Below are 41,859 nucleotides of genomic sequence, written 5' to 3' on the forward strand. Positions count from 1 at the left end.
TTGCGCGGGGGGCGGTTCCGGCGCCGCGTCGGGTTTGACGGCGTCTGGTTCGGCCGACGCCACCACCGGTTCCGGCGCGCTGGTGTCCGTGGACAGCACTGAGTCAAATTGTGGCAACCCGGACACCAGTCGGAAGCGATGCGTCCCGCGCCCCTTGCCACCCGTCCCCGGCGCCGGGCCGGGATCTGTGGTTACCACCGCCGGATCCGCGTCGGACCGGCTGAGCGGCATCGGCAGATGCGCCATCATGCCGCTTTCGGCGGCTTCCTGCAGGAATGTCTCGAGATACGCGCCGTCGATCCGCTTGATCCCGTCGCCATAGGCCGCCACCAGCGCCAGTTCGCAGATCACGTTGATCAGCCGCGGCACCCCGCCCGCGGCCACGTGGATCTGGTCCAGCGCGGCCTCGTCGAAAATCTCGTCGGTGCAGCCGGCGACCCGGAGGCGATGGCGGATATAGTCGCGGCTATCCTCTTGCGACATCGCGCCCAGATGAAAGGCGGCGCCGACGCGCTGGGCGATCTGGCGGTTGTTGTGCTGCTGCAGCCGGTCGCGCAGCTGCGGCTGGCCCACCAGGAACAGCATCAGCAGGGAATCCTTGCCCGCATTGATATTGGTCAGCATGCGCAGCTGTTCCAGATCCTCATCCGAAACGTTCTGCGCCTCGTCCACGATCAGAACGCAGCGCCGTCCGGCGGCGTATTCCGCCACCACGAAATCCTGGAACCGGCGGAACTGGGCAACCTCGGAGCCCGACGTGTCAAGGTCATAGGCATTCAGAATCCACTGATACAGCCCATCCATTCCGCTCCAGAAATTCGAGATCAGACCGATGGTCATGTCCTCGGGGGCCTCGGTCAGAAATTGCTGCAGCAAGGTGGTCTTGCCGGTTCCGACATCGCCAGTCACGACGGTGATCGGCACCAGCTGTTCGATGCCAAAGGCCAGGATGCTGGCGGCGCGCCGGTGTTGTTTGTTCCAATAGATAAAGGCCGGATCCGGCGTGATCTTGAACGGTTGAATGTCAAAGCCGAAAAACGAATTATACATGGCTGAAATCCGGCAACCCGTGTGAAAACCATACTCCTGCGGCAAAACGCCGAACGCGCCGAGGCGTGCGCCGCCGCACAGTTCGCTCCGGCACCATGTCCCGGAGCGATCCCATCGGGTTCAGGTTAGCAATCACACCGGGCAAAGACAATCGACGCGCAACCGCGGTCCGGACCGGTCAGCCCGACCCGGCCGGCTCGGGGGCGGCTGCCATCGCCGCCAGCCCTTCGCGATAGGTCGGATAGATCAGCCGAATGCCCAGTTCACGCTTGATACGGTCGTTGCGCACCCGCTTGCTCTCGGCGTAAAAACTGCGCGCCAGCGGCGTCATGTCGGCCTGCTCGAAGGGGATCGCCGGCGGCACCGGACGGGACAGCAGACGCGCAGCATGGGCGATGACCTCTTGCGGCGGTGCCGGATCGTCGTCGCAAAGATTGTACACCGCCCCCGGATCAGGCCGGTCGATCGAGGCCAGCAGCGTCTGGGCGATGTCCTCGACATGGATGCGGGAAAACACCTGGCCGGGCTTGATGATCCGCCGCGCCGTGCCGTTGCGGACCTTGGCAAAAGGGCCGCGACCCGGCCCGTAGATGCCCGCCAGACGAAAGATGTGCAGCGGCAGGCCCGGCACCGCGGCCCAGGCCTCTTCGGCGGCCTTGCGCCACTGGCCGCGCAGGGTGCCGGGGGTCAGCGGCGTTGTTTCGTCGACCCAACCGCCCTGATGGTCGCCATAAACACCGGTGGTCGACAGATATCCGGCCCAGCGCAGGCGGGGCGCCCGGTCCTCGATCTGAGCTCGCAAACGGGTCAGAACCGGATCGCCACCCCGGCCCGGCGCGATCGAAACCAGAAGCTCGGTCGCCTCGGCCAGCGCCGCCAGGACGGGGGCCGGGTCCGTTTCAGCAGGAAACAACAGCGGCTCGGCCCCCGAGTCGCGCAGCGGCTGCGCCGTGTCGGCGCTGCGCGTGGTGCCGATGACGCGCCAGCCCCGCGGCACCAGCAGCCGGGACAGCGCCTGTGCGGAATAGCCATGCCCGAAGGAAAGCAGAATTCGTGTCATGCCCCTAGTTTGGCCGCGTGGCCGGCAATTACAAGGCCCATACACATCCCAGCCAGCCGGGTCTGGGCGTGGCATTCCGACGCCGGTTTCCAACGTCGCTTGATCGAATCCCGGAAACCGCCTTTGATTGACGCATGAATAATGACACACCCAACCTGAAATCCGCCTATGCGATGAAGACGCCGCAGGACTCAAAGCGGCTCTATGCCGAATGGGCCGGCGACTATGACACCTCCTTTGCCGCGCGCGAGGATTATCAGCTGCACATCCGTGTCGCCCGCGCCTTTGTCGCAGCGGGTGGGCAGGGCCCGGTTCTGGACGTGGGGGCCGGCACGGGGTTATGCGGCGCGATCCTGGCTGATCTGGGCGTCGGTCCGATCGATGCCACCGACATCAGCACCGAAATGCTGGATCGGGCAATGCGCAAAGACATCTACCGCGATGCCATCGAAGCCGATCTGAATATCGGCATTCCGGCCCCGCCCGACAGCTATTCCGGCATCGTGTCTTCGGGCACGTTCACCTTTGGCCATGTCGGCCCCGACGGCATCGACGCGCTGTTGCGGGTGGCGCGGCATGGTGCCCTGTTCGCCCTGTCGATCAACGCCCGGTATTATGAACAGGCCGGGTTCGCCGCGCGGTTCGAAACCCTGTTGCAGGGCCGGATCCATTCGCTGACCCTGCGCGAAACCCGCATCTATGGCGATCTGGCCACCGGCGAGAACAAGGACGACATCGCGTTGATTGCGCTGTTCGAAAAAGACTGACCGCATCGCCCTGAACCGGCCACGGCATGGTTGGTCTTGGCGATCAGCGACCCTTCCAGACCGGATCGCGTTTTTCGGCAAAGGCCCGGGCACCCTCCAGCTGGTCCTCGGACGCATAGAGCACATCGACGCTGCGCAGCTGACGTCCGGTGATCCGGTTCATCGCATCCTGAAATCCGGAATCTTCGGCGTCTCGGACGATCTCCTTGATGGCGGCGTAGACCAGAGGCGGACCACCGGCCAGCAGCCGCGCCAGTTCCCAGGCCCGCTGCATCAGCCGGGCGGCGGGCAAGATTTCATTGACCAGCCCCCAGCGATGCGCCTCGTCGGCGTCAAACCAGCGCCCGGTCAGCAGCAATTCCATGGCGATGTGATAGGGGATGCGCTTGGGCAATTTGATGCTGGCGGCATCCGCCACCGTGCCCGAGCGGATCTCGGGCAGGGCAAAGGTGGCGTGATCGGCCGCCAGGATCAAGTCGGCGCTCAGCGCCAGTTCCAGCCCGCCGCCACAGGCAATACCGTTCACGGCGGCAATCACCGGCTTGTTCATGTCGCGCAATTCCTGCAGCCCGCCAAACCCGCCGACCCCGTAATCGCCATCGACCGCATCGCCCCCGGCCGCCGCCTTCAGATCCCATCCCGGGCAAAAAAACCGGTCGCCCGCGCCAGTCAGGATGGCAACGCGCAGGTCGGGATCGTCGCGAAACGCGCGGAACGCCTCGCCCATGATCCGGCTGGTCTGCAGATCGATGGCATTGGCCTTGGGACGATCCAGCGTCACCTGCAGGATCGCGCCGTCGCGCCGGGTCTGGATCGGAGACGTTTGCGTGTTCATTCCTGTGCCTTTCTGATCAGCGCATCCACCGCAACCGCCCGGTCGGGCGTGCAGATCAGCGGGTTTATCTCAACTTCCCCGACGGTTTCGGCATTGGCAACCACATAGGATTGCACCGCCATCACCGCGCGCAGGATGGCCGGCATGTCTGCTGGCCGGCGTCCGCGATAGCCCTGCAGCAGTGGCGCGCATTGCAGGCGGTTCAGAGCCTCCTGAACCCGCGCGGGAGGGCTGGGCACCAGCAGGTGTACGCTGTCGCGCAAGATTTCCGTCAGAACACCGCCTGCGCCCAGCGTCAGCACATAGCCATGGGCCGGATCGCGCACCACACCGACCAGCAGTTCGGCAACACCGTCCGGGACCATCTCTTCGATCAGAACTTCAGGCGAACCGATCTGACGGGCGGCACCGGGCAGGTCTTTGGGCTGCAACCCCAGTTGCACCGCGCCAAGGTCGGACTTGTGCGCCAGCCCAACCCCCTTGAGCGCAAAGGGCGGCACCAAGCCCGCAACCGCCTCGGGCAGGGCGGCAGCGACACTGACGACGCGTCCGGCTGGAACCGTCAGACCATGTGCCGCCAATGCGGCTTTGGCCTCGGCCTCGCTCAGCACCAGATCCGGCTCGGATCGTCCGGGCAACAGCACCGGTGAGGGTGTATCGGCCGGCAGGACATGTGCGGCGGCCTCGGCGGCGGCCAGCGCCGCATGGAGCCCGGCCAGCGGCGCGACTCCCTGCGCCATCAGCTTTTGGGCTACCGGCTCGGGCATCAGCTCTGGCAGGCTGGCAACGACGGCAAAGGGGCGTTGTGTGTCCCGCCGCGCCCGGATGGCGGCCTGTGTCGCCGCCTCCCAGTCGCTGGCATCCGTGTGCGGATAGTCGACGATGCTGACCGTAAGGTCGATATCGCCGCCGGTCATCGCCGTCCAGGCGCGCGTCATCGCATCCGTGTTGCGCCAGATATAGGTATGATAATCTAGCGGGTTGGCCAGAGCGACCAGTGGCCCCAGCACCCGCCGCAAGGCCGATCTGCGGGCCGCCCCCAGCTTGGCAAAGCGCAGATCGCGCCCGGCGGCCAGATCCGCGATCAGGCTGGCCTCGCCCCCCGAACAGCTGATCGAAGCGATGCGGTTTCCGCCCAAGGGCCCGTAACAATGCAACAGTTTCAGCGTTTCGATGAACTCGGGCAGGTCCGGCAGCCGGGCGATGCCCAGCCGGTCCAGAAAGGCCTGCGCGCCAGCATCGTCGCCGGCCAGCGACGCGGTGTGTGAAACCGTTGCCTGGCGCGCCTGTTCGGAGCGCCCGACCTTCAGCGTCACCAGCGGCACGCCGCGTTCCCGCGCCTTTTCTGCCAGACCCTCCCAGGCGCGCAGATCGCCGAACCCCTCGACATGCAACCCAATCGCCGTGACCCGGTCATCATCCAGCAAAGCCGCCGCCAGCTCCGCCTGGCCGGTCTGGGCCATGTTGCCGCAGGTCACCAGATAGGCAATCGGCAGCGCCCGTTTCTGCATGCTGAGATTGATCGCCATATTCGAAGACTGGGTCAGGATCGCCACGCCGCAAGGCACCGGGCGCATGCCATGCTGATCCGGCCAGATCGCCGCCCGATCCAGGGCGTTCACAAACCCATAGCAATTGGGGCCCAACAGCGGCATCTCTCCCGCCGCCCGCACCAGTTGCGCCTGCAGGTCAGCGGCACCGCCATCCTCGGCCGCAGCCTCGCGAAAGCCGGATGCAAAACACACGGCACCCCCTGCCCCCAGCTCTGCCAGGGTCGCAACCGTATCGACCGTCGCCCGGCGATTCACACCGACAAATGCCGCATCAATCGGTCCCGGCCAGTCCTGCAGGCACCGAACCGAGGGCAAGCCGGCAATCCGTTTGCCATCCGGATGAACCCGAAAAATCTCCCCGGCATATCCGACCCGGCGCGCCGCCGCCATGATCGCGGCGCACCACGGCCCACCACCGACGACGGCAACGCTGTGGGGGTTGAACAATCGTTTCAGATCCCGCGTCATGCCAGCGACTCGCTTGAATTCACGTGTCGCATGCCTCCGGCAGGGATATTTTCGGCAAGAGGAAAACACGATTTATTAACTTCAGAACGCCATCCTGCCTGCACGGTACAGGCGGGGACGCCGATGACCGTGCAAGGGGAAAAGGCCAACCCTTTTCCATGGGGGGCGGTCTGATAGCCGTCCCCTTTTCCTCTTGCGCCAAATATCCCGGGGAGCGCGAGGGGCTGGCCCCTCGCATCCGTCGGATGGGCACAGCCCATTCGAAAACGCATCACGCGCCCAACACCCGCAGCAGTTCACGGCTTATGATGTGGCGCTGGATTTCGCTGGTACCGTCCCAGATCCGCTCTACTCTGGCATCGCGCCAGAACCGTTCCAGCGGATAGTCGTCCATCAGCCCCATGCCGCCATGCACTTGAATCGCCGCATCGGTGACCCGCCCCAGCATCTCGCTGGCATAAAGCTTGGCGCTGGCGATCTCGCGATTTGCCGTTCCTCCCCTGTCCAATCGATCCGCCGCCGCCAGGGTCAGCAGATCGGCGGCATCGATCTCGGTGATCATGTCAGCGATCTGAAAGCCGACGCCCTGGAACCGACCGATCTTTTGACCGAACTGTTCCCGCGTCGCGGCATAGTTCAGCGCATAGTCAAACACCCGGCGCGCGCGCCCCACCGACATCGCCGCCACTGTGATCCGCGTCGCGTAAAGCCAGGTGTTCATCACCGCAAAGCCGCCATCGACCGCGCCCAGAACTTGGGCATCGGACAGCCGGCAATCGTCAAACTCCAGGATCATGTTCCCATAGCCACGGTGACTGACCGATTTGTACCCGTCGCGAATGGTAAAGCCCGGCATGCCACGGTCGACCAGAAAAGCTGTGATGCGTTTTTTCCGCCCGCGTTGTGTCCGGTCCTCGCCGGTCGCGATGAAGACGATAAAGAAATCCGCGTGTTCGGCGCCAGAGATGAAATGCTTGGTGCCGTTTACAAGCCAGTCGCCACCATTGCGGACCGCACTGCAAGTCATGCTCCGGACGTCCGAGCCCGCCCCCGGCTCGGTCATGGCCAGCGCGTCCATCCGCTCGCCCCGGACCGCCGGCATCAGATAGCGCTCGATCTGGGCACCCTTGCAGGCCATCAGAATATTCTGCGGACGGCCAAAGAAATGCGTCAACGCCATCGATCCGCGCCCCAATTCGCGCTCGACCAGAGCAAACTCCAGATGGGTCAGCCCGGCACAGCCGACGCTTTCGGGAAAATTGCAGGCATAGAACCCCAGATCGAGGGTCTTGCGCCGGATCTCCTGCGCGATCTCGGCCGGCACGGTACCGCTGCGCTCGACCAGATCCTCGTGCGGATAGATCTCGTTCTCCACAAAGGCACGCACGCTGGCGGCGATCATTTCCTGTTCTTCGGTCAATCCGTATTGCATGGGGTTCCGATCTGTTGCTGCGGATGTCGCCTGAGGCCAGCCTCAGGAATATATCCGGGTCTTGCGCGCCCGGATCGCGCGTGACGCCGTTTTCGAACCGCCGCAAAACGTGCCGAAGCGGCGATCCCCGGGCTCTCCGGATTGCCGTAACTGCATTCGAAATAGCGATCCTGCCGCCGATGATAGACCGTGGCCAGAACTGGCCGGCACCGGTCGCGGATCAGCGGGTTCTCGTACCCGGCACGGGTCATGGCCGCCCCGGGAGCCCGATAGATTACGTGAAAGAACAGGTGGATCGGGCGTAACGGCACCAGCCATTGGATGCACAGGGCCGACAGATACCGCAGATGTTCCAACGGATGCATCGACAGGCCTGACAGCGGGCCGATTTTGACGTTGCGGTGATGCAGCGCGTGCACCTGCGCATAGAGAACCGGGCGATGCAGCAGCCGGGGCACCCAAAAGAAAAGAATGGCCGACCAGTTCGGGATCAGCACCGGCCAGAACAGAAACCAGACCGGGGAACCGACAAAGGTGATGAACTGCGCATATCCGGTGGCCATCAACAACACGGTCACCGCCTGAAACGCGGACACTTGCCCGACCCGACTGGTCAGTGTCCGGAACATGTTTTCGCGCACCCTTTCCGGAAAGTCGAACGGCCGGTTGTTCCGGGCCGGAACCGGGTGATCGACTTTCGACCGCTTGCCCTGCCCTTTGCGCATGTAGAAATACCAGTGCAGGCCGCCGGCGCAGGCCAGCATCAGCCCCAGAATGGCCAGCCAGATCCGCAGGTTCCAACCGGGTGCAAAAAACCGGGCGTCCTGCAGGGGTGGACAGAGCCAGGTCCGCACGGTCCTGCAAATGCACGCTGTTCCGATGCGCAGCCGTATCCGCCATGGCGTCGCTCCTTTCTGTCCTTGCCTTGATCCTGCGCCCACCGGCAATCCTTTGCGAACGAAAAAAACTGCCCTTTCCCATTAGTCTGCCTTATGGCAGATTTATGGTCATGCAAGCCCCCCTGCCTCCTCTGGGCTGGTTGCGCACGTTCGAGGCCGCCGCCCGCCACCTGTCCTTTACCGGCGCCGCCCGCGATCTGAACATGACGCAAAGCGCGGTCAGTCAGCAGATCAAGTCGCTGGAGGGTTATCTGGGCCGGCCACTGTTCCACCGGCGCCCGCGGGCGCTGGAGCTGACCGAGGCCGGCATCACCTATCTGCCCGTGGTGCGCGAGGCGTTCCGCACACTGGTGCGCGGCACGCGGGCGGTGACCGGTCCGGATCAGGATGTGGTGCAGGTGCAATCCAACCTGACCTTTGCCGTGCATTGGCTGGCGCCGCGGCTGGCCCGGTTCCGCGCCGGCCACCCCGAGGTGCAGCTGAACATTTCGACCGATCTGTGGGAGCCGCGCGAAATGGCCGAAGGCGTCGATGTCGAGATCCGCTTTTCGCTGCGGCCCGCGGACACGGTGCGCGCCGAACTGCTGCGCAGCGACGCCTATTACCCGGTCTGCGCGCCGGGCTATCCGGTCACCCTGGACGATCTGGCGATGCAGCCCCTGTATGATTGCAGCAACCTGTTGTGCAACTGGGCCTCCTGGGCCGAGGATCAGGCGATGATCTGGCCCGATCCACCGGTGACCTATGCCACGACCTTCACCCTGTCGCTGTCTGTCGCCATGGCCGGGGGCGGGCTGGCGCTGGCGCATGACACCATCGCCCGCCGGCTGATCGAGACCGGCCAGCTGGTGGCGCCGTTCCGGCACCGCGCCCCGATGCAAGAGGCCTATTACCTGATCCTGTCGCCGCAGGCCGAGCATTCACCCGGCACGGTCGCCTTTGCCAACTGGTTACGCAGCGAGATAGCGGCCGATCAAAGCGGCCGGCTGGGCACCCAGGCATAGCCGTTGGCACAGAGAATATAACTCTCGCGCAGCCCGTGCGGCTTGTCGGTCGGGGGCTGCAACAATGTGCCCCCTGCGGCCTCGGCGCGGTTTGCCGCCGCGTCCGGGTCGGTGTCATAGAGCCGGATCTCGATCCCCGTCCCGCGCGGCGGGGTCTCCGGCAACAGACCCAGCAACGGATTGGAATGATAGGTGGCGTCGCTGTGCAACTGAAACACCTGATCGCCATAGGTGACGATGGCGAAATCGGCGCTGACCTGATGCGTCTGCATGTCGAATACATCGCGCAGAAACGCGCATTCTGCGGGCACGTCGCGCACCAGCAGGTTCAGCCCGATGCCGCGCAGCGACCGGCCGAACGCATCGGCCTTTATGCTCTGGTAATCCATGCCGATCAGCCAATCGCAAATCCACCGGGCTGGCAAGCCTGCACCAAGGGGGTTGCGCCCGGCGATGCAATTGGAACAATTGCGGCATGACACAGCGCCCCTTGCCCAGCTGGCCTGACACCGCCCCCGACCTGATCGCCGTCGCCGCCGGGCGCGCGCCCGCCGACATGGTCATCCGGGGTGGCACTTGGGTCAACGTCCACAGCCGCGAGACCCTACCCGGCCACGACGTCGCCATCACATCCGGACGCATCGCCTTTGTCGGCCCGGATGCCGGCTATTGCATCGGCGACGGCACCCAGGTGATCGAGGCCGAGGGGCGCTATATGCTGCCGGGCCTGTGCGATGCCCATATGCATATCGAAAGCGGCATGCTGACCCCGGCCGAGTTCGCCCGCGCGGTGATCCCGCACGGCACCACGTCGATGTTCACCGACCCGCACGAAATCGCCAACGTGCTGGGGCTGGCCGGCGTGCGGATGATGCATGACGAAGCGCTGATGCAGCCGGTGAACATCTTTACCCAGATGCCGTCCTGTGCGCCCAGCGCGCCGGGGCTGGAAACCACGGGCCACGAGATCTCGCCCGCCGATGTGGCCGAGGCGATGACCTGGCCCGGGATCGTCGGGCTGGGCGAAATGATGAACTTTCCCGGCGTTGCGGCGGCCGACGCCAAGATGCTGGCCGAGATCGCCGCCACCCAGCGCGCCAGCAAGACCGTTGGCGGCCATTACGCCAGCCCCGATCTGGGCCGGAATTTCGCCGCCTATGTCGCCGGTGGCCCGGCGGATGATCACGAAGGCACCTGCGAGACCGACGCGATCGCCCGCGTACGTCAGGGCATGCGCGCGATGATGCGCCTGGGCAGCGCCTGGCATGACGTCGAAAACCAGATCACCGCGATCACCGAACGGGGGCTGGACCCGCGCAGTTTCATTCTCTGCACCGATGACTGCCATTCCGGCACGCTGATCAATGACGGCCACATGAACCGGGTGGTGCGCCACGCCATTGCCTGCGGCTGCGACCCGCTGATCGCCCTGCAGATGGCCACCCTGAACACCGCCACCCATTTCGGGCTGGAACGCGAGATCGGCAGTATCACGCCGGGGCGGCGGGCGGATGTGATCCTGTCCTCGGATCTGCGCAACCTGCCGATCGAAATCGTGGTCGCGCGCGGACAGGTCGTGGCCCGGGATGGCACCTGTCTGGTCGACTGCCCGCATCTGGACTGGCCGGCCAGCGCTCGCGGCACGGTACATCTGGGCCATGCGTTACAAGCCTCGGATTTCCACATTGCCGCCCCCGCAGGCGCCAACAGCGTCACCGCCAATGTCATCGGCGTGGTCGAAAACCAGGCTCCGACCCGGGCGCTGAAAGCCGATCTGCCGGTGCAGGGCGGGCTGGTTCAGGGCAAGGGCGACGTGTGCCAGATCGCGCTGGTGGAACGGCACCGCGCCACCGGCGGCGTGACCAACGCCTTTGTGTCGGGGTTCGGCTATCAGGGCCGGATGGCGATGGCCTCGACGGTGGCGCATGACAGCCACCACATGATCGTCGTCGGCACCGATACCGCGCAGATGGCGCTGGCCGGCAACCGGCTGGCCGAAGTCGGCGGCGGCATCACCCTGTGGCGCGACGGCGCCGAACTGGCGCTGGTGGAACTGCCGATTGCCGGGCTGATGTCGGACCGGCCGGCCGCCGAGGTCGCGCAGGCCGCAGACAGGATGATGCAAGCAATGCGCGATTGCGGCTGTCAGCTGAACAACGCATACATGCAGCATTCGCTGTTGGCGCTGGTCGTGATCCCAGAGCTGCGCATCTCCGATCTGGGGCTGGTCGATGTCCGGTCCTTTCAGGCCATACCCGTGCTAGAGCCGCAAACATGACCGAAATCCAGACGCCCGAAGCTGCGGCTCCGGAACAGTTCAACGACGCAGCCCTGGCCGTGGCGCGCCTGCAAGAGCTATACGCCACGGCCATCGATTTTCTCAGCGACCGCTTTGCCGAGGTCATGCAGCACGGCGCGCCCGACCACCGCATCCGGGCCTTTTACCCGGAAATCCGCATGACCACATCCAGCTATGCCCATGTGGACACGCGGCTGAGTTTCGGCCATATCGCCGCGCCCGGCACCTATGCCACTACGGTCACCCGGCCCGACCTGTTCAGTTCCTACCTGACCCAGCAGATCGGACTGTTGATCAAGAACCACGCGCTGCCGGTCACCATCGGGCTGTCGGAAACGCCGATCCCGGTGCATTTCGCGGTGGCGCAGAACCCGGAACTGACCGTGCCCCAGGACGGCGCCGCCGGTTTCACCCTGCGCGATACGTTCGACGTGCCCGACCTGGCGACCACCAATGACGACATCGTCAACGGCACCTATGTCCCGCCCAACGGCACCGGAGCGCTGTCGCTGTTCACCGCCCAGCGGGTGGATTATTCGCTGGCCCGGCTGACACATTACACCGCGACCGATGCGGCGCATTTCCAGAACCATGTGCTGTTCACCAACTATCAGATCTATGTCTCGGAATTCGAGGCCTATGCCCGCGACCGGCTGCGCGACGCAAACAGCGGCTATTGCAGTTTCGTCAGTACCAACAATGTCGAGATCACCGGCCCGGACGATCCCATAGAACTGCCGCTGAAACTGCCGCAGATGCCGACCTATCACCTGAAACGCCCGGACGGGTCCGGCATCACGCTGGTCAATATCGGCGTCGGCCCCAGCAATGCCAAGACCGCCACCGACCACATCGCGGTGCTGCGCCCGCATGCCTGGCTGATGGTCGGCCATTGCGCCGGTCTGCGCAACAGCCAGGCCCTGGGCGATTTCGTGCTGGCCCATGCCTATCTGCGCGAAGATCACGTGCTGGATGACGACCTGCCGATCTGGACCCCGATCCCGGCGCTGGCGGAAATCCAGATCGCGCTGGAACAGGCCGTTGCCGAGGTGTCGCGCCTGGAGGGCTATGACCTCAAGCGGATCATGCGCACGGGCACCGTCGCCACCATCGACAACCGCAACTGGGAGTTGCGTGACCAGTCCGGCCCGGTACAGCGCCTGTCGCAATCCCGTGCCATCGCCCTGGACATGGAAAGCGCCACCATCGCCGCCAACGGCTATCGCTTTCGGGTGCCCTATGGCACCTTGCTCTGCGTGTCGGACAAGCCGCTGCACGGCGAGCTGAAACTGCCCGGAATGGCAACGGATTTCTATAATACACAGGTATCACGGCATCTGAGCATCGGAATCCGCGCCATGGAAACTCTGCGTACGATGCCGCTGGAACGGCTGCACAGCCGGAAACTGCGCTCTTTCGACGAGACGGCGTTTCTGTGAACAGGAAATTTGCAAAAAACCGCTAAAATTCGCAAATTCGGTCTTGCCAGCAACCACTATTCGTTGTGTTCCTACACCATATACCGTTTAATATGCGGATTGAGGCCCAACAGATCGGGCAGACGAAGGAGAGCAAGAACAATGTCAAAGCCAATGACCAAGACCCAACTCGTCGCCGCACTGGCCGAGGAGATGGGCACAGACAAGAAAGCCGCCGGATCCGCGCTGGAAGCGATTACCGGCCTGATTACCCGCGAAGTTGCCAATGGCGGCGCAGTCACGCTGCCGGGCGTCGGCAAGATTTATTGCCGCGAGCGCCCCGAGCGCATGGTGCGCAACCCTGCCACCGGCGAACAGTTCAAGAAGGACGCCGACAAGGTGGTCAAGATGACCATCGCCAAGGCGCTCAAGGACAGCGTCAACGGCTAGGCTTGCACCGCCTGGAAATTCGGGAAAGGGTCGCTGCCAGCGGCCCTTTTTCTTTGGTCGCCGGAATGGGAGGAAACCGATGGCCAAGGCAACCGGAATAGGCGGCGTCTTTCTGCGGGCCGACCGCCCCCAGATGCTGGCCGAATGGTATCAGCGGCATCTGGGCATCGACATGTCCGCTGGCGCCTGGATGCAGGCGGCCGGCCCCACGGTCTTTGCACCCTTTGCGCGCGATACCGACTATTTCGATGCCGACCGTCAGGTGATGCTGAATTTCCGCGTCGATGATCTGGAGGCGTTGATCGCAGAGCTGGATGCGTCCGGGATCGCGGTCGAGACCCGCGCCGAGTGGAACAGCGCCATCGGCCGCTTTGCCCGCATCCACGACCCAGAGGGCAATCCGGTCGAATTATGGCAGCCGGCAGGTGCGGCCGCAGCCGGCGGATAGACCGCGACAATCGCTCTGGCGGCGTGGTTCTGCCCTTGAGCAGGCGACCGAAATGCGAAATCGTGCGCCGGACTGCATCGGATCGGGGAATAACATGGACACGCGCGCCATCGTCATGGGACTGGCCTTTGCCCTGATGTGGTCCTCGGCCTTTACCTCGGCCCGGATCATCGTCGCCGATGCCTCGCCGCTGTTCTCGCTGGCGCTGCGGTTCCTGGTGTCGGGTCTGCTGGGCGTACTGATCGCCCGGCTGATGGGGCAAAGCTGGCGGCTGACGCCCAAGCAATGGTACGCCACGATCCTGTTCGGCATCTGCCAGAACGCGCTGTATCTGGGCCTGAATTTCGTCGCCATGCAGACGGTGCAGGCCAGTGTCGCCGCCATCATCGCCTCGACCATGCCGCTGCTGGTGGCGATTGCCAGTTGGTTGCTGCTGGGCGAGCGCTTGCGGCCGCTGGGCATCCTGGGGCTGATTGCCGGCTGCGCCGGGGTGGCGATCATCATGGGCGCGCGTATCAGCGACGGCGTCGACGTGTTCGGCGTGCTGCTCTGCATCATCGGCGTACTAGCCCTGACCTTTGCCACGCTGGCGGTGCGCGGCGCCATGACCGGCGGCAATTTCATGATGATCGTCGGCCTGCAGATGCTGGTCGGCTCGGCTATCCTGTTCGTCGCCGCACCGCTGTTCGAGACCATCCGGGTCGACCTGACCCTGCCTTTGGCACTGGCCTTTGCCTATACCACGCTGATCCCCGGGCTGACGGCCACCTATGTCTGGTTCCTGCTGCTGGACCGCATCGGCGCCGTCCGCTCGGCGACCTTTCATTTTCTCAACCCGGTGTTCGGGGTCACCATCGCCGCCATTCTGCTGGGCGAGTCACTGGGCATCTGGGATGCGATCGGCGTGGTCATCGTGACGCTGGGCATTCTGGCTGTGCAGATGTCGCGCCAGCCCCGGCGGCGCCCGCCGGCCTCGTAGAACCCGATATCCGAACTGGACCGGACCCTTCTCTATTTCAGAAAACCCTCGATCACGCGCCGCACCATGCCCGAGTCGGGCCGCACCATCGCCCCCCAGGTCGCCGCGACGCTGCCATCCGGAGCGATCAGGATCTTGTTGAAATTCCAGGCCGGCTCGAATCCGGTTTCCGCCCGCACCGCCCGATAGAAAGGATGCGCCGCCGCGCCCCGAACCGGGCTGATATCGGTCATCGGCAGGTCCAGATCGTAGTTCAGTGCGCAGAATGCCCTGACCTCGGCGGCACTGTCCAGTTCCTGACGGAAATCGTCGGAGGGCACCGCCAAAACCACCAGTCCGCGGGCGCGATAGCGGTCATACAGCGCCTGCAGCCCGGCATATTGGTCGGTAAAGGCACATTGCGACGCGGTGTTGACCACCAGAACCGGCTGACCGCGCCAGTCTTCGATGGCCAGGGGGCCGCCGTCGATCGAGTCGAATTGCCCGGTGATCCCGCGCGCAGCGGCCACCGTGGTCAGCGTCATCAGCAGCAGCGAAAGAAAAAACGTTTTCATGAAAACCTCGCCTTTGGTACTAGATACGGAGCGCGCGCCCTGTCGGATCACTTACACGAGACCGCGACGGCAGTGAAACAATCGTTTGATTTCGCCGCCATCACCCCATCTAGTGAGGCCGGATCACAAGCGGAGGAGTGAGAATGAGCGCATACAGGAAAGACCCGGATCGCATCGCCGCGCTGGATCGCGAGGCGTTCCACATCACTCAAGAGGGGGGCACCGAACGCCCCGGCACCGGCAAGCTGCTGCACAATAAAGAGCCGGGCATCTATGTCGACATCGTCTCGGGCGAGCCGCTGTTCGCCTCGGCCGACAAATACGAATCCGGCTGCGGCTGGCCCAGCTTTACCAAGCCCATCGAACCGGCCCATGTGCAGGAACTGGAAGATCGCAGTCTGGGCATGATCCGCACCGAAGTGCGCAGCACCCATGGCGACAGCCATCTGGGCCATGTCTTTCCCGACGGGCCGCGCGACCGCGGCGGGCTGCGCTATTGCATCAATTCCGCCAGCCTGCGGTTCGTGCATCGCGATGACATGCAGGCCGAGGGGTACGGCGCCTATCTCGACCAGGTCGAGGGCGTGACATGAGCGCCCGGGCAGTTCTGGCGGGGGGCTGTTTCTGGGGCATGCAGGACCTGATCCGCAAGCGCCCGGGGGTGCTGGCGACCCGCGTCGGCTATAGTGGTGGCGACGTGCCCAACGCCACCTATCGCAATCATGGCAGCCATGCCGAGGCAATCGAGATCCAGTTCGATCCGGCGGTGATCACCTATCGCGATCTTTTGGAATTCTTTTTCCAGATCCATGATCCGACCACGCCGAACCGGCAGGGCAACGACATCGGCCCCAGCTATCGCTCGGCGATCTATTATGTGGACGAGGCGCAGAAACAGACGGCGCTGGACACCATCGCCGATGTCGACGCCTCGGGCCTGTGGCCGGGCAAGGTGGTGACCCAGGTCGAGCCGGTGGGCGATTTCTGGCAGGCCGAGCCCGAGCATCAGGACTATTTGCAGCGTATTCCCAACGGCTATACCTGCCATTTTGCGCGCCCCGGCTGGGTCTTGCCGAAACGCGCCCGGACCGGCTGACAGGCTGCGGGCCCGCTAGCCCTGCGCCACACGCGGCCGGCCGCTGGTCTCGACCGTCACCACCGCCTCGACAAAGACCGCGCGCGCTTGGGTGCGGGCCGTCCTGATGTCGCGCGTAACATGGGTCTGCAATCCCTCGGCTCCGGCGGCCCGCGCCGCCGCGACGGCCTCTTGCCGCAGAACCTCTTCGAGCCGCTCCAGCGCGGCATCGGCGCTGGTGAAATCCTCGGGGCCATTGGGCAGATGCGCCCGAAACCGGCCCTCGCTTGGGGCCGTCACCGTGCCGCTTTTGCGCATCGTCACCCGCCCCACCACGGCGCCGATGGCATTGGCCACGCCGGCATGGGGCGGCAGGATCATGCGGCAGCGCAGGCGCGCCCCCACCGCCGGATAGTAGCTGGGCGCCGAGGCCCCCAGCCCCACCACATCGACATTCAGCGCCGTGTCCAGCGCCAGCACCCCGCGATAGCCCGACAGGCCGCGCTGAGTCAGCACGTGCCGCGCCAAGTCTTCGGGCGGCTGGTCATAGCCTTGCGGATCTTCGGCAAAGGCGGTTTCCAGCAGGGTCAGTGCGGTCTGTTCGGTCAATTGATCGACGATCATCCGGGCCAGTGCCGCCGCCGACGGCGCCAGCCTGTCTCCGGACCCGATGCGCCGCCGCGCGAACAGGGTCAGTGCCTTTTCCGCCGCCGCCGCGTCCCAGTCGGTCAGCGTGCCCAGGACATGGCTGGCATCCGAGGGTGTCACGCCGGCCAGCTGCACCAACCCGCGATCCACCAGCCGGCCCAGCGCCGCCTGTTCCACGCGGCTGCGCAGCACCTCGCCCATGGGGTGGACCTGATCGCCGATCCGGGCCAGCAACGCCTGTTCGCGCCGACCCAGACCCCCCTGTGCCACGCCGGGCACACGACGCAGGAACCGCGCATCGTATTCCCCCGGTGCCGCGTTGCGCAACTGCGCGTCCAGAGCGTCATGCACGACTTTCGGGGATTCTTGCGCGATCAACGCAACCGGCACCACCCGACGCGGTCCGAGAAAGACTCCACCGGACAGCCCCTCGGCCAGCAGGTGCACCTGGCTGTCACCGCCCAGTCCGTGGGTGCGCATCGCCACTGCCTCGACCATGGTGCGGAACCCCCCGACCCGCGCGCCCGCCGGGTCGATGGCGGGTCGGCCGCCACGCAGCAACGCAATGTCGGTGGTTGTGCCGCCGATATCCGAGACCAGCGCCTCATCGGCCCCGGTCAGCCATCGCGCCCCGACGATCGAGGCCGCCGGGCCGCTGAGGATGGTCTCGATCGGCCGGGCGCGCGCCTGTTCCGCTGACATCAAAGCCCCGTCGCCCCGCACCACCATCATCGGCGCGGCGATCCCCAACTCGGTCAGACAGTCCTGTGTGCGTCCGATCAGCCGGTCGATCATGCCGATCAGCCGTGCGTTCAACACCGCCGTCACCGCCCGTTTCGGACCGTTCAGCCGCGCCGACAACTGGTGCGAACAGGTCACCGGCGCGCCGGTCCGCTCGGCGATCAGGCGGGCCGCCTGCAGCTCATGCGCCGGGTTGCGGGTGGCGAATTGCGCGGCGATGGCATAGGCTGACACGCCCTGTTGATGCGCGCGCAAAAAGCCCTCCAGCGCATCAATATCCAGGGCCGTGACCTGGCTGCCCGCATGGCTGTGCCCCCCGGCCAGCACCACCGCGGGATCGCCGTTCAGGGCCGTGTCCAACCCGTGTTTTTGCAGATCATCCGTGCCAAAACCGATGAAAACCAGCGCCACGCGCCCGCCCTGCCCCTCGACCAGCGCATTGGTCGCCAGGGTGGTGGACAGCGAGGCCAGCGCGATATCGCCCGGCGCCGTGCCGGACTGCTCCAGAACGGCGCGGATCGCCGCACCGGCCCCTATCGCCAGATCGCCGCGCGTGGTCAGCGCCTTGGCGCTGGCGATGACCTCGGCCTCGTCGCGCAGCAGCACCGCGTCGGTATAGGTTCCGCCGGTATCCACCCCCAACAGCAACGCCATGGCCGTCTCCCTGTTCTGTCGCGCCCCCGGTCCAGCCCACCGTGGCGCAGCGTCTTGCCTGTTTGCATCACGCGGACAGCCGATCCGCCGCCCAGCGCGCCGCGTCGGCCACCGCGGCATCGTCATCCCCGACCCGCTCCAGCGCCACCGGGCGCAGACTTGGATCGCCCGAATTGCCGATCGCATAGAGCACGTTGCGCACGAACCGGTCCCGCCCGATCCGCTTGATCGGCGAGCCGGAAAACAGCGCCCGAAACCCGGCATCGTCCAGCCGCGCCAGATCGGCCAGCTTCGGCGCCACCAGCTCGGCCCGTGCCGCATAGCGCATGTCGCTGGCCGCCACGGCAAACTTGTTCCACGGACAGGCCGCCAGGCAATCGTCGCAGCCATAGATATGGTTGCCCAGCTTGCCGCGCAGGTCCTCGTCCACCGGCCCCTTGTGCTCGATGGTCAGATACGAGATGCAGCGCCGCGCATCGACCTGATAGGGTGCGGGAAAGGCGTCGGTGGGGCAGATGTCAAGACAGGCCCGGCATGAACCGCAATGGTCGATCTCGGGCGCATCGACCGGCAGGTCCAGCGTGGTAAAGACCGAGCCGATGAACGCCCAGTTGCCCCAGTCGCGGCTGACCAGATTGCTGTGCTTGCCCTGCCATCCCAGCCCGGCGGCCTGGCCCAGCGCCTTTTCCGGCACCGGCGCGGTATCGACAAAGACCTTGATCTGACAATCCTGCTGCTGGATCAGCCAGCGCCCCAGCCGTTTCAGCCGTTTCTTGACCAGATCGTGATAGTCGCGGTTCTGCGCATAGACCGAGATCGCCCCGCGATCGGGGCGCTGCAGCACCTCGGTCGGGTCAAGGTCGGGCGTATAGCTTTCCGCCAGCATGATCACCGTCCGGGCCTCGGGCCACAGCGCTGCCGGATCGCCGCGCCAATGGGTGCGCTCGGCCATCCAGCCCATCTGGCCGTGATAGCCGGCCCGCAGAAACGCCGCCAGCCGCTGCGGCACCTGCGGCACGTCCCAAGGTCGGCACAGGCGGCAGGCGACGAAACCTTCGTGCAGGGCCTGTGCCACAAGCTTGTCCTTGAGTGCCTCGGTCATGCGCCCGGCCTGTTCTTGCGTGCGGTGTTCCGGCCGGCACCGACGGGTTCAGAAATCGAGATCGGCATAGTGCGGCGGCGGCCGGAAACCTGGCACCTGATCGGCCAGGATCGAGCGGAAGGCCGGGCGCGACTTGATCTTGGCATACCAGTCCTTGACCACCGCCGAGCGGTTCCAGTCCACGTCCGAGATATAGTCCAATGCCGACAGATGCGCGGCGGCGGCGAAATCCGCCAGCGTCATCACGTCGCCGGCCAGCCAGCGCCGGTGATCCAGCAGCCAGGCCATGTAGTCCAGGTGGTATTTGATCGCCTTGGCCCCGTCCTTGACGTTACGGCTGTCCGGATAGCCCTGACCGGTCACCTTCTTGTTGACCCGTTCGTACAGCAGCTTGCTGGTCACCTCGCTGTGGAACTTGTCGTCGAACCAGCCGACCAGGCGGCGCACCTCGAACCGGTCCTCGGGGGCGGCGGGCATCAGGGCGGGATCGGGCCGGGTTTCCTCGATATACTCGCAGATCGCCGCGCTTTCGGCCATCATCCGGCCATCCAGTTTCAGCACCGGCACCTTGGCCGCCGGGTTGCGGCGCAGGAATTCCGGGTCGGCCTCCCAATAGCGCTCCTCGACCAGTTCGACCTCGATCTTCTTTTCGGCAAGGGACAGCCGCACCTTGCGGCAAAAAGGGGACAGCGGGACGTGAAACAGGCGGGCCATGATTATCCGGATTACAGTGGAGGGACACGCAACTGAATGCCCCGCCGCGCGCGGATATTCAATCCTCGAAACAGGCCGCGCGGCCATCGGCGCGGATCGTGGCCGCACCATCGGCGATGCCGGCGGCGCGGCGGCGCAATCGGGCCGAGGGTTTGCCCGCCGAGCGTGCCTTGGGCGCCGGCAGCACCGCCGCCAGTCGCGCCGCCTGGCGCGGGCTCAGCTTGTCGGGGGGCACACCGAAATAGTGCTGCGATGCCGCGCCGACCCCGAACACGCCCTGATCCATCTCGGCAATGTTCAGATAGACTTCGAGAATGCGCCGCTTGCTCCAGATCGCCTCGACCGCGGGGGTGATCGCCGCCTCGAGCGCCTTGCGCAGCCAGCTGCGCCCCTGCCACAGGAACACGTTCTTGACCACCTGCTGGCTGATCGTGGACCCGCCGCGCTTGTTCCCGGCGGCGATGGCGGCGCGGATCGCCTGGACGTCGAACCCCCAATGCAGGCAGAAATTCGCGTCCTCGGCGGCCACGGCAGACCGCGCCATGACCGGTGCAATGCCCGACAGCGGCACCCAGTCCTGCGCCACCGGATGACCCAGCCGGCGCCCCTCGGACCACATGGTGTGGGTCGTGGGCGGGTTGACCACCGAAAACAGCAGCACCAGCGCCAGGATCAGCGCGATCACCAGACCGGCGCCGCGCGTCAGCACGAACCCGATCCAGCCCTTCAGCCCGGGACGCCGCCGCAGCAGCACCGTCCGCAGCCATCCGGCGCGGTCCCCGCCCTTGCGCGGCGAACTGGATTTGCGTGCCGACTTTGCCATGACGCAGCTATAGGCAGGCCATCGCCCGCAGGAAAGCACCTATTTGGCGGGCGACGGTCCACAGGGCCGCCGCCCGAACGCATCGGGCCAAGACCGCCCTGCGCCTATTCCGCCGGAACCGAGGTCTTTTCCAGGCTCAGCGGGGCCGGCAGATGGACCAGCATCTCTTTCGGGCAGACCTGGATAAAGTTGGTCTTTTCGATGTCCCAGTGCTGCAGGATGTCGGTGGCCTTGCGGCTGCCGGTCTCGGCCACATGGCGTTCGATCAGTTCCTCGAGCTGGGTTTCCCAATGCGGCACCGTCACCGGGCAGGTGACCAGGGTTTCCCGGTTCATCATGGTTTCCGCGCTGCCTTCGGGATCATAGAGATAGGCCATGCCGCCGGTCATCCCGGCCCCGAAATTGGCCCCGATCGAACCCAGGATCACCGCCACGCCGCCGGTCATGTATTCGCAGCCGTTGGACCCGCAACCTTCGATCACCACCTTGGCGCCCGAATTGCGCACGGCAAACCGCTCGCCCGCGCGCCCGGCGGCAAAGAGATACCCGTCTGTGGCGCCATACAGCACCGTGTTGCCGATGATGGTGTTCTGATCGGCGGTCAACGGGCTGATCTGCGGCGGACGCACCACGATGGTGCCGCCCGACAACCCCTTGCCGACATAGTCGTTGGCGTCGCCCGAGACCTCGAGTTTCAGCCCCGGCGCGGCAAAGGCGCCCAGCGACTGGCCGGCCGAGCCCTGCAGCTTGACCGTCAGATGATCGGGCTGGAACGCGTTGCGCATGCCGAAATTGCGCACGATATGGCTGGAGGTGCGGGTGCCCACGGTGCGATGGGTGTTCTGTACCGCATAGCTGAGCTGCATCTTTTCGCCATCCTTGAGGAACCGCGCGGCGTCGCGCACGATTTCCGCGTCCAGCGTGTCGGGCACGGCGTTGCGCTCTTTTTCCCGGTTATAGACGATTTCCGAGGCCCCATCGACGGTGATCAAAAGCGGGTTCAGGTCGAGATCGTCCAGATGCGCCGACCCGCGGCTGACCTGCGCCAGCAGATCCGCGCGGCCGATGATCTCGTCCAGGCTGCGGGCACCGATCGAGGCCAGCAATTCGCGCACTTCCTGGGCATAGAAGGTGATCAGGTTGACCACTTTATCCGCCGAGCCGGTAAATTTGGCGCGCAGGTCCTCGTCCTGGGTGCAGACGCCAACGGGACAGGTGTTGGACTGGCACTGGCGCACCATGATGCAGCCCATGGCGATCAGCGCGGCGGTGCCGATCCCGTATTCCTCGGCCCCCATCATCGCCGCCATCACGATGTCGCGCCCGGTGCGCAGCCCGCCATCGGTGCGCAGGGTCACCCGGTCGCGCAGCTTGTTCATCGCCAGCACCTGATGCGCCTCGGTCAGGCCCATTTCCCAGGGCAGGCCGGCATATTTGATGCTGGTCGCCGGGCTGGCGCCGGTACCGCCATTATGTCCGGAAATCAGGATCACGTCGGCCTTGGCCTTGGCGACCCCGGCGGCAATCGTGCCGACGCCGGAACTGGCCACCAGTTTCACCGTCACCTTGGCGCGCGGGTTGATCTGTTTCAGATCATAGATCAGCTGCGCCAGATCCTCGATCGAATAGATGTCGTGATGCGGCGGCGGGCTGATCAGCGTGACGCCCTTGGTGGACAGGCGCAGGCGCGCGATCAGGTCGGTCACCTTCATGCCGGGCAACTGACCGCCCTCGCCGGGCTTGGCACCCTGGGCGACCTTGATCTCCAGTTCCTCGCACTGGTTCAGGTATTCGGCCGTGACGCCAAAGCGCCCGGACGCGACCTGCTTGATCTTGGCCGACGGGTTGTCGCCATTGGGTTCGGGCACGAAATGCGCCGGGTCCTCGCCGCCCTCGCCGGAATCCGACTTGGCGCCGATCCGGTTCATCGCCACGTTCAGGGTCTTGTGCGCCTCGGGGCTGAGCGCGCCCAGGCTCATGCCCGGGGTCACGAACCGCTTGCGGATCGACGTGATGCTTTCGACCTCTTCCAACGGCACCGGCTTGCCCAACGGCTTGAAATCCATCAGGTCGCGCAGGTGGATCGGCGGGTTGCTGCGCATCTTGGCGGAATACTGTTTCCACAGCTCGAACGAGGCGCGGTTACAGGCCATCTGCAGCATATGCATGCTGGTGGCTTCCCAGGCATGGGATTCACCGCTGGCACGGGCCTTGTAGAAGCCACCGATCGGCAGCACGTCCAGACCGGACTGCCAGCCGCGCGCATGCACCTCTTCGGCCTTGCGCTGGATGCCGGACACCCCGATGCCCGAGATGCGGCTGACCATGCCGGGGAAATACTCGGCGCACATGGCGCGCGACAGTCCCACCGCCTCGAAATTCAGCCCGCCGCGATAGGACGAGATCACCGAGATGCCCATCTTGGCCATGATCTTCAGCAGACCCTGGTCGATGGCCTCGCGATAGCGCGCGACATTCTCGGTCAGGCTGCCCTCGAGCAGCCCGCGTTCGATCCGGTCGGCGATGGAATCCTCGGCCAGATAGGCGTTGACCACGGTGGCGCCGCAGCCGATCAGCACCGCGAAATAATGCGGGTCGATGCATTCCGCCGAGCGCACATTGAGCGAACAGAAGGTCCGCAGCCCCTTGCGCGTCAGGTGGCTGTGCACAGCACTTGTCGCCAGAATCATCGGCATCGCCACCTGGCTGTCGCCGGAATACTGGTCGGTCAGCACGATATGGCCGGCACCGCTGCGCACCGCATCCTCGGCTTCGGAGCGGATGCGCGCCAGACCGTCGCTGAGCGCCCCGGCACCGGGGCCAAAGCTGCAATCGATCTCGACCATCGGCGCGGTGAACTGCTCGATCAGCTTTTCCCATTGGGCATTGCCGACAAAGGGGCTTTCCAGCACCACGATCTCGGTCTGGCTGCTGTCCTCGTCCAGCACGTTCTTGAGGTTGCCGAACCGGGTCTTCAGGCTCATCACCCGGTATTCGCGCAGCGAGTCGATCGGCGGGTTGGTCACCTGGCTGAAATTCTGCCGGAAGAAATGGCTGAGCGGGCGGTACATCTTGGACAGCACCGCGCTGGGGGTGTCATCGCCCATGCTGGCCAGCGCCTCTTTGCCATCCTCGGCCATCGGCGCCAGCACCTGTTCCAGCTCCTCGATGCTGTAGCCTGCCGCGATCTGGCGCTTGCGCAGTTCGTCGCCGCTGAACAGCGGCACCTCGGTCGCCCCGGCCAGCATCTCGTCGGCATCGTTGATCTTGTTGACCCATTCGCCAAAGGGCAGCGCCCGGGCCAGCTTGTCCTTGATCTCGGTGTCGCGGTACATGATGCCCTTTTGCATGTCGACCGCCAGCAGCTGCCCCGGCCCCAGGGCGCCCTTTTCGACCACATTGGCCTCGTCAATCGGCACCATCCCGGCCTCGGAACCGGCGATCACCAGCCCCTCGCCGGTCACCACATAGCGCATCGGGCGCAGACCGTTGCGGTCGAGCCCGGCGCAGACCCAGCGCCCATCGGTCATCGCCAGTGCTGCCGGGCCGTCCCAGGGTTCCATCACGCTGTTGCAATAGGAATACATGTCGCGCCAGGCCTGGGGCAGTTCGACCGCCTGCTTGGACCAGCTTTCCGGCACCAGCATGGTCTTGGCCATCGGCGCGCTGCGCCCGGCCCGGACCAGAACCTCGAACACCGAATCCAGCGCCGCGCTGTCCGAACTGCCGGACGCGATGATCGGCTTGATGTCCTCGGCCATCTCGCCAAAGGTCGCGGACGCCATGCGGATCTCGTGGCTTTTCATCCAGTTGACGTTGCCGCGCAGGGTATTGATCTCGCCGTTATGGGCCAGCATGCGGAAAGGCTGGGCCAGCCACCATTGCGGAAAGGTGTTGGTGGAATAGCGCTGATGATAGATCGCAAAGGCGCTTTCGAACCGCGGATCCATCAGGTCGGGATAGAACACGGCGACCTGCTCGGCCAGCATCATGCCCTTGTAGATGATGCTGCGGCAGGACAAGGACGCGACATACAAGCCGCCGATGCCGGCGGCGGCCGCGGCCTTTTCGATGCGGCGGCGGATCACATAGAGTTCGCGTTCAAAGGTTTCCTCGTCCACGCCCTTGCTGTTGGACAGGATGATCTGTTCGATCTCGGGCCGCGTCGCGTTGGCCTTTTCGCCCAGACAGGTCACATCCACCGGCACATGGCGCCAGCCATAGATGTAATAGCCCATGCGCAGGATCTCGGTTTCGACGATGGTGCGGCACTTTTCCTGGGCGCCGAAATCGGTGCGCGGCAGGAACACCTGGCCGACCGCGATCAGCTGATCCTTGCGCGGCGCATGGCCGGTGCGCTCGATCTGGTCGTAAAAGAAGGGCACGGGGATCTGCACGTGAATACCAGCGCCATCGCCGGTCTTGCCGTCGGCATCCACCGCGCCGCGATGCCAGATCGCTTTCAGCGCGGATATCCCCGCCTCGACCACCTTGCGGCTTTTCTGCCCATCGACGGACACCACCAGGCCGACCCCGCACGAGGAATGCTCGTCGGCTTCGGAATAGAGCCCGTTCTCTGCCATCCATTTGCGCTTTGCCTCTTCGGCACGCACCCAGTCTGCATCGTATTTGGTCATGATCAGGCTCCTTATGTCGTCGGCCCGTACAGCGCGAAAACCTGCGCCTCGGTCATTTCTTGATGGTCGCCGGAAAAGGCGAATGCCGTCGATCTGCGATCGACGAATATCTCGCGGGTCAGGGTCAGCCCCTGCTGGTCGTCAAACAATCCGACCGGAATATGATATTGCCCCTTGTGGGACCCCTCGGCGGTGATCCGGTACCACAGGCCCGAACCGCAGCGGTTGCACCAGGCCCGTTCGGCCCAGTCCGAGGACTGGATGCGCCCGATATGTTCGCTGCCTTCCCAACTCACCTCTTCGGCGTCGACACTCACGGCCAGCAACGCGCTGCCGGCCCAGCGCTGGCACATACCGCAATGGCAGGCACCGAAATCCGGATCTATCCTGCGGGCGGTAAAGCTGACCGCGCCGCACATGCAATGCCCTGTCCTGTCGCTCATTGTCTCATGTCTCTCTCACTGTTCGGCGCCCGGGACCACGCGCGTCTCTGCCCGGGTCATCCGTTACATCCCGCTTCGAGCTGCTTGGCCAGAAACCCGGGCTGGCCGGGAAACCGCAGCGACACCGGATCCTGTGCCAGCTTTTCGGGCGCGCTGCCCTGGGTCTGGCGTGCATAGGCGCCCTCGATGAACAGGTTCAGGTCTTCGGACACCAGGATGTCGAACTCGAAAACCAGGTTGTTGCTCCGTTTTGCCGGGACAAAGTTGCGGACCAGCGTCCCGGTCCGGAACGCATGCCCGTCCAGCATCACCATGTCCTGGCCAAGCGTGGCCTCGGCCTGCAGCCTGTATTCGATGTCCTTGATCCGCCCTGTGGCCACCATTGCCTTGCGGTCCGTCCGGGCCGATCCGTTTTCAACCAGCGCAGGCAGAGTGACCGACTGGCCCTCGTCAAACAGGACCTCGAGGGTCTGCAGATTGTTGCGCAGCGCGTAGCCGGCAAAAGCCCAGTCTTTGGTGAATCTGTGGGTGTCGTTCAGAACACCCGAAACAAAGCCGTGATCCAGGAAATGATCGCCGCAATCGAACACCGTGGTCGCGACACAGCTGTTCCGTTCGATGGTCACAATGGGGGTGCACCCTTGCGGCACCGGCACTTCGGCCACCACCGCCGTCGCGCCCAGCAGCAGGGCGGCCATTGTCGTCACTGTTTTCATGCGGCTCTGCATCGGTCCGGTTCATTGGTGCCGCCCCGGCCGCAACGCGGCGTTTCGGCGGGGCAGGCAGGTTTCTTTTCGTGTCGCCGCGCTATTCCGCGGCCAAGGCCGCGCCGGTTCCGAACTGCGTCAGAATCGCTTCGGCGCAATCGCGGCCGTCACGGATGGCCCAGACCACCAGCGACGCACCCCGCACGATGTCGCCCACGGCATAAACACCGGGCAATTCGGTGGCACCGGTGGTGAATTCGGCCTTGATCGTGCCCCAGCGCGTCACCTGCAGTTCCGGCTGATCCCACAAGGTCGGCAATTCCTCGGGCTCAAAGCCCAGCGCCTTGATCACCAGGTCGGCGTCTTCGACGTAATCCGCGCCTTCGATGATCTCGGGCGATTGGCGACCGGTGGCGTCGGGCGCGCCCAGGCGCATCTTTTGCACCATCACGCCGCTGACCTTGTCCTCGCCAACGAAACCCTTGGGGGCGCTCAGCCATTCAAAGATCACACCCTCTTCCTCGGCGTTGTTCACTTCGCGCTGGCTGCCCGGCATGTTGGCCCGGTCGCGGCGGTACAGGCATTTGACGCTGGTCGCGCCCTGCCGGATGCTGGTGCGCACACAATCCATCGCGGTGTCGCCGCCGCCGATCACCACGACGCGCTTGCCCGCCGCGTTCATCCGGCCGTTGTCGAAATCCTCGACCGTGTCGCCAAAGCCCGTGCGGTTGCTGGCGGTCAGAAAGTCGATCGCCTTTTCGATACCCGGCAGGCCGCTGCCCGGCATTGCCAGATCGCGCGACTTGTAGACACCGGCGGCGATGATCACGGCGTCATGGGCGGCGCGGATCTCGGCGAACGAGATATCCTCGCCGACATTGCAGTTCAGCCGAAAGGTGACGCCGCCCTTTTCCAGCTGTTCATTGCGGCGCAGCACCACGTCCTTTTCCAGCTTGAAGCCGGGAATGCCATAGGTCAGCAGGCCGCCGGCCCGGTCGTAGCGGTCATAGACCGTGACCTGTACCCCGGCACGGCGCAGCACGTCCGCCGCCGCCAGCCCGCCCGGCCCGGCGCCGATGATCCCGACGCTTTCGCTGCGTTCGTGCGCCGGCCGGATCGGCTGCACCCAGCCGCGCTCCCAGGCGGTGTCGGTGATGTATTTTTCGACGGCACCGATGGTGACGGTGCCGTGACCGGATTGTTCGATCACGCAATTGCCTTCGCACAGCCGGTCCTGCGGGCAGATGCGCCCGCAAATTTCCGGAAAGGTATTGGTCGCCTGGCTGACCTCATAAGCCTCTTGCAGGCGGCCCTGGGCGGTCAGACGCAACCAGTCCGGAATGTTGTTGTGCAGGGGACAGTGGCTCTGGCAATAGGGCACGCCGCACTGGCTGCAGCGGCTGGCCTGTTCACTGGCCTTGGCATCGGCGAATTCTGCATATATCTCGTGGAAATCCTCGCGCCGCGCCTCCGCGTCACGCTTTGCTGGCATGTCCCGGTCGATCTGCACGAACTTCAGCATTGGTTGCTTGGCCACGGCAAAGACTCCATAATTTCATCGGCGACCTGTGTGTAAGGCATTTATCGAGGGATTAAAAGTCAAAACCGCTGACCTTTTTTGGTCGATTTTTTCGACTGCAGCACCGCCGCCAGCCCGAAACTGCTTAATTTATGCACCAATGCGGACCTAAATGGCGGCTTTCCTTTTGATACAAAGCACTTATACCTGTGACCATCTGACATATTCCAGCCCGGGACATCCGCCACATGCCGCTCTTTCAACTTTTTCTTGTGGCCGTCATCCAGGGTCTGACCGAGTTTCTGCCGGTTTCCTCCTCGGGTCACTTGATTCTCTTGCCGGGACTGACCGGGCTGGCCGATCAGGGGCAGCTGATCGATGTGGCAGTACATGTCGGCACGCTGGGCGCCGTCGTGCTGTATTTCTGGTCTGACGTAAAGATCGGGCTGCTGGGCCTGCCCGACCTGCTGCGTGGCCGGCGTGACTCGGCCGGAGCCGCCCTGGCGCTGGGACTGATCGTCGCCACGATCCCGGTCATCCTGTGTGGTGCGGTGCTGCATTTCACCGGTCTCAGCGATGCCCTGCGGTCGGTCAAGGTGATTGGCTGGACCATGCTGATCTTTGGTCTGGTGCTGTATTGGGCCGACCAGACCGGCCCGCGCACGCGTGACGCCGCCGCCTGGCCGCTGGGACACGCGCTGATCATGGGGCTGTGGCAGGCGATCTCGCTGATCCCGGGCACGTCCCGGTCAGGCATCACCATCACCGGCGCCCGGCGGCTGGGGTATGACCGCAGCGACGCTGCACGCCTGAGCATGTTGATGTCGATCCCGACCATTCTCGCCTCGGGCATTCTGCTGGGGGCCGAAGTCGCGATCGAAGCCGACATGGCGGCGATCCGCGACAGCGCCATCGCCGCGGCACTGGCCTTTGTCTCGGCCCTGCTGGCGCTGGCGCTGATGATGCGCCTGCTGCGCAGCATCAGCTTTACACCCTACGTAATCTACCGGATCGCGCTGGGGCTGGTGTTGCTGACCTATGCCTATGGCGGGTCAGAACTGCAGATTGCGGGCTGAATCCTTGATCGCGTCATATTGACCCGACGGACGGAACCGCCACAGGTATTCCGGCAGAACCGCCTCGACCGCAACAGGCGTGATGCCAAGATCGGCAAACCCCTTGGCCCCGTCCGAGACAACGTTGTTCCGCGCCAGATTGCGCAGCTGATCGCGCGTCAGGATGCCATTGGTCACCAGGCCGAATGTCAGACCCTGCACCAGATCAAATCCAAAGGCCATCAGCCGCGCCACGAAATTCGGCAGGTTCAGCACCAGTCGGCGACGGTGGATCACACCCAGCATCTGCTGAACCAGCGCGCGCAGCGATTTCACCTCGGGTCCGCCCAGTTCATAGATGCCGGGCTCGGCCTCGCCCAACACGCCCATGACCGCAGCCCGTGCCACATCATCGACATAGACCGGCTGGAACAGGCTGTCCGCACCCGCGATCGGCAGGATCGGGCCGAACCGAGTCATGCCGGCAAAGCGGTTAAAGAACTGGTCCTCGGGGCCGAACACCACTGACGGACGCAGAATGACCGCGTTCGGCATGTGTTTCTGCACCGCGGCCTCGCCCAGCGCCTTGGTGCGGGCGTATTCGCTGTCGCTGTCGGCATCCGCGCCAATCGCCGAAATCTGCACCATGCGGACGACCCCGGCCTTTGCCGCCAGACGGGCAACGCGCTCGGCGCCGTCGGCCTGGACCGCATCGAAACCGTTCTTGCCAACCTGGTTCAGGATACCGACACAGTTCACCACCGCGTCGGCACCCTGCATCGCCGCGGCGACCGAGGCATCGTCCCGGATGTTGCACAGCACCGGCTCGACCTGACCGACCGCGCCGTAGGGCCGAACGAACAGCGCCTCGTTCGGACGCCGGACAGCGACCCGGACGCGCCAGCCCTGCTGCGCCATGCGGCGGGTGATGTAACGACCGACAAAGCCGGATCCGCCGTAGATTGTGACCAGTTTGGACATGCCTGGGCTCCCTGAAAGTTGGGTACACCACGATCTACCGCCCCGGCCCTGCGCAAACAAGGCGCAAAAACGCCGCGTTGCCGGGAATTCCCCGCCAGGACCCGATCGCACTTGTTTTGCGCGGTGGAAAATTAGTTGGGTGTTTTTTCGGAAAATCCATTTGACACCCCCCGCAGGTCAGCCTAAAGGGTCGCCTCACGACACCTGCCCAGGTGGCGGAATTGGTAGACGCGCTAGCTTCAGGTGCTAGTGTCCGTATGGACGTGGAGGTTCGAGTCCTCTCCTGGGCACCAAAATTTCCCTGATATTCCAAAAACCCATCGACGTGGGAATCCCTTGGCAAGGGCGACCTTTCGTGTCGCCGGTCTGTTGACTGGTTAGAGACCTTGCCGTTGCGGCGGGATTGACAGACAGCCGGGTGCCGCGAATTTCATCGCGCCGTCCGTGTGCCCGGAATGGCCCTGCAGCCACGTGGTCATAGCGCCTGCAAGGTTCCCCGCGCGGCCGATCCGGCCGCCGATGACTTTGTCCCTCTACGGTGTTATCGAGCACCTTACACAGTTTTGTCTCAAAGCGGAGCAAAAGCAGAGCTCAATAACATGACGTCGAAAAGGGTCCTGATCCAGAAGCTTTTGAAAGGTATCGAAACCGGGGACGCAAAGGCTGCAGCCGTGGTCAACGAAGCCAAATACATCCAGCACAATCCCCAGACGCACGAAGGCAGCGAGGGGTTGGCGGCGCTGTTTGCGCGCCTGTCGAAAACCGATCCGCGTGTCACGTTCGTGCGGGTGTTCGAGGATGGCGATTTCGCCTTTGCGCACAACGAATACGACTTTTCCAGCCTGCGGGTGGCGTTCGAGGTTTTTCGGTTCGAGGACGGCAAGGCCGTCGAACACTGGGACAATATCCAACCCATGCGCGGCCCCAACCCCTCGGGACGCGGCATGCTGGACGGCGCAACCGAGATCACCGATCTGGACAGGACCGAGGCCAACAGAACCCTGGTGCGCGACTTTGCCCAGCGGGTCCTTGTCGCCAGGCAGTTCGATCTGCTTGAAACCTTCCTGGACGCGGGCCTGATTCAGCACAATCCAGAAATTGCAGACGGTGTCGTTCCGCTTTGCGCCGCACTGCAGGCTACAGAGAACGGCGCGCCCCGCATCCGGTATCGGCGTGTACATCGAGTCCTGGCCGAGGGCAATTTCGTGCTATGTCTGTGCGAAGGTGACAAGGACGGCGTTCAGACCAGCTTTTTTGACCTCTACCGTGTCGCCGATGGCCGCATCGCAGAGCACTGGGACACGATCGAGGCAATCGCACCCCGCGCGCAATGGAAAAACCAGAACGGCAAGTTCTGACCTCGGATCGCCGCACAGGCCTGCGCCGCGTCAAGGCTCAAGGCGACACATGCAGGGCGAAATCTGGCGTAACGTCACGGGTCCGGAGCAGGTTCTCGTTGTCCATATTGGACTCAGCCAGAGCGGGCGCCGCGGCCATACCAGAAATCAGGAAAACAAAAATAATACGGTTCATCTGATGGTCTTTTCTGTGTGCTACACAGCGCACACATTCAGGTGTGTATGTCTTTTGCAGCACACATGCGCAGAACGGGAGTCGGTAGGCAAAACCGCAATCCGACCGACAGCCGAGGGACGCCCTGCGCGCAGGTCAAATAATTGATAGAAAAAGGAAAGTTATCAGCCAAATATGCCTGGCAAGCCGGCAAGAACCGATACAACTTGTCGAACACCCCTCTCATGCAGGGATGTTCTGACTGTTAAATACCGTTTGCGCTTAGAGCTTCCCAGCCGCTGATCTCGGACCGGCCACCAGCCAGATGATCAACCCGATAACCGGGAGCAACAATATCAGCAACGTCCAAAGCACTTTTGCACCGGTCGACGCGCCGGATGTCAGCACCTGGTAGATTGCATAGACGTCAGCAATCAGGATTATTAATCCGAAGAAGCCATATTCCATAAAGTTTTCCTTTCGCACATTGGCTTTGAGAACAACGTATGGCGGCGTGGTTGGTTCCCCGGGGCGCTTTGGTTGCCATCAGGCAGGAGACGCCCGATTCAAAAACCGGCTCTGCAATGCCTGCAGTTACGTCGCCCCGATGGTCCCGGCGCGATGCGACCTGAGGAACATGGCGTGACCGAAGCGGTCACAGCCCGGGCTCCTGCATATCGACCGATCAAGCCATCAGCTGGAAAACTCGCTTTTGCCCATTGCCCTGTGGAGGTTAGAGATTTCCGCTGCCGACAGCCCCAGGTCAAAACCGAACGATTTTAGATAGTCGCGCTCCTTGTCATTGTCGGGGTGCCCCACCAGAAGTGCAGCTGCATATACCTCTTTGCGGGCATGACCAGGGGTTGCCGAAGCGAGAGCATGAGGATCGACCGGCTCGCGCAACGCATCGGTTAAGATGGCCTTTTCGGATGGAGAGACATCGTTCAAAATCTCAAACAGGATTTCTTGTTCGCTGTCATCGATCGCGCCATCTGCGCGCGCCATCTGAACCATCGCGCGTATGACACACGCACCTGCATCGTCGTTCTCAATGTCATCCGTTTGAAGCTGATCCTCAAAATCTTGTACCGCCGACTCCGGCTCGGAGCGCTGTCCAAGGGCGCTTGCCAAATTGCCAAACACGGCACCGAGCGATTGGTTGAGCGGGCTGATCTGCCCGGTCACGCCGGCTTCGCGCGGCCCGGATACCGAGGCGGTACCCAGTGATCCGAGAATGTTGCCAAGCCCCCCTGTTTGCGCCGCGCTCGCACCGCCTATGCGCCCCTGCATACCGCCGCGCGCTTCCCCTGTGCCGAGTGTTCCCTGAAGCATGTTTTTCAAGCCCGACAGGCCGCCGATCGACCGGAAGGCTTCGACGCCTTTCTTTGCGGCAAAGGCAAGGGCGAGTTTCGTGATCATGCGCTTAATAGACATTTTGTCCTCCAGGTGTATGCGAGTCGTCGACGACACCGGGCAACTTCAGATCCAAACCGCGCGAAGGGTCGGTTCGCGCTTGCAGCCTTGCAGATTACGACCGGCAGACAACGAATGGCCCCGGAAATTCGCCGGCAGGTGTCGTCCAACCAATGCATGTTGAGAAAAAAGGTTCCGGTGCGGTCCGACAGCAGAACAGTCCGGTCGCCTTGGGCGCCGCTCAGCGAGTTGATTTCAGAAGAAGAAACTCATTGGCGCATCCGACACAATTTTTTTTCTGCAGGTCAAAAAAACCGCTCTCAACCAAAATTCCATGGAACCAATGCCGTCGCCACAAGTTTCATACGGGCAAGTTCGCTAGTAACGAGTGACCACACAGCTGCGTGCCATTCCCGTTCGATACCGCACGCGCTATAGCACCTGATTTTTCCCAAGGTGTGCTGACCCCCACCGCGCTTCGGTGGGGGTCTTTTCATGAGGCTGGTCCCAATTGCCACGTTTGCTGACCGCGTTGACCACGCGGTTGAAAACAGTGCTGTGCATATTGTTCCGTGGCACCACCACCGCGAAATCTTCTGGAAGCGGTGTCGCTGGCGCGTTGCCTGGCTCACGCGTTTGATGTCGACAAGCCAGAACCTGGCAGCTTTCATTCGTCCTTGCCGGTGTCCAATGCGGGCGGCTGCTCTTCCGGCAGATCGCCGAACAAGCCAAGCATGACCATCGCAATTCAGTCGTGGATGTTCTGGCGTGTGAACAGAAAGAAAGAAGACGATCCCGAAAAAACAGAATACCAGCCGCTGGGGTCAGCGCTCGGCAATGCGCACATTGCGCGTCACAGCAAAGGGCGCACCATGGGTTTCAACGTGGGATCAATCTGAGCGATCTGGCAGAGCCTGTCATAGTTGATGATTTCTAGCTTACCCCGCGACCAGTTTGCGACGGATTGGTCACGCAATTTCTTAAGAGTCTTGTTCGTATGCACCAGCGACAGACCAAGGGCATCTGCAAGATCCTGTTGCTTGAAAGGAAGCGGAATAAAAGAACCTTTCTTGAGGTCAAGCGCCTTGCAACGATCATTGAGACGCACGAAAGCGGTTGCCACCCGTTCGATCCCGCTCATTTGCCCCAGAATGGCCAGGCTTTCTCCCAGTAGATGCTCTTCGACTGCCGCAAGCCAGGTCAGGTCAAAAGCCCGCTTGGGGTGGTGTTCGAAGAGATTCCACAACGATTTTCGATCAAAAACGCACAGCAACATGTCCGTACTGGCCTCGACCGAATGCTGCATTTCCTCCATGACGCCCGCTTGAAGGCCCAGGAAGTCGCCCGGAAGAATGAAGTTAATGACCTGCCGGTCGCCATCTTCCAGGGTTTTGTACCTTAGGCCCATGCCCTTGAGGACCGTGTAGAGTTGCGGGCTGTTGGAACCTTCCATCATCAGCGTTGTACCGGCCTCGACTTTCAGCTCGCCAGCCTTGAAGTTCTGCATGAAACGGATTTCGTCATTGCTCATGTCGTCAAAGAGCGACTTCTTGCGCAATGGGCAGCGTTTGCATGTTACCGGCATCTGATTCCCCCAGATATGTCGTAGTTTAATGCCTGTTCGGGGTTTTTGTTCCAAGTTAAATAGTGGTGGATTGCACATCAGGGGGCGAATTGTGGGCAGCTGCACGAAATCGCAGAGTTTTGGAGAATCAGGCCCTTCTGATCGACCAATATATTTGCTGCTGGAAGAAAATTTGATCATCGCATCGGACATGGTGGCCGTGCTGGAGGCAGCGGAAGCGTGCCATATCATTCATCTGACGGCTCCCGACCAAGTCATCGACGCCCTGGCGCGCACACCGCGTTTGACGGCCGCGATCCTTGAACTGAATCCATCGGATCTTGTCGGCAGCGACATCGAAACCGCATTGAATCATCATGGCGCCCGTGTCGTCCTGACCAAGGGAGATAGCACCGATCCAGAGGTCGAGGAGCGCGGATGGATGATGCTGTTACGGCCCTTCACCGATCACATGCTGCGCGAATTGTTGACGACAATGGCAGCGCCAGGACGATCACAGTCAGCGGCCTAGGCCGGGTGCGCGCGGCATTCCTAACGCCCAGCTCTTGCAGACCTGCCAGCCTGTAAGCCCATGGCAAACCCTTCGGCCATTTGCAGAAACGGCTCACGATGCCTGGCGTCAGCCTCATGCGATGCGACGTCAGCATCCGAGGTCGGTCGATGCGCAGTGCCGGATGTTCCGCGCATGCCAAATGCCAGCAAGGTGAGTCCGACGCCAAGGTAAAGTGCACCGATAACCGTCGCCGCGAACAGCGGGGTTTCCAGACGGGCAAGAACTAGCCACAGCGCCCCTGTGAGAAAAGCGAGACCTACAACTGCGAACAACGTGCCCAAAGCAGACAGCGCTGCTGCACGAGCGGTGTCACGCGCCCTGGATTTCACCTCGGAAACAAGCTGGTGTACCACTTACTTCCGCCCACTCAGAAAGCCCAAAAGAAAGCCGACTCCAACGGCTATACCCACGGCAGTCGCGGGCTGGTTCCGAACGGCATCCGTCGCCTGCTGTGTCAGATCCTCGACGCTTGCCTGAGCGTCCTGCAACGTCTTCTCGCCGCGGTCACGCAGGTGTGCGACCTTTTCAGATGCGTCTGCAACAACCGCTTCGCGGCGTGCCGCACTCATTTCGACAAGCGTCTGGGAAATGGCGGCGATGTCGGTTTTCAGAGCGTCGATCTGATTGGACAATTGCTGTGCTTCGGATTCGCTGACTTTGGCGGCTGTTTTGGACTGTGTCATCTTTAGCTCCGTTGTTTGATCCGCCTCACCAACGCAGAACTCAGGGCAATGTTCCAAAATTAAACAGTTCGAAGCCTGCCTGTTTCTTCAAAAAATTTCGGAACTGATCGGCCCGTTCGACGTTGGGTCGGTATCTAACTCAACGAAAGGAACTAGAAATGCTGAGCTGGGCTATCACTTTCTTGGTCATTGCGCTTATTGCCGCTCTTTTTGGATTTGGGGGTATCGCCTCTGCATCCGCAGGCATTGCCCAAATTCTTTTCTTTGTCTTCATCGTGCTCTTCGTGCTTGCGCTTGTGATGCGCGCGATGAAAGGCCGCAAACCCTGACAATGCGAGAAAAAATTCTCGCGCACCTGCTTTCAGGTTCGAATCTGGACGCTAGAAAAAGAGGATTATCATGGCGGATCTGCTTCAGGCACAGACTCAAAGAGATGCGACAGACACCGGTGTTCGCAACACAAAGGCCGTTGCCGATGGCCTGACGAATGTCCTGGCGGACACATACCGTTTGGTCTTTAAGACTCACGCGTATCACTGGAATGTCACCGGGCCCCTCTTCTATTCGATTCACAAACTGACTGAAGAACAATACGAAGACATGTTTGCCGCAGCAGACCAACTGGCTGAACGGATTCGCGCCTTAGGTGAGATCGCGCCGATGAGCCTGTCCGCCGTCACCGACAATTCCGTGATCGAGGACCTGGGAGGCAGACCGACAGCGCGAGAGATGGTTGTTGATTTGGCGGATGATCATGAACGGATAGCACATCGCCTTCACGATCTCATCGAAGTTGCCTCGAAACACCGCGATCCGGTAACCGAGGATCTTGCGACTGCTCGTGCGACCTTTCACGAAGAAGCAGCCTGGATGCTGCGGGCGATTGCCGCCGACTGATCCCGACGTAAATCCTTATAGAAAAAGGCCCAGCGATAAATTGCGCCGGGCCTTTCCACGTCTTTTGGGTGGCAAACCGGTCAGATTTCCATTGTCTCGGTACTGGCGAAAAACATTGCCTGGCTTACGGCGGACTGTACCTGGTCTTCGGTGTATGGTTTGGTGATCAAAAAAGCCGGCTCCGGGCGCTCGCCGGTCAGCAACCTTTCCGGAAAGGCGGTAATGAAGACCACGGGGACCACGCCCAATTCGGTAAATATGTGGTTCACCGCATCGATACCCGATGATTTGTCCGCCAGTTGAATGTCCGCCAGGATCAAATCCGGTGGTTGCTTGCGGGCGAGATCAATAGCGGCATCGCGTGTCCGGGCGATGCCGGTCACTTCGTGCCCCATCTGCTCCACAATGGCCGATATATCCATCGCGATGATCGCTTCATCCTCGATAATCATCACACGACCCTGGATGCTCTGTTTCATCTCGCGGCGGGCAATTTCCAGCAATTCCGCTGCTTCGCTTGCGGAGATATCCATGATCGCTGCGACCTGATCGACCGGAAACCGCTCGATACTGTGCAAGAGCAGCGCCTCACGGGTGTTTTCGGTCAGGTTTGCGAGATGCTGCTGAGCGCGGGCTTCAGGCGACGACGCGTCTGACTGATCTGCAATCTGCGCTCCGGACGATTTCCAGATCGAGTTGAAAGTCTTGAACAGTGCCAGTTTCACTGGCAACCCGTCAGCCAACTGCGCCGGGTCCTGCAAGATCGCCTCTAGAGTCGCAACCGCGTAACGGTCCCCGCTTTCCTGGCTGCCGGTCAATGCACGGGCATATCGCCTGAGAAAGGGCAATTCGGTGCCGATTTCTTCAGAAATGCCGCCCGTTTCCTGGCGTTCGCTCATTTCGTCCCCTCAAATACGTCGAATGTTCGGAACCAAACGCCCCGTGACGTGTTTGGTTCCAGAAGCTAGAGTGTTATTTGACATTTCTACTACGGCAAAAACACGAGCGCTATGACAAAGAAACGCAGGACCTCCAAAGTGAACCAGCAGATTGATGAAAACCTCCGCAGGGTGTATTCGGACGCGGCCAGTGAGCCGATACCCGACAGGTTCGCGCAGTTGCTGGAGCAATTGCGCCAGAAGGAGGAGGCGGAGCCCTCTGGGGAAGACGGGAAATCTGAGTGACCAAGCAGTCGGACCCAAAGGACGAACTGGTCGTGCACCTGCCCGCGATGCGCGCCTTCGCGATGAGCCTGACGCGAAACTCTGCGATCGCGGACGATCTTGTTCAGGACACGGTCGTCAAAGCCTGGAGCAATCTGGACAAGTTCAAGCAGGGCACGAACCTGCGCGCGTGGTTGTTCACGATTTTGCGAAATACCTTCTACTCGCATCACCGAAAGCGTCGCCGAGAGGTCGAAGATCCTGAAGGCATAATGGCCGACAAGCTCTCCCGAAAACCGGACCATGACGGCAGGCTCGCGCTGGATGATTTCAAGAGCGCATTCGCGCAGCTGACCGCAGAACAGCGCGAAGCTTTGGTACTGGTCGGCGCCGAAGGATTTTCCTATGAAGAGGCTGCCGAGATGTGTGGCTGTGCCGTCGGTACGATCAAAAGCCGCGCCAATCGCGCAAGAAAGAATCTGGCGGAACTGATGCATCTGGATGATGAAAGCGACCTTGAACTAACAGATTCTGCCACACTTGCTGTTGTGACGGGGCCTTCGGGCGCATGACCGCAAACGCGTGGCTGCGCAGGTTTCGCGCCCGGCCACGGCTTGCGATACAACTCATCGCAGTCTTGTCTGTCGCCATTCTGCCCCTGGGTCTGATTTCGATATACCAGACGTCAAAAGTTCTGGAAGAGGCCCGCGCGCTTTCCGAAATCGCGCTGCTTGACCGCACGCGTCGCGCCGCCGCGGAAGAGCGCGAACTGATCCAGTCCGCCTTTGGCGCTGTCGAGGCGATCAGCGCCGCAGCCAGAGTGTTCCAGGGCAAGCTTGAAGGTTGCGACCGTATTCTCGAACAACTGATTGTGCACGACAGAAGATACATTTTTGCCGGGTTCGTGAACACCGAAGGCCAGATGACCTGTTCATCAACGCAGGAACGGACTGACCTGAGCCAATCCGCATTTTTCAGAGACCTGATTTCGAGGCCCGAGATGCGCGTTGGTGCTCAGCCAATGTCCGCTCTGGGCGGGGGTTTTGCGCTGAATGTCAGCGTACCGGTGACCGATAACGAAAATCTTGTCGGATATGCCTGGATTTCGATTCCGCTGAAGCTTGCGAATAAACTGCTTCTGGAAAATGGCGAAGCGACAGACCTTCTGGTTTTCAACAGCGACGGTGAGATCCTCGCAACCGAGTCGTTTTCGGACGACCGCCGCAAGATATTGCCGCAGAATCGTACATTGGCCGAATTGGCAGATCACCAGTCACAGACATTCCGTGCGGTAAATCGTGCCGGCGAGGTTCGGGATTTTGCCGTCGAAGCGATCGCAAACGGCACGGTCTTTGTGCTGGGCAGCTGGGAGCCGCGCATACAACGGGCATTATTGGGGCGCGGGGAATCTGTCGCGCTGTACTTTCCACTTCTTATGTGGATCGCCGGGATGCTTGTTGCCTATTTCGGGATTAATCGCCTGGTGATCAGGCATGTGCGCCGGTTGCGTCACTGGATGCGCCTTTATGCCGGTGGCCAGACTGATTTCCGTGATGCGGCCCTCCTCAACGCGCCCGAAGAACTTGAAGCGGTTGCCGGCGCTTTCCGCTCGATGACGGCACGGCTGGCAGAGCAGGATCGTCTGTTGAAAGACGATCTGGAAGAGAAAACCACGTTGCTGCGCGAGGTTCATCACCGCGTCAAAAACAATCTGCAACTGATTTCCAGCATCATGAACATCCAGATCAGAAACGCGTCGGGTGACGAGGCTAAGCTTGTGCTGCGACGGGTGCAGGACAGGGTGATGGCCCTCTCGGCTATTCACAGATATCTCTACCTGTCTCGCAAACTTTCCATGGTACGGGCAGATCAGCTTCTGGATGACATCATCAAACAGCTGGTGGTTGTCGGCACCATCGATGAGCCGGAAAATCAGGTAACGATCGCGACCGATTTCAGCCCGGTCGAAATCATGCCGGACCAGTCCGTGCCGCTGACACTGCTGGCCACCGAAGCCGCCATGAACGCCGTCAAGTATTGCGGTGCCGCGGCTGGTGAAAAACCCTGGATCAACATCGTACTCCGAGATCTGGGGCAGGATCGCATCGCACTGAGCGTCGTGAATTCCCGCGTCCAACCCGATCGTACCGAACCGGAAGGCGATACCAATGCGACTGGTTTGGGATCGCGTCTGATCGAGTCCTTTGTGTCGCAACTGGACGGCAGCCTTGAGGTTGTCACCCGTCAGGACCGTTTCGAACTCCACGTGAGCTTCACTTTGATGCGCGAGACGGAAGACGACTAAGAAATACCTGTTGTCAAAGATTTTTTCGACCGGATGGAACCGGTGCCGCCCAGGCGCGTTGATCCCCCACAAGAAGACAAACGGAGTGTAAACATGACCCGCTTGAAATCATTCATCCTGTTGTTCGCCATCGTCACAGGCGTCACAGCCTGCGAGACCATCGAGGGCGCAGGGCGCGATATTGAAGATGCAGGTCAAGCCATCAGCGACGCAGCAGAAGAGTAAGCGTCGTCACGCCTGCGTCCGTCAATGAACGCATCTTTATCCAGCAGTCTCAAATAGGCGCGGCCTCGGTATCGGCTCAGCCAGCATCAACCGACTTTCAGCCCATGGCCGAAGGCGCGATCAGGGGTGGGCTCGTCGTCGTCAATAGCTGCGGGATCCCCCGGACGAACACAAGAGAGCCGAGTGCGATCTCGGCCAATCCAAATGTTTTACCTAATACAAGGAAACGAACAGATGACCGATTCAACAGGCAACAACTCAAACGGGAGCAACGCCGGAGCATTCATTCTGGGCGGCGTGGTTGTAGCGCTGGCAGTCCTTGCGTGGGTCGTCCTTGGAGGTGGCTTTCAGGCCGACCAACCTGACATAAGCGTCGAAGTGCCAGGCGTTGGCGCAATTGAAGGTGAAGTCAAAAGCGACTGACACTGCATATCACAAGACGCGTTGCCCTTCCCCCGTCATTAGGGCCGACTTGATCTGGAATCTTCCGGTTGGGTGACCCGCTCCCCTTTGTCGGAGCACCCGGCTGGAGATTTTCCGGGGGTTTGAACTCTGGGCGGCCTGCCCAGACCTGAGCCGTTTAGCAGCGAGATCGGAGATTCGTTCCCGATTGCGCTGTGGGGTCGTACTTCGTTGTCGTCTCTGCGCCAGTCCTCCATTTTGTGCGGGCGTCATCAAGGCTCATGAACCAATGGGTGTTCAGGCATTCCGCGCGGAACTTGCCGTTGAAGCTGTAGATGAATGCATTGTCGGTTGGCTTGCCCGGCCGTGAGAAGTCCAGCGTGACACCTTTCTGGTAGGCCCAGAGATCGAAGTCACGTGATACAAACTCAGACCCTTGATCGACGNGTGCGGGCGTCATCAAGGCTCATGAACCAATGGGTGTTCAGGCATTCCGCGCGGAACTTGCCGTTGAAGCTGTAGATGAATGCATTGTCGGTTGGCTTGCCCGGCCGTGAGAAGTCCAGCGTGACACCTTTCTGGTAGGCCCAGAGATCGAAGTCACGTGATACAAACTCAGACCCTTGATCGACGCGGATCGACTTTGGATAGCCTGTCCGGGCGCAGACTTGTTCTAATGTTTGTACGACATCCTCACCGCGATAGCTGTCAGTCCCCCGGACTGTTTGCTGATCCCTCCTCACCTGATGTTTGCGGGTTCTGACAACGGATATGCCGTTCTGGTGTCAATCGGCATTGAACTTTGA

Annotated in this window: 44 protein-coding genes, 1 tRNA gene and 2 pseudogenes (1 of these 47 only partly in view); 21 read left to right on the forward strand and 26 right to left on the reverse strand. The window is 62.5% G+C overall.

Features of this window, described 5'->3' with window-relative positions; translation table 11 throughout:
* Together ACFMPD_RS08930 and ACFMPD_RS08935 are read right to left on the reverse strand one after the other, a co-directional pair.
* Positions 1-1,050, reverse strand: partial view of an AAA family ATPase gene (locus ACFMPD_RS08930; RefSeq protein WP_380993455.1) — the beginning only. The gene continues 1,509 nt to the left of window position 1, outside the view; the window shows 1,050 of its 2,559 coding nt (coding positions 1-1,050); the start codon lies at positions 1,048-1,050; its stop codon lies beyond the left edge, outside the window.
* A 178-nt stretch (positions 1,051-1,228) separates the two neighbouring features.
* The gene (locus tag ACFMPD_RS08935) at positions 1,229-2,110 is read right to left on the reverse strand and encodes an SDR family oxidoreductase (protein WP_380993456.1); all 882 of its coding nucleotides are present in this window, start codon (positions 2,108-2,110) and stop codon (positions 1,229-1,231) included.
* Between the two features lie 134 nt (positions 2,111-2,244).
* On the opposite strand from ACFMPD_RS08935, the gene ACFMPD_RS08940 reads away from it, so the two are divergent.
* Complete coding sequence (locus ACFMPD_RS08940; protein ID WP_380993457.1) at positions 2,245-2,877, forward strand: class I SAM-dependent DNA methyltransferase; 633 nt, start codon at positions 2,245-2,247, stop codon at positions 2,875-2,877.
* 43 nt (positions 2,878-2,920) lie between these two features.
* Here the strand turns inward: ACFMPD_RS08940 and ACFMPD_RS08945 are convergent, their stop codons facing one another.
* The 4 genes from ACFMPD_RS08945 to ACFMPD_RS08960 all read right to left on the reverse strand — a co-directional run bounded on the left by ACFMPD_RS08945 (position 2,921) and on the right by ACFMPD_RS08960 (position 8,019).
* Entirely contained in the window at positions 2,921-3,712 is a 792-nt protein-coding gene (locus ACFMPD_RS08945) for a carnitinyl-CoA dehydratase (protein WP_380993458.1), read from the reverse strand.
* Positions 3,709-5,733, reverse strand: a complete 2,025-nt coding sequence (locus ACFMPD_RS08950) for an acetate--CoA ligase family protein (RefSeq protein WP_380993459.1) — start codon at positions 5,731-5,733, stop codon at positions 3,709-3,711. Before ACFMPD_RS08950 ends, ACFMPD_RS08945 begins: the two co-directional genes overlap by 4 nt.
* A gap of 271 nt (positions 5,734-6,004) precedes the next feature.
* The gene (locus ACFMPD_RS08955; protein ID WP_380993460.1) at positions 6,005-7,165 is read right to left on the reverse strand and encodes an acyl-CoA dehydrogenase family protein; all 1,161 of its coding nucleotides are present in this window, start codon (positions 7,163-7,165) and stop codon (positions 6,005-6,007) included.
* Complete coding sequence (locus tag ACFMPD_RS08960) at positions 7,150-8,019, reverse strand: sterol desaturase family protein (protein ID WP_380993461.1); 870 nt, start codon at positions 8,017-8,019, stop codon at positions 7,150-7,152. The genes ACFMPD_RS08955 and ACFMPD_RS08960 overlap by 16 nt, the downstream gene beginning before the upstream one ends.
* Before the next feature lie 155 nt (positions 8,020-8,174).
* Here ACFMPD_RS08960 and ACFMPD_RS08965 point away from each other — a divergent pair, with 155 nt between their 5' ends.
* Positions 8,175-9,068, forward strand: a complete 894-nt coding sequence (locus ACFMPD_RS08965) for a LysR substrate-binding domain-containing protein (protein ID WP_380993462.1) — start codon at positions 8,175-8,177, stop codon at positions 9,066-9,068.
* Here ACFMPD_RS08965 and ACFMPD_RS08970 read toward each other — a convergent pair.
* The gene (locus tag ACFMPD_RS08970) at positions 9,038-9,457 is read right to left on the reverse strand and encodes a VOC family protein (RefSeq protein ID WP_380993463.1); all 420 of its coding nucleotides are present in this window, start codon (positions 9,455-9,457) and stop codon (positions 9,038-9,040) included. The genes ACFMPD_RS08965 and ACFMPD_RS08970 overlap by 31 nt on opposite strands.
* An 86-nt stretch (positions 9,458-9,543) precedes the next feature.
* Here ACFMPD_RS08970 and ade point away from each other — a divergent pair, with 86 nt between their 5' ends.
* The 5 genes from ade to ACFMPD_RS08995 all read left to right on the forward strand — a co-directional run bounded on the left by ade (position 9,544) and on the right by ACFMPD_RS08995 (position 14,662).
* Complete coding sequence (gene ade, locus ACFMPD_RS08975; protein WP_380993464.1) at positions 9,544-11,346, forward strand: adenine deaminase; 1,803 nt, start codon at positions 9,544-9,546, stop codon at positions 11,344-11,346.
* Positions 11,343-12,806 (forward strand): AMP nucleosidase, encoded by a 1,464-nt coding sequence (locus ACFMPD_RS08980; RefSeq protein WP_380993465.1) that lies wholly within the window; start codon positions 11,343-11,345, stop codon positions 12,804-12,806. Before ade ends, ACFMPD_RS08980 begins: the two co-directional genes overlap by 4 nt.
* A gap of 141 nt (positions 12,807-12,947) precedes the next feature.
* On the forward strand, positions 12,948-13,235 hold the full coding sequence (locus ACFMPD_RS08985) for an HU family DNA-binding protein (protein ID WP_380993466.1): 288 nt from the start codon (positions 12,948-12,950) through the stop codon (positions 13,233-13,235).
* Between the two features lie 79 nt (positions 13,236-13,314).
* On the forward strand, positions 13,315-13,683 hold the full coding sequence (locus tag ACFMPD_RS08990; protein WP_380993467.1) for a VOC family protein: 369 nt from the start codon (positions 13,315-13,317) through the stop codon (positions 13,681-13,683).
* Positions 13,684-13,777: 94 nt separating this feature from the next.
* Complete coding sequence (locus tag ACFMPD_RS08995; protein ID WP_380993468.1) at positions 13,778-14,662, forward strand: DMT family transporter; 885 nt, start codon at positions 13,778-13,780, stop codon at positions 14,660-14,662.
* 32 nt (positions 14,663-14,694) lie between these two features.
* Here the strand turns inward: ACFMPD_RS08995 and ACFMPD_RS09000 are convergent, their stop codons facing one another.
* Complete coding sequence (locus ACFMPD_RS09000) at positions 14,695-15,216, reverse strand: glutathione peroxidase (RefSeq protein WP_380993469.1); 522 nt, start codon at positions 15,214-15,216, stop codon at positions 14,695-14,697.
* 143 nt (positions 15,217-15,359) lie between these two features.
* Here ACFMPD_RS09000 and msrB point away from each other — a divergent pair, with 143 nt between their 5' ends.
* On the forward strand, positions 15,360-15,809 hold the full coding sequence (msrB, locus tag ACFMPD_RS09005; RefSeq protein WP_380993470.1) for a peptide-methionine (R)-S-oxide reductase MsrB: 450 nt from the start codon (positions 15,360-15,362) through the stop codon (positions 15,807-15,809).
* Entirely contained in the window at positions 15,806-16,312 is a 507-nt protein-coding gene (gene msrA / locus ACFMPD_RS09010) for a peptide-methionine (S)-S-oxide reductase MsrA (RefSeq protein ID WP_380993471.1), read from the forward strand. Before msrB ends, msrA begins: the two co-directional genes overlap by 4 nt.
* A 15-nt stretch (positions 16,313-16,327) precedes the next feature.
* Here the strand turns inward: msrA and ACFMPD_RS09015 are convergent, their stop codons facing one another.
* The 8 genes from ACFMPD_RS09015 to ACFMPD_RS09050 form a co-directional block, all read right to left on the reverse strand.
* Positions 16,328-18,334 (reverse strand): hydantoinase/oxoprolinase N-terminal domain-containing protein, encoded by a 2,007-nt coding sequence (locus ACFMPD_RS09015; protein ID WP_380993472.1) that lies wholly within the window; start codon positions 18,332-18,334, stop codon positions 16,328-16,330.
* Between the two features lie 67 nt (positions 18,335-18,401).
* On the reverse strand, positions 18,402-19,436 hold the full coding sequence (gene queG, locus ACFMPD_RS09020) for a tRNA epoxyqueuosine(34) reductase QueG (RefSeq protein ID WP_380993473.1): 1,035 nt from the start codon (positions 19,434-19,436) through the stop codon (positions 18,402-18,404).
* 48 nt (positions 19,437-19,484) lie between these two features.
* The gene (fzlA, locus tag ACFMPD_RS09025) at positions 19,485-20,150 is read right to left on the reverse strand and encodes an FtsZ-binding protein FzlA (protein ID WP_380993474.1); all 666 of its coding nucleotides are present in this window, start codon (positions 20,148-20,150) and stop codon (positions 19,485-19,487) included.
* Positions 20,151-20,208: 58 nt separating this feature from the next.
* Positions 20,209-20,973, reverse strand: a complete 765-nt coding sequence (gene mtgA, locus ACFMPD_RS09030) for a monofunctional biosynthetic peptidoglycan transglycosylase (protein WP_380993475.1) — start codon at positions 20,971-20,973, stop codon at positions 20,209-20,211.
* A 104-nt stretch (positions 20,974-21,077) separates the two neighbouring features.
* Entirely contained in the window at positions 21,078-25,610 is a 4,533-nt protein-coding gene (gene gltB / locus ACFMPD_RS09035; RefSeq protein WP_380993476.1) for a glutamate synthase large subunit, read from the reverse strand.
* 11 nt (positions 25,611-25,621) lie between these two features.
* Positions 25,622-26,053 (reverse strand): GFA family protein, encoded by a 432-nt coding sequence (locus tag ACFMPD_RS09040; RefSeq protein WP_380993477.1) that lies wholly within the window; start codon positions 26,051-26,053, stop codon positions 25,622-25,624.
* 56 nt (positions 26,054-26,109) lie between these two features.
* The gene (locus tag ACFMPD_RS09045) at positions 26,110-26,769 is read right to left on the reverse strand and encodes a hypothetical protein (protein ID WP_380993478.1); all 660 of its coding nucleotides are present in this window, start codon (positions 26,767-26,769) and stop codon (positions 26,110-26,112) included.
* 91 nt (positions 26,770-26,860) lie between these two features.
* A complete protein-coding gene (locus ACFMPD_RS09050; RefSeq protein ID WP_380993479.1) occupies positions 26,861-28,297 on the reverse strand; it encodes an NAD(P)-dependent oxidoreductase in 1,437 nt (478 codons plus the stop codon).
* 230 nt (positions 28,298-28,527) lie between these two features.
* On the opposite strand from ACFMPD_RS09050, the gene ACFMPD_RS09055 reads away from it, so the two are divergent.
* Positions 28,528-29,355: an undecaprenyl-diphosphate phosphatase gene (locus ACFMPD_RS09055; RefSeq protein WP_380993480.1), complete on the forward strand. Its 828-nt coding sequence runs from the start codon at positions 28,528-28,530 to the stop codon at positions 29,353-29,355.
* Here ACFMPD_RS09055 and ACFMPD_RS09060 read toward each other — a convergent pair.
* Positions 29,332-30,315, reverse strand: a complete 984-nt coding sequence (locus tag ACFMPD_RS09060) for a complex I NDUFA9 subunit family protein (RefSeq protein ID WP_380993481.1) — start codon at positions 30,313-30,315, stop codon at positions 29,332-29,334. The genes ACFMPD_RS09055 and ACFMPD_RS09060 overlap by 24 nt on opposite strands.
* A 206-nt stretch (positions 30,316-30,521) precedes the next feature.
* Here ACFMPD_RS09060 and ACFMPD_RS09065 point away from each other — a divergent pair.
* Positions 30,522-30,608, forward strand: a tRNA-Leu gene (locus ACFMPD_RS09065).
* A gap of 306 nt (positions 30,609-30,914) precedes the next feature.
* Positions 30,915-31,673, forward strand: a complete 759-nt coding sequence (locus ACFMPD_RS09070; RefSeq protein WP_380993482.1) for a nuclear transport factor 2 family protein — start codon at positions 30,915-30,917, stop codon at positions 31,671-31,673.
* A 37-nt stretch (positions 31,674-31,710) separates the two neighbouring features.
* Here the strand turns inward: ACFMPD_RS09070 and ACFMPD_RS09075 are convergent, their stop codons facing one another.
* From ACFMPD_RS09075 to ACFMPD_RS09085, 3 genes are all read right to left on the reverse strand, one after another.
* Complete coding sequence (locus ACFMPD_RS09075; RefSeq protein WP_380993483.1) at positions 31,711-31,848, reverse strand: hypothetical protein; 138 nt, start codon at positions 31,846-31,848, stop codon at positions 31,711-31,713.
* Positions 31,849-32,109: 261 nt separating this feature from the next.
* Positions 32,110-32,295: a PLDc N-terminal domain-containing protein gene (locus ACFMPD_RS09080; RefSeq protein WP_380993484.1), complete on the reverse strand. Its 186-nt coding sequence runs from the start codon at positions 32,293-32,295 to the stop codon at positions 32,110-32,112.
* A gap of 225 nt (positions 32,296-32,520) precedes the next feature.
* Positions 32,521-33,261 carry a DUF533 domain-containing protein gene (locus ACFMPD_RS09085; protein WP_380993485.1) on the reverse strand — a complete coding sequence of 247 codons (741 nt, stop codon included), beginning with the start codon at positions 33,259-33,261 and terminating at the stop codon, positions 32,521-32,523.
* Positions 33,262-33,812: 551 nt separating this feature from the next.
* Here ACFMPD_RS09085 and ACFMPD_RS09090 point away from each other — a divergent pair.
* Complete coding sequence (locus tag ACFMPD_RS09090; RefSeq protein WP_380993486.1) at positions 33,813-34,139, forward strand: hypothetical protein; 327 nt, start codon at positions 33,813-33,815, stop codon at positions 34,137-34,139.
* Here ACFMPD_RS09090 and ACFMPD_RS09095 read toward each other — a convergent pair.
* Positions 34,094-34,825, reverse strand: coding sequence for a Crp/Fnr family transcriptional regulator (locus ACFMPD_RS09095; protein WP_380993500.1), 732 nt, complete (start codon positions 34,823-34,825; stop codon positions 34,094-34,096). The two genes, ACFMPD_RS09090 and ACFMPD_RS09095, sit on opposite strands and share 46 nt — an antisense overlap.
* Before the next feature lie 154 nt (positions 34,826-34,979).
* On the opposite strand from ACFMPD_RS09095, the gene ACFMPD_RS09100 reads away from it, so the two are divergent.
* Positions 34,980-35,336: a hypothetical protein gene (locus ACFMPD_RS09100; RefSeq protein WP_380993487.1), complete on the forward strand. Its 357-nt coding sequence runs from the start codon at positions 34,980-34,982 to the stop codon at positions 35,334-35,336.
* 20 nt (positions 35,337-35,356) lie between these two features.
* Here ACFMPD_RS09100 and ACFMPD_RS09105 read toward each other — a convergent pair whose 3' ends face one another.
* On the reverse strand, positions 35,357-35,731 hold the full coding sequence (locus ACFMPD_RS09105) for a phage holin family protein (RefSeq protein WP_380993488.1): 375 nt from the start codon (positions 35,729-35,731) through the stop codon (positions 35,357-35,359).
* Positions 35,732-36,061 carry an ElaB/YgaM/YqjD family protein gene (locus ACFMPD_RS09110; RefSeq protein ID WP_380993489.1) on the reverse strand — a complete coding sequence of 110 codons (330 nt, stop codon included), beginning with the start codon at positions 36,059-36,061 and terminating at the stop codon, positions 35,732-35,734.
* 158 nt (positions 36,062-36,219) lie between these two features.
* On the opposite strand from ACFMPD_RS09110, the gene ACFMPD_RS09115 reads away from it, so the two are divergent.
* Positions 36,220-36,390 (forward strand): DUF1328 domain-containing protein, encoded by a 171-nt coding sequence (locus tag ACFMPD_RS09115; RefSeq protein ID WP_380993490.1) that lies wholly within the window; start codon positions 36,220-36,222, stop codon positions 36,388-36,390.
* 70 nt (positions 36,391-36,460) lie between these two features.
* Positions 36,461-36,958, forward strand: a complete 498-nt coding sequence (locus tag ACFMPD_RS09120) for a Dps family protein (RefSeq protein ID WP_380993491.1) — start codon at positions 36,461-36,463, stop codon at positions 36,956-36,958.
* Between the two features lie 80 nt (positions 36,959-37,038).
* Here ACFMPD_RS09120 and ACFMPD_RS09125 read toward each other — a convergent pair whose 3' ends face one another.
* Complete coding sequence (locus ACFMPD_RS09125; protein WP_380993492.1) at positions 37,039-37,857, reverse strand: response regulator; 819 nt, start codon at positions 37,855-37,857, stop codon at positions 37,039-37,041.
* Positions 37,858-37,968: 111 nt separating this feature from the next.
* On the opposite strand from ACFMPD_RS09125, the gene ACFMPD_RS09130 reads away from it, so the two are divergent.
* From ACFMPD_RS09130 to ACFMPD_RS09150, 5 genes are all read left to right on the forward strand, one after another.
* Positions 37,969-38,142 carry a NepR family anti-sigma factor gene (locus tag ACFMPD_RS09130; RefSeq protein ID WP_380993493.1) on the forward strand — a complete coding sequence of 58 codons (174 nt, stop codon included), beginning with the start codon at positions 37,969-37,971 and terminating at the stop codon, positions 38,140-38,142.
* Positions 38,139-38,693: an RNA polymerase sigma factor gene (locus ACFMPD_RS09135; RefSeq protein WP_380993494.1), complete on the forward strand. Its 555-nt coding sequence runs from the start codon at positions 38,139-38,141 to the stop codon at positions 38,691-38,693. The genes ACFMPD_RS09130 and ACFMPD_RS09135 overlap by 4 nt, the downstream gene beginning before the upstream one ends.
* Positions 38,690-40,426, forward strand: a complete 1,737-nt coding sequence (locus ACFMPD_RS09140; RefSeq protein WP_380993495.1) for a sensor histidine kinase — start codon at positions 38,690-38,692, stop codon at positions 40,424-40,426. Before ACFMPD_RS09135 ends, ACFMPD_RS09140 begins: the two co-directional genes overlap by 4 nt.
* A gap of 93 nt (positions 40,427-40,519) precedes the next feature.
* Positions 40,520-40,651, forward strand: a complete 132-nt coding sequence (locus ACFMPD_RS09145; RefSeq protein WP_380993496.1) for an entericidin A/B family lipoprotein — start codon at positions 40,520-40,522, stop codon at positions 40,649-40,651.
* A gap of 234 nt (positions 40,652-40,885) precedes the next feature.
* On the forward strand, positions 40,886-41,074 hold the full coding sequence (locus tag ACFMPD_RS09150) for a hypothetical protein (protein ID WP_380993497.1): 189 nt from the start codon (positions 40,886-40,888) through the stop codon (positions 41,072-41,074).
* A gap of 158 nt (positions 41,075-41,232) precedes the next feature.
* Here the strand turns inward: ACFMPD_RS09150 and ACFMPD_RS09155 are convergent.
* Together ACFMPD_RS09155 and ACFMPD_RS09160 are read right to left on the reverse strand one after the other, a co-directional pair.
* Positions 41,233-41,498, reverse strand: a pseudogene (locus ACFMPD_RS09155) (integrase core domain-containing protein); the annotation flags it as partial.
* Positions 41,497-41,760, reverse strand: a pseudogene (locus ACFMPD_RS09160) (integrase core domain-containing protein); the annotation flags it as partial. The pseudogenes ACFMPD_RS09160 and ACFMPD_RS09155, both read right to left, overlap by 2 nt.
* Positions 41,761-41,859: the final 99 nt, after the last annotated feature.

This window comes from Sedimentitalea sediminis (genome assembly GCF_042687825.1).
Classification (GTDB): domain Bacteria; phylum Pseudomonadota; class Alphaproteobacteria; order Rhodobacterales; family Rhodobacteraceae; genus Sedimentitalea.

What these genes read in the sequence shown, in the direction of transcription:
- ACFMPD_RS08935 (WP_380993456.1), bottom strand. Translation starts at nt 2,110, where the DNA reads ATGACACGAATTCTGCTTTCCTTCGGGCATGGCTATTCCGCACAGGCG.
- ACFMPD_RS08940 (WP_380993457.1), top strand. Translation starts at nt 2,245, where the DNA reads ATGAATAATGACACACCCAACCTGAAATCCGCCTATGCGATGAAGACG.
- ACFMPD_RS08945 (WP_380993458.1), bottom strand. Translation starts at nt 3,712, where the DNA reads ATGAACACGCAAACGTCTCCGATCCAGACCCGGCGCGACGGCGCGATC.
- ACFMPD_RS08950 (WP_380993459.1), bottom strand. Translation starts at nt 5,733, where the DNA reads ATGACGCGGGATCTGAAACGATTGTTCAACCCCCACAGCGTTGCCGTC.
- ACFMPD_RS08955 (WP_380993460.1), bottom strand. Translation starts at nt 7,165, where the DNA reads ATGCAATACGGATTGACCGAAGAACAGGAAATGATCGCCGCCAGCGTG.
- ACFMPD_RS08965 (WP_380993462.1), top strand. Translation starts at nt 8,175, where the DNA reads ATGCAAGCCCCCCTGCCTCCTCTGGGCTGGTTGCGCACGTTCGAGGCC.
- ACFMPD_RS08970 (WP_380993463.1), bottom strand. Translation starts at nt 9,457, where the DNA reads ATGGATTACCAGAGCATAAAGGCCGATGCGTTCGGCCGGTCGCTGCGC.
- ade (WP_380993464.1), top strand. Translation starts at nt 9,544, where the DNA reads ATGACACAGCGCCCCTTGCCCAGCTGGCCTGACACCGCCCCCGACCTG.
- ACFMPD_RS08980 (WP_380993465.1), top strand. Translation starts at nt 11,343, where the DNA reads ATGACCGAAATCCAGACGCCCGAAGCTGCGGCTCCGGAACAGTTCAAC.
- ACFMPD_RS08985 (WP_380993466.1), top strand. Translation starts at nt 12,948, where the DNA reads ATGTCAAAGCCAATGACCAAGACCCAACTCGTCGCCGCACTGGCCGAG.
- ACFMPD_RS08990 (WP_380993467.1), top strand. Translation starts at nt 13,315, where the DNA reads ATGGCCAAGGCAACCGGAATAGGCGGCGTCTTTCTGCGGGCCGACCGC.
- ACFMPD_RS08995 (WP_380993468.1), top strand. Translation starts at nt 13,778, where the DNA reads ATGGACACGCGCGCCATCGTCATGGGACTGGCCTTTGCCCTGATGTGG.
- ACFMPD_RS09000 (WP_380993469.1), bottom strand. Translation starts at nt 15,216, where the DNA reads ATGAAAACGTTTTTTCTTTCGCTGCTGCTGATGACGCTGACCACGGTG.
- msrB (WP_380993470.1), top strand. Translation starts at nt 15,360, where the DNA reads ATGAGCGCATACAGGAAAGACCCGGATCGCATCGCCGCGCTGGATCGC.
- msrA (WP_380993471.1), top strand. Translation starts at nt 15,806, where the DNA reads ATGAGCGCCCGGGCAGTTCTGGCGGGGGGCTGTTTCTGGGGCATGCAG.
- ACFMPD_RS09015 (WP_380993472.1), bottom strand. Translation starts at nt 18,334, where the DNA reads ATGGCGTTGCTGTTGGGGGTGGATACCGGCGGAACCTATACCGACGCG.
- queG (WP_380993473.1), bottom strand. Translation starts at nt 19,436, where the DNA reads ATGACCGAGGCACTCAAGGACAAGCTTGTGGCACAGGCCCTGCACGAA.
- fzlA (WP_380993474.1), bottom strand. Translation starts at nt 20,150, where the DNA reads ATGGCCCGCCTGTTTCACGTCCCGCTGTCCCCTTTTTGCCGCAAGGTG.
- mtgA (WP_380993475.1), bottom strand. Translation starts at nt 20,973, where the DNA reads ATGGCAAAGTCGGCACGCAAATCCAGTTCGCCGCGCAAGGGCGGGGAC.
- gltB (WP_380993476.1), bottom strand. Translation starts at nt 25,610, where the DNA reads ATGACCAAATACGATGCAGACTGGGTGCGTGCCGAAGAGGCAAAGCGC.
- ACFMPD_RS09040 (WP_380993477.1), bottom strand. Translation starts at nt 26,053, where the DNA reads ATGAGCGACAGGACAGGGCATTGCATGTGCGGCGCGGTCAGCTTTACC.
- ACFMPD_RS09045 (WP_380993478.1), bottom strand. Translation starts at nt 26,769, where the DNA reads ATGAAAACAGTGACGACAATGGCCGCCCTGCTGCTGGGCGCGACGGCG.
- ACFMPD_RS09055 (WP_380993480.1), top strand. Translation starts at nt 28,528, where the DNA reads ATGCCGCTCTTTCAACTTTTTCTTGTGGCCGTCATCCAGGGTCTGACC.
- ACFMPD_RS09060 (WP_380993481.1), bottom strand. Translation starts at nt 30,315, where the DNA reads ATGTCCAAACTGGTCACAATCTACGGCGGATCCGGCTTTGTCGGTCGT.
- ACFMPD_RS09070 (WP_380993482.1), top strand. Translation starts at nt 30,915, where the DNA reads ATGACGTCGAAAAGGGTCCTGATCCAGAAGCTTTTGAAAGGTATCGAA.
- ACFMPD_RS09075 (WP_380993483.1), bottom strand. Translation starts at nt 31,848, where the DNA reads ATGAACCGTATTATTTTTGTTTTCCTGATTTCTGGTATGGCCGCGGCG.
- ACFMPD_RS09080 (WP_380993484.1), bottom strand. Translation starts at nt 32,295, where the DNA reads ATGGAATATGGCTTCTTCGGATTAATAATCCTGATTGCTGACGTCTAT.
- ACFMPD_RS09085 (WP_380993485.1), bottom strand. Translation starts at nt 33,261, where the DNA reads ATGTCTATTAAGCGCATGATCACGAAACTCGCCCTTGCCTTTGCCGCA.
- ACFMPD_RS09095 (WP_380993500.1), bottom strand. Translation starts at nt 34,825, where the DNA reads ATGCCGGTAACATGCAAACGCTGCCCATTGCGCAAGAAGTCGCTCTTT.
- ACFMPD_RS09110 (WP_380993489.1), bottom strand. Translation starts at nt 36,061, where the DNA reads ATGACACAGTCCAAAACAGCCGCCAAAGTCAGCGAATCCGAAGCACAG.
- ACFMPD_RS09115 (WP_380993490.1), top strand. Translation starts at nt 36,220, where the DNA reads ATGCTGAGCTGGGCTATCACTTTCTTGGTCATTGCGCTTATTGCCGCT.
- ACFMPD_RS09120 (WP_380993491.1), top strand. Translation starts at nt 36,461, where the DNA reads ATGGCGGATCTGCTTCAGGCACAGACTCAAAGAGATGCGACAGACACC.
- ACFMPD_RS09125 (WP_380993492.1), bottom strand. Translation starts at nt 37,857, where the DNA reads ATGAGCGAACGCCAGGAAACGGGCGGCATTTCTGAAGAAATCGGCACC.
- ACFMPD_RS09130 (WP_380993493.1), top strand. Translation starts at nt 37,969, where the DNA reads ATGACAAAGAAACGCAGGACCTCCAAAGTGAACCAGCAGATTGATGAA.
- ACFMPD_RS09140 (WP_380993495.1), top strand. Translation starts at nt 38,690, where the DNA reads ATGACCGCAAACGCGTGGCTGCGCAGGTTTCGCGCCCGGCCACGGCTT.
- ACFMPD_RS09145 (WP_380993496.1), top strand. Translation starts at nt 40,520, where the DNA reads ATGACCCGCTTGAAATCATTCATCCTGTTGTTCGCCATCGTCACAGGC.
- ACFMPD_RS09150 (WP_380993497.1), top strand. Translation starts at nt 40,886, where the DNA reads ATGACCGATTCAACAGGCAACAACTCAAACGGGAGCAACGCCGGAGCA.